Origin of the sequence: Psychroflexus salis (assembly GCF_014640175.1) — a bacterium.
In the GTDB taxonomy this organism is placed as follows: Bacteria; Bacteroidota; Bacteroidia; order Flavobacteriales; family Flavobacteriaceae; genus Psychroflexus; species Psychroflexus salis.
In genome coordinates, this window is sequence record NZ_BMGL01000007.1 from 1 (window position 1) to 57671 (window position 57671).

A 57671-nucleotide genomic window follows, 5' to 3' on the forward strand; every position below is an offset into this window, starting at 1 on the left:
ATTGGTTGTTTTTCCCATGGCAGAAACTACCATCACTTTATTTTCTGCACCCATGAGTTGCATTACACGAGCAACATTTTGTACTCCTTCTGCATCTTTTACAGACGCTCCACCAAATTTAAAAACCTGCATTTTTTTATGTTTTACTATTTTCTATTGCATTTTGTATTCCTTTTTCGTCCAAATGAACGGTATTCCATTCCTGCATTACGTTGGCTCCATACGAATTGTAAAATTCTATCGCCGGGGTATTCCAATCCAAAACTACCCATTCTACTCTTTTCAATTTTTGTTGGTGTGCGTAGGATACCACTTTATCCAACAAAGCTCTTCCCACTCCTTTACCACGCATTTTTTGGGTTACAATTAAATCCTCTAAATGAATGCTTTTTCCTTTCCAGGTAGAAAATCGTGGGTAAAACAAAGCCATCCCGATAATTTCGTTTCTAAATTCTGCAACATAACATTTAAAAAAAGCTTCGTCGCTAAACCCATATTGAAGCAATATTTCTTCGGTTACCTCCACCGCGTCAGGTTCCTTTTCATAGACTGCTAATTCTTCAATAAGTTGTAAAATATTGGGAATATCTTTTTCTGTTGCCCATCGAATTTTAAAATCCATAATTCATTTTAAAGCTGTAAAAATAGGCATTAAATTGAATTTGTTGTTTTGAAGCCACTTAAGGATTTGTTATAAATATTTCCTACCGAAACATGCTGGCCTATACTTATTAATTTTACTTTGGTTTTGCTTTATGAATTTCATTAGCATTTTATTCATAAAGAATAAAATGCTAATGTTTTTTGAAGTTATTTCTATAAATTATAAGTTAATCTAAAGCTTATAAATCTAGGTTGAATAAAAAACTGTGATGCACTTACTGAAAATGCATTTGCATCCGATCGAGCAATAAATTTAGTATCGAGTAGGTTAGTCGCTTTTAGTTCGTACTCAAATTTAGCGTCTTTGTTCTTTCTGTAATTTAAAGATGCGTCCCAAAATTCGAATGAATTTAAAGTTCTATTTTCGTCTTGTAAATTATTGTAGGCATATTTTGTTCTAAATGTAAACTTTTCCCAAATTAATGCATCAAATTCTATAGAAGGTGCGTTGGTATAAAAAGTAGTTTGCCTAGATCCTTGGTTATTTTCTTGAATACTAAAGTCGTAACGAATGGTAAAGTTGGGTGATTTTTTATAGTTTGTTCTTAGTTCAGCTCCATAATTTTGACTGTAACTTTCGTTTACCGATCGTTGATTTTGAATAAATTGATTGAATTTACTGTAATTAAATCCAGCATTTAAACTTGCTCTTAATTTACCAAATCGCCTTTGAAATCTTCCATTTGCAGTAAAGGTTTCGTCTGCAAAAGAAGAGTTGAAGGGTGAACTAGTTCGAATAACACTTTCGAAATTGGTTAAGTTCCTAATTTGGTCGATGCTTTTTCTGTAATTTAAAAAAGCAAATACATTGGTGTAATTAAATAAGTTGAAGCTAAAATAATTTAAATTTAAATTATGAGATAAGGCATTTTCTAATTCTTCATTTCCTATAAATAAAGAATTAAAATTGTTGAGTACTAAACCACGAGCAAGATTAGTTACGTCTGTAAATTGATTTTGCATACTGTAATTAAACACAATACGCTCGCTCTTTTTTAATTGTATTCGAGCATCAAAATCGGGCAATAAACGGAAAAAATTGTCTTTGTATTCTTCCCCAAATTGAATGTTCCTGTTTCCATAAGCATGTGCAGAAAAACCAGGTGTAAGTGTAAATATTCCTGCTTTTAATTGGTAATGAATGCCTAAGTAAACATCGCTAAAGTTATACTGCGTATCGTTAGTGTTTAAGCCTTGATTTATGGTTGTAGTGGGAATAAAAGTAGAACCATTGTCTAATATTTGAAAGATATCAGAATCGAAATCTTGGCGACTTAAAATACTTCCTAAGGTAAAATTGATGTTGCTTTTATTGTTTATAATATACCAATAATCTAGCTTAGCGTCTAGTTGATTAGACAAAACTCTTCGGTTTTGAGCTACATTATAATTAATTTGACTTGGATCTAAGCCAATAGCATTTGCTGTACTTCCGTAACCATCTTTATCTTCTAAAAGAGCATTGTAAAATGGGTCTTCGTCTTGTATTAGGTGCTGAGCTTCAAAAGAAAAGATATTACGCTCATTTAAGGTGTAGTAGTAATTAAAATTTTGGTTTATACTATAGGGCGTTACTTCTTCTAACTGATTAGTATTTCCTATTACAGAAGAAAGTAAATTTCGGCCTTCTTGTTCTTTAGAGATTCTTGCCAACACATCATAGTCTAACTGATTTTGTGCATTTTCTTTATAAATCGCACTTAATTTTACAATGCCTTGGTCGCTTTTTTGTTGGGTAGAGGTTTCTGTAATTTCATCTGGAATTCCTAAGCTTTCGTCGGTATATAAAACTGAATTATTCTGCTGCAAATCTATCCGGCTGCTCGAAAAAATAGCAAATCCACTCAAGTCTAACTTTTCTGTTGGTGCGTATGTAAAATTAGCCGCAGCCAGTTTAGTTTCAATATTTTCTGCTCTATTATTTTGTAAAGCGCTAAAGTTTAGGTTGTTGTTCCCTAAATTAAGATTTGTACCACTCGATCTGCTCGGGTTTCTAAATCCGCCCGTAAAATTTCGAATATCTCTATTGGTTAACGCAAGTTCGCCCAAGTTATTTATATCGCCAATAAAATTAATACTGTACTTTGGGCTGTAATAAAATAGTTTTGGTTGAACTAAGTAAAGTTCTCCATCGGTAGATGCACCTCCGCCTGCAGTAATATTACCAAACCAAAAATTTTCTTTGCCTTCTTTTAATTTAATGTTCATAGCAATATTGTCTTGGTTGTTTTGAACACCACTTAGTTGACCAACTTCTGCATAGTTTTTTAGTACTTGAACTTTATCTACCGCATTAGATGGAATATTTTTTGCTCCTAATTTAGTATCTCCATCAAAAAAATCTTTTCCATCAATCATTAATTTTTGAACTCGTACGCCTTCAACTTCTATATCGCCATCTTCTGTGACTTCAACTCCTGGTAAATTTTTTAAAATGTCTTCGAGTTTGCGTTCAGTGCCTACTTTAAACGAATCTGCATTATAAGTAAGCGTGTCACCACTAATGGTAACAGGCATTTCGTAAGTTAATTCGACTGCATCAAGTAATTCATCTTCATATAAAACAAAATCTTTTATTAGATCTTCATTTTTTGTTTGTAAAGATTCTTCCGCTGTTTTCATTCCCAAATAACTCACCTGAATTTTATAGGAAGTCATTTTTTTTAATGAAATAATATATTTGCCTTTATCATTTGTAATAGCGTAACCATCTAAAGCATTCGTTTCTGTGTTAATGGCAATAATATTAGCTAATTCTAAGGCTGTACCTAAACTATCTTTTACAACACCTTGAACATTGATTTGGGCAAATGTATTTCCTATACATAACAGGAAAATACTTAAACATATTTTTCTCATTGAATTAATTTGAAGTTGGTTGAAGCAAAAACTAGAAAATTAACGGCCTCTATTTCTACCGCCATACATTTCTCGCATTTCTTCCATTTTTTGTTTTATGGTTTTATTGTATTCTTCTTGAGTGATTTCTTGTCCTTTAGAAGGTACAATTATATCTTCTCTCTCCGCTGGGTTTAAAACAATTTTAGTGCACAAGATTGTGGTTTTATCTGCATTTACTTCTAAAATTAAGCCAGGTAAACCCCAATACTCACCTGGACCTTGATTAACAGGAATTTGTGGTGTATACCAAGCTACTATTTCAATAGTTTTAGGAATTTCAATATCTTCAACAACAGTTTTTGTATTAGTAGTATCTACTTCTTTCTCATTTTTCTTTTGCTCATCTGTATTTCTTCTTCGCATACTTCTCCAATCAAACTCGTCTACTTCTTTTATAGCAATAGCTTTAAAACACATATATTGACCAATTTGTTTGGTTTCGCTTGTCATTTTCCAGTCTAATTTTTTTAATTCGTCTTTTATTAAAAAACGTTTTCCAAAAAACTCCTGTTCCTGTAATAACTCTTGGTTTTTTACATTTTTATACTGTGGACCTCCCGTAAAACTTGAAGCAAATCCGCCCCAGCCTCCACCACTTCCAGGCGCGGCTAGTTTTTCGTCTTCCTTATAAATCGATTCGGTTTTATTGAAGTTTAGAATAAAGGTTTTTTCAAGAAAGCTCTTCATTCGCTCCATAATTTGTTTGCGCTGTTGTTCGCTCATCTCTCTTCCTCCCCAATCGCCTAAATCCATAGTGGTTTTGGTTTGATAAATAGCTTTGCCCTGAAAGTCTTGTGCATGACTTAATTCAAAGAAACTTAAAAACAAGACAACAATGCTTAAAAACTTTAATTCGCTACGAAAAATCATAAGTGATATATTTTATTAATCTAATAGGACTCTATTAAGTATTAGACTCTTTTTTAGAGATAATGTTACATTCTCATTTTAAAATCTAAACTTAGACCCAAAGTTGCATTTTCTATCTTCAGATTTTTATAGATTAAATAAAAAATTACACATAAACCTATAAGGCTTCAAACAAAGTAAACAAAATTTTATGTAATCGATAATTTATAGAATTAAAGGATTTAAAAAGTTCCATAAACTATTGATTTTTCTATTTTTGCGTAAAACTAAATCGTTTTCGTAAATGAAAAAAAAGAACCAAACTTTAGGAGAATTTATTATTGAAAATCAAGAATCTTTTCAATATTCATCTGGCGAATTATCACGACTAATCAATTCCATACGCTTAGCTGCAAAAGTTGTAAACCATGAAGTAAACAAAGCTGGATTGGTAGATATTACAGGTTCTGCTGGAGAAGAAAACATCCAAGGAGAACAACAACAAAAATTAGATGTGTATGCCAACGAAACCTTTATCCAAACTTTAATTAATCGTGAAATTGTTTGCGGAATCGCTTCTGAAGAAAACGATAATTACATTACTATACAAGGACAAAATGAAAAACACAACAACAAATATGTGGTCTTGATGGATCCGCTCGATGGCAGCTCAAACATCGATGTAAATGTTTCGGTAGGAACCATTTTTTCAATTTACAGAAGAGTTACACCTGAAGGAGCTCCTGTTGAGATGGAAGATTTTCTTCAGCCTGGAAACCAGCAAGTGGCTGCAGGCTACATTATTTATGGAACCTCTACTATGTTGGTTTACACCACAGGTTGCGGTGTAAATGGCTTTACGTTAAATCCAGCAATTGGCACCTATTATTTGAGCCACCCGAATATGCAATTCCCAGAAAATGGAAATATTTACTCTATTAATGAAGGAAATTATGTGCATTTTCCGCAAGGCGTAAAAGATTATATTAAGTATTGCCAAGCCGAAGAAGGAGAAAGACCTTACACTTCTCGTTACATCGGTTCCTTAGTTTCAGACTTTCATAGAAACATGATTAAAGGCGGAATTTACATGTATCCCAAAAGTTCGAAAGCTAACAACGGGAAATTACGATTATTATACGAATGTAATCCGATGGCTTTTATAGCCGAGCAAGCAGGAGGTAAAGCTAGTGATGGTTTTCAACGTATTTTAGACATCCAACCATCTGAATTACACGAGCGTGCTCCATTTTTCTGTGGAAGTAAAAATATGGTAGAGAAAGCAGAAGAGTTTATGCAAGCTACCGAAGCTAAACTTACTACGAAAGTAGCGAAGTAAATTGTTTTAGTTTACCGCTTTTAGAACGTTCTAAAGTTTCTAATTGTACAAACTCTATTTGTAAATTAGGTTCTAAATAGGTAGTCATTGCGTTTTCAATAGCCTTTATTTCTTCGTTATGCAATTCTCGATCGGCTGCATATTGCACTTCAAAATGAGATTTGGTTTTTTGAAGCACTTTAATCTCTTTAACTACTCCTTTATCTTCAATAACCGATTTGGTTACATAGTAAAAAGTTAAGCCTGGAACGCGCTTACCGCTTGGTAAAATGGCAAAATCGTTAGTTCTACCAATGAGTTTTTTTAAAATTGGTTTTTTTGCAGTGCTCGAAAGGTCTAGAATTCCAACATCGCCAATTTTGTATCGAATAAAGGGATGTGCCTTGTTATACAAAGCCGTAATTACAATATTTCCTTCTTCGCCATAAGGAACAGGTTTATTATGATCATCTAAAATTTCTACCCAAATGGTTTTGCTATTTATTTCCCATTCATCTTGCGGATTTTGAAAAGCGATTAAATCCAGTTCGCTTGCTCCATATTCGTTTACAACAGGAACTTGAAAAGCTTCTTCTAAAATCTTCTTGTCTTCTTCAAAAAGCATTTCGCTGGTAACAATACAAAGTTTTAAAGTTGGACAAATTTGTTTTAGTTGAATTCCTTCATTTAAAACATACTTAGCAAATTGTACAATCGAACTGGTATAACCATTAATGTAATCGAATTTTTTTTGTTTAAATTCATTTACAAATTCAGCTAAAACCGCGTCGCTTAAATCGTAAATATTAAAACGAAATCGTCCCGCCATTTTATCTTTTAAGCGTTCTTTTTGATGACCAACAAAGTCTTTAGGAATACCGTAAAATCGAGCTTCGAAAGATTGATTTGGAATGATATTGTGCAATTTATACCGAGAAAAAATATGCGTCCAAGTTAAAGCATGACAAAATTTATCTTTCGCAAAAATGAATGGATTACCACTAGAACCTGAAGTTTTATTTATAAAAATATCTTTTTTAGCTAAACCATTGCTCAATCTATTTTGTAGAGGTTGCTGTAAATCTTGTTTGGTCATAACTGGAATGTCTTCCCAGTTTTTTGGTAATCTACTTCCAACAAGCTGTTTATAAGCAGGATTGTTTTGAAAATGAAATTGTAAAATTTCGTTTTTTTTAGCTTCAATGTAATTTGCGTAGTCTTCATTTGGAATCGACAAAATGTGTTGAAACTCTTTTTTTGCTTCCTTCATAGGGAAGCCTTTTACACGAAGCGAAAAATTCAACAAATTCATTTAGATTTTCTTCATAAAATATTCGTTGCCAATTTACAAAGATTTACTTTTGGGGCAATCTGAAAAATGCTTTTAAAATGAATATTCTTTTGTTAGGTAGCGGTGGTAGAGAACACGCTTTAGCTACCAAGTTTATTGAAAGTCCCTTATGCAAAAAGTTGTATGTTGCCCCAGGAAATGCGGGAACACTCGAAATGGCAACTAATGTTTCTTTAAATGTAAACGATTTTGCTGCTGTAAAAAAGCAACTCATCGATTTAAAAATCGATATGTTAGTGGTTGGTCCAGAAGATCCGCTGGTAAATGGCATTACTGATTTTGTTAAGAAAGATGAAGCCATACAACATATAAAAGTGATTGGTCCATCGCAAGCTGGAGCTGCTTTGGAAGGAAGCAAAGAACGCGCTAAACAATTTATGGAAGCGCACCACATTCCGACCGCTAAATACAAAAGCTTCAATAAAAGTGAAGTGCAAGAAGCTAAAGATTTTTTAGATGAAATGAATCCGCCTTATGTATTGAAAGCCGATGGATTAGCTGCAGGAAAAGGCGTTTTAATTATTGAAAATAAAGCAGAAGCTGAAGCAGAAATTGAAGCCATGTTAACCGGACATAAATTCGGAAAAGCTTCAGAAAAATTAGTGATTGAAGAATTTCTTTCAGGAATAGAACTTAGTGTTTTTGTACTTACCGACGGAAAAAATTACATTACACTTCCTAATGCAAAAGATTATAAACGCATTGGAGAAGGCGATACCGGTTTAAACACTGGTGGAATGGGTGCCATTTCTCCAGTACCATTTGCAGATGAAGACTTTATGAGTCATGTTGACCGAGACATAATTCAACCTACAATAAACGGATTAGCGCAAGAAAATATAGACTACAAAGGATTTGTTTTTATCGGTTTAATGAAAGTAGAAAATAAAGCTTACGTAATTGAATATAATGTGAGAATGGGCGACCCCGAAACTGAGGTTGTTATTCCTAGAATTCAAAATGATTTAATTGAAGTTTTAAGTCTATTAGAAACTCAAGAACTTAACCAAATAAATTTAAACCTAGACCAACGTACAGCAACTACTTTAATGTTGGTTTCGGGTGGTTATCCAGAAGCTTACGAAAAGGGGAAGAAAATAACGGGATTAGAAAATATTACAGAAACAAAGATTTATCACGCAGGTACAACCTACAACAAAAATAAAGACTTAATTACAAACGGAGGGAGAGTTTTAGCCCTTACTAGTTTTGGAAAAGACTATAAAGAAGCTTTACAAAAAAGCTACGCCAGTGCAGAAAAGATTAATTTTGAAGGGAAAAATTTCAGAACAGATTTAGGTCAAGATTTAGCCTAAATCTGTTCTGTTTTATTTTTAAGTTAGTAATCTTATTGTTTCCCTAAATACGAATGTGCTTTAACATCAGTTCGTTCTTCGTTGTTGTTACTGTAAGTTTTTAATTGCTTCATCCAATATAAAAAAGCAACAAAAGCGATAAGCATAAACAACCAATTTAGGGCATTTGCAGCAGTCCAAGAAGATTCCTGTAATTCTCTAAGTGCGTCTAAAGGTAAAAAAAGTACATCTTCAAATAAACTTGCTATTCCTTCAAAAAAATCTTTCATAAGTATACTAAGTAATAATTACCTTGCAAAAATAATAATTAATACCAATAGAGCTGTAAAAGTAGGCTAAATAGTAAATTAAATTTTACTGATTTAAAAATAAGCTAAAATGTAGCTTGGCTATAATTTTATAAAAATGATATTAACCCGTTTTTTAAGCAAGTCTAAACCCATTGTGTTTGTTAGCTTAGCGTGCTATTTAAGCATTCATTTTTGGATAGATATTTTGCCTGTTACTACAGTAAATATATTTGCAATTATTGGAAAATACTTTATTCTTTTATCTCTGTTTTTTGGTATCAATTTTATAGTAAAACGCAATAAAATAAACCATACCAATGCTTTTGCTGTATTTACATTTATTGCATTGTGTACTTCGTTGCCGGAGATTTACTTAAACGCAAATGTGTTAATTCCTGCTTTTTTTGTCTTGTTAGGCTTACGTAGACTAATAAGTTTAAAAACACAAATTGAGCCCAAAAAGAAAATATTCGATGCGTCCTTGTGGTTTTTTGCGGCTAGTTTATTTCAACCCTATTTGGTATTGCTTATGTTGGTGGTTTTTTATGCTGTTGTTGAGTATACGCTGTACGATGCAAAAAACTTTTTTATTCCACTAATAGCTTGGATTTGCGGTGCTTTATTTTTTACTGCTTTTAAACTTATACAAACCGATGAGTGGCAGTTTTTTTATGAAGCTTATACCGATTTTGGATGGAATAACTTTCGTTTAATTTGGCAAGAAAATCCCTTATTTATTTGCATTTTCAGCTTGTTTAGTTTGTTTATACTTTTTAGTATTTTTAAAATAATAAGTGGGGTAGCGCTGGCTTTAAAAACAAGCTTAAACCTCATCTTATTAAGTTTTATTGTTGTTTTGGTGGGTTGGGCTTTTGCAGAAAAAACACAAATTGATGCATTAGGCATTGCCGTGCTTCCTTTAAGCATGCTAGCTGGAAACGTTTTTCAATTAAAAATAAAGCCGGTTTTAAAAGAAGTTCTGTTTCTACTATTGCTAGTATTAAGCCTGAGTAGTTTTTTAGGCAGCATTTAAAACAAAGAACAATTAATTTGCTTTGAATGCTAGCTATAGCTGAAAAAATGAAAAACAGAAAAAAATAGACTATATATCCAATTAAGAACAAACCGCCTCAATTCATCTGTAAAACCTATCTTTGTAAAAGCTAAAAATTTACATTTATGTTTTCAGAAAAAGCAAATCAAATCTTTATAGAAGTAATTGAAAAATATCATATTGAAGATCGTGTAGACCAAGAATTTAATAATCCGTATGATACCAAATCGCAAACTATTGAACATTTATTGTATAGAAAATGTTGGATAGATACCGTACAATGGCATTACGAAGATTTAATTCGCGATCCCAACATTAAGCCTGATGATGCTTTGGTTTTAAAACGAAAAATCGATGCTTCTAACCAAGACCGAACCGATACAGTTGAATTTGTTGATAGTTACTTTTTAGAAAAATACAAAGATGTTGATGTAAAGCAGAATGCAAAAATCAATACCGAAAGTCCCGCTTGGGGAATTGATCGTTTGTCGATTTTAGCCTTGAAAATTTACCACATGAACGAAGAAGCCAATCGAACCAATGCCAGCCAAAAACACCAAATGGCTTGTAAAGCAAAGCTGAATATTTTATTGGAACAACGCGTAGATTTATCTACTGCCATAGACCAATTGTTAGCAGATATTGAAAAAGGCGAAAAATATATGAAAGTGTACAAACAAATGAAAATGTACAATGATGACGAAATGAATCCCGTTTTGCGTAACAAAAAATAACACATGAAAAAAGAGCAACACGTTTTAGTAATTCGGCTTTCGGCCATGGGCGATGTTGCAATGTTAGTTCCTGTAGTTGTTGCTTTACTAGAAAAGTACCCACAACTTCATTTACATATTTTAACCAAGGCATTATTTGTGCCTTTTTTTGAAGATTTTTCAAGAGTGGAAACCCATGTAGCAGATACACGCGGAAAACACAAAAGCTTACCTGGTATTTTACGATTAGCCGCCGAAATTCCTAATCGAATTAACGTAATTGCCGATGTACATAATGTATTGCGTTCAAAAATTTTAAGGCGTGTACTCAGTATGCGCGGTTTAAAAAATGAAAAAATAAGCAAAGGCAGGAGAGATAAAAAAGCACTCACTCGAACTGAAAACAAAGTATTTAAGCAACTTAAAACCTCACATCAACGTTATGCTGATGTGTTCGAAAAGTTGGGTTATCCTGTAGATTTAAAACCAAGTCATGTAAAACCCAGAAAAGCACTTAGCCAACCGCTTGTAAACAAACTTAACCTTTCTAATCAAAACACATACATTGGTTTTGCGCCTTTTGCTGCGCATCGCTCTAAGCGGCTTCCTTTAAACAAAATAAAAGCCATTTTAAGCCAATTAAAACAAAGGCTGCCTCATATAAAAATTATTTTTTTTGGTGGTGGAAAACAAGAAGTTGAAGATTTAAACGAACTAGCAAATGAATTTTCAAACTGCATTACTGCAGCAGGTAAATTTACATTTAATGAAGAGTTAATTCTAATTTCGAATCTTAAATTGATGCTTTCTATGGATAGTGGTAACGGTCATTTAGCGGCTATGTTTGGCGTTCCCGTACTTACTTTTTGGGGCGGAACACATCCTTTTGCAGGATTTGCTACATTTTTACAACCCAAGGAAAATCAATTTCTACCCGATTTAAAAAAATATCCACTGTTGCCCATTTCTGTGTATGGAAATAAAATGATTGATGGATACGAAAATGTAATGGAAAGCATCGATATTGATGCTGCTTTAAAACGAATTATTGATTTAATACAATAATTGTATCGAGAACAATGTCAGTTCGAATAAAACATCATTGATAATAATTTTTCAGTGTTTTCAAAATACCACATAAAAAAACTCGAATGCAAAAAATTACATTCGAGCTCATGTAAAAAGGTAAAAAGGACTATTTGCTACCCAACATAACTACTTCTTCACAAACTATTTCAGTAGTATAGCGCTTTTCGCCTTCTTTGGTTTCGTAAGAGCGAGTAGTTATTTTTCCTTTCACAATTATTTCTTTTCCTTTACCTACATATTTTTCAATAATATCGGCTGTTTTTCCCCAAGCAACTATGTTGTGCCATTCGGTTTCGGTTACACGTTCGCCTTGCTTGTTTTGGTAAGATTCGTTAGTAGCAAGACTAAACTTGGCTAACTTTTTACCACTGTCTAATTTAATGATTTCTGGATCATTTCCTAAGTTTCCAATTAACTGTACTTGATTACGTAAGCTCATAATATAAAATTTAAAGGTTAATAAAATTTTTATGTTTTGCCTAATTTAGCAACTCAGCCAAATCGACGATGCAAAGATGAAACAGCACTTATATTGCATTCGGTTAACAACCACTTACTTTCTTTTATTTTCGTTTGTAAGCGTTTGTAAATGGATATTAGGCTATTTAAATCACACTTAAAAACATATTTATTAAGGGTTTACGTATTCAATTAATCAAATGTATGCTTTTTTATAAAAAGATGCAAAAAGTGAAAATTAAATCCCTTAGTTCAGTAAAAAAGCCTATTTATTCGCCTTTTGAGTTTAAACAGGTCCGATTGTAATACTCTACTACTTCTAATATTTCATCTTTTGAAAATTCTTTGTTTTCAACTTTTTCAATTAATGATGAACAGTTTTTAAAGTGTTTTTTTATAGATTTTTTGAAGCTTTTTGAAAAGGGTAAACCTTTTGTGTATAAATGTTCTACTTGGTTGCTTTCACCTGCACCAACATAATAGCTATATCGTGGAAAGTTTATTTCAATATAAATATTTCGAATTGGAACCACATCTACTTTTTGGCCATTTTCCAATTCAACTAGCGTAGGTTGATATTCATTTATTGATCTTGGATAATTTAATAATGAATTGGATAAAGCAGCTTCTTCATATACTCTAATGTATAAACTTACACTATCTATGGATACTATTTCCATTATATCTGGAAATTTACCGCCATCTATATATTTATATCTAAATTGTCTATAATAGTTATTCTCAAGTATATCAATTCCAATGATTTCTTTTGATTTATAAGTTCTGTATTTAAGTGTATCATTTTTAAACTTCACAGAAACTATAGATTGTATTCCGCTTATTTCTCCAAAACCATTAATTTGAGTACCATCTTTTAAAATAAGAATAGATTTTCCTTTTTGTGCAAAAGTTAGATTGATAAATAAAATTAAGCATATAATAAATGTTTTTCTCATAATTTAAAATTTCACATGCTTTGCAGCTCCAGCTTAACAAAGCTAAGCTATTAGAATGGGCAAATTTTTAGAACTGGTTTCGTTTGGTAGGCAAGTTTTTGTCTGCAGCCAGTTAACTTTAGTATCTTAGTCAATTATTGGGTTTTTAATCTCATTTTTGTAGTAATTCTCTAAATCTGAAATTAGTGTGTATATTTTAGAATGAGATTTTTTTGTTGGGGCTCTCACAAAGATTATTTCATGATTTTGATGATTTTGTGCTAAGGATAGTTTTACGGTATATCCGTCAATAATTATTCTCTTATCAGGATTCATATCCAAATCTTTTTTTATTTTATTCCAATTTCTTACAAATGTGTCTACTTTGTTTATGATTAAATCATCTTGTTTTAATACTAAAGTGTCAGATTTATATTCTTTATAATCTTCCAATATTTTAACTAATTCTTTTTTTGAATCAGAAGTTTTTGCCTGTAATAATCGAATTAATTTCACACTATCTACTTTGCTGAATTTTCTTATAGAAGTTTGTTTTTTTACAATTAGGAGTATTTTTTCGTGGTTTTTTAGGTAATCAATTTTATGATTTTTCGCCATTCCTAAGAAAGAAATCTGTAAATCATAAGATTCATTTTCTTGTGAATATGCACTAATAAAAGTCAATATTATTAAAAAAAGTAGACAAGTGTTTTTATGCATTTTTAAGTTTTTAGGAATGTTACAGATTACATATAAAATAAGATGTACGCATTCTATTTTTATTTTTTATACAATTAAAGCCTTTGTTTGTATTGATCACCCATAAAAATAAACCATATAATTACTATTGCTTATCTTCTAATATCGTGCTTAAAATAATTACATCTTTTTTCTTTTTCTCGGGAAGTAATAAAACATAGCACGTTTGTTTATGGCTTAACACCCAGCACTTTTTTTTACTTATATAAAATAGAGTAGCATTCCATGCACCAAAATGTTCTTCGACATCAAATTGAGGAACAGACATAAACTCACCAATTGTTTTTTCTAACTTTCTCTTGGTGTAAATAGGGGTTATATGTTTCATGCTATTCATTTAAAATGAAGCCTAAGTTAGTAAATTTAAAAATAAGTAATAACGTTTTTGCTAAAAAAACACAAGTCTAACTTTTGCATTTATTAGCAATTAGTTAGGGCTTTAATTGGTAATTTTACGCAGATTGAAATAAATGCATGAATAACTACAAAAAAGTAACACAAAAACTCGAAAAGTTTATTGGTAAATTTTACATCAATGAACTTATAAAAGGTGGTATTCTCTTTTTTGCCTTGGGTTTTTTATATTTCATAATTATTGTTGGACTAGAATATTTTTTCTGGCTCACACCAACAGGTAGAAGCTTTTTGTTTTGGATTTTTATTGCAGTTGAAGCTGCATTATTTTTTCAGTTTATTGTAAAACCTTTACTCAAACTCTTCAAACTAGCAAAAGGATTAGATTTTGAAACCGCTTCGAGTATGATTGGGGCACATTTTCCGCAAGTAAGCGACAAACTTACCAATGTTTTACAGCTCAAAAAAAATGGAGCTGATTCTGATTTGTTAATTGCTAGTATTGAGCAAAAAGCAAAAGAAATTCAACCAGTTCCTTTTCAATTGGCCATTAATTTTAAATCTAATTTAAAATACACAAAATATATTGCTATTCCTTTATTCATTATTATTTTAGTTTGGTTTACCGGAAAATTAAATGTTTTTACAGAAAGTTATCAGCGTGTAATCGATTATAAAACAGCTTACGAGCCACCGGCACCATTTCGCTTTGTTGTGCTCAACTCTAATTTAGAAGCCGAACAAGGCAAAGATTTTAAATTAAATATTTTTACTGAAGGCGATGTAATTCCAGAAGAAGCACAAATTGTATACAATAATCAATCGTATTATTTAAGAAAAAATAAGGATGGACAATTTGAATATGAGTTTGAAAACATTAAAAAACCGATAGCGTTTCAATTGAAGGCGAATGAAGTTAGTTCAACTTTATATACAATTAATTTAATCGAAGTTCCAAAAATTATCGATTTAAGCCTGAATTTGGATTTTCCAACATATACCCAATTTAAAGCAAAAGAAATAAAAGGAACCGGCAATGCTCAAATTCCTGAAGGAACAAAAGTAGAGTGGAAGTTAAACACGGCAAATACCAAAAGTGTAAGGCTTCAAATAAAAGATACTACTTTACAACTTACTAAATCGGGCAATAATTTTATGCTTCAGAAAAGCTTTAAGAATTCTGTAAATTATCAGCTTTCAACTTCCAATAAAGCTCGACAAAATTACGAGTCACTAAACTTTCAATTAGAAGTAATTAAAGATGAATTTCCTAATTTAAATGTTATTTCAAAAAAAGATAGTATTGAACAAAAAACAAGATACTTTCAGGGCAAAGCAAGCGACGATTATGGGTTAACAAAACTTCAATTGGTTTATTATCCTTCACAAAATCCAAATCAAAAACAAATTGAACCGATTTCGATTAGCAAAGGGAATTATGCTGAATTTTTATATGTTTTTCCTAACCAAAAAATCGAATTAACCGAAGGCGAAACCTACACATATTATTTTGAAGTGTATGATAATGATGGGGTAAACGGAAGCAAAAAAACCAAATCTACATATTTCAATTTCAGAAAATCAACTCAACAAGAAGCTAATAAAGAAAAGCTTAACCAACAAAATGAAAACATTAAAGGCATGCAAAAGGCTTTAGAAAAACAAAAGCAGAATGCAAAAGATTTAGAAGAAATTGAACAGCTACAAAAAGAAAAAAACAAGCTATCGTTTTCTGATAAAAAGAAAATTGAAAACTATTTAAAACGCCAACAGCAACAGCGGGAAATGATGAAAAACTATAGCGAAGAACTCAAAGAAAGTTTAAAAGAGTTTGAGCCTGAAAATAAAGATGCTAAAAAAGAAGAGCTGATTGAACGTTTACAAGAAAATGAAGAGCGTTTACAAGAAAACGAAGAACTCATGGAAGAATTAGAAAAATACCGTGAGAAAATGGAAGACGAACAACTTAACGAACAATTAAAAAAAGCAGCAAACGAAACCAAAAAACAAGAACGCACATTAGAACAATTATTAGAGTTAACTAAGCGCTATTATGTGGAAAGAAAAACACAACAATTAGCAGAAGAATTAGAAGAGTTAGCTAAAAAACAAGAAGACTTAAGCGAAAAAGAAAACACAACTGCCGAAGAACAAAATCAATTAAATAACGATTTTGATAAGCTGAAAGAAGAGTTGGAAAAATTAGAAGAAGAAAATAATAATTTAAAGAAACCAATGGATTTGTTTCGGGATGAATTTACCGAAGATGAAATTAAAAAAGACATGCAGGATGCTAGCGAAATGCTAGATAAAAATAAAGAAGGAGAACAAGAAGAAAAGGAAGAAGCTAAGCAAGACAGCAAAAGTGACAAGGAGAGCGAAAGCCAAGAAAATTCAGAAAACAAAAAAGAAGAAAATTCAGAACAAAAAGAAGAGAAAAACAAAAATTCCAACAGCAGTTCCAGTCCGCAACAAAAACAAAAAAGTGCAGCAGACAAAATGAAAGAGTTGAGTAAAAAAATGGGCATGTCCTTAATGAGTGGTGCGCAGTCTCAACAAACTGAAGATGCAGAAACCTTAAGAAGAATCCTTCAAAATTTAATTCGTTTTTCTTTTGAACAGGAAGACTTAATGCAGAATTTTGACGATTTAAATGGCGAAACCAATGCAAGGTTTGCTAAAAATTTAAAGAAACAAGCAAATTTACGCGAAAACTTTAAACACATTGATGATAGCTTGTTTTCTTTAGCGCTTAGAAATGAGATGATTAGCGAAGAAATTACAAGAAAAATAACTGATATTCAGTACAATACAGAACTAAGTTTGGAGCGTTTAGCCGATAATAAAATTCGTTTAGCGCAAAGCAACCAACAATATGTGATGACCAATGCTAACGATTTAGCCAATATGTTAGATGCATCTTTAGACCAAATGCAACAACAAATGAGCGGCGGTAGCGGCAGTGGAAGTAGTGGGCAAGGGCAAAGTGGAGAAAGTCCTGGCGAACAACTTTCAGACATTATTAAATCGCACGAAGAACTGCAAAAAGAAATGCAAAACGCCATGGGAAAAAGCCCCGGTGAAGGTGAACAAGGCGAAGCAGAAGGAAATAGTGAAGGAAAACAAGGTGAAAATGGAGGTAGCTCTGGAGAAGGTGAAGGACAAAATGGCGAAAACGGAAAATCAGGAGAAAATGGAAATAAAAGTAAAGAAGGAGAAAATGGAAAACAATCTGGTGAAGGTGAAAACTTTAATGAACAAATGAGTGGTGAATTGTACGAAATTTACAAAAAACAACAAGCTTTAAAACAACAATTAGAAAATCAAATAAAAAAGTTAGGTATCGAAGCTGACGCTATTAATTTACAAAAGAGTTTAGAACAACTCGAAGAAGAATTGCTTATGAAGGGTTTTAGTAGTGATGTACTAAAACAAATGAAAAACATTAATCACCAACTTTTAAAACTAAAAGAAGCTGCTCAAAAACAAGGTCAAGAAGAAAAAAGAGAAGCAACAACGAACACCAAAGACTTTGAAAATAAAGAAGTAAACGAGCTAGAAAGAGCTAAAGAATATTTCAATACCATTGAAATATTAAACCGACAACAATTACCTTTGCAGCCCAAATACAAAAACTTGATTAAACAATATTTTAATGAACAGAACAATTGATTTTGAATCCAATTTTGATTTCCACATAATTGAAAAATCCAATTACATTCAATGGATTGAAAATGTTATTCATCATTTAGGCTATAATTATACTGAAATTAATTATCACTTTTGTTCTGATGAAGAATTGCTTAAAATCAATCAAGAATATTTAGCTCACGATACTTTTACAGATATCATTACCTTCGACCATAGCTTTGGAAAAACTATTCAAACAGATATTTATATTAGTATTGACCGAGTAACAGAAAACGCAGCTAATTTGAAGCTTCTTTTTGAAGATGAATTGAAGCGAGTGATGATTCATGGAATTTTACATTGTTGTGGTTTTTCAGATAAAACTGCAGCAGAAAAACAAATCATGAGAAAGAAAGAAGATGAATGTATGAAAATGTTCCACGTGGAACAAAAAGAAAAATAACCATGTTTACAGACAAATACGATGTTATTGTAGTAGGAGCAGGACATGCTGGAAGCGAAGCAGCAGCTGCTAGTGCCAATATGGGACAAAAAACTCTACTGATTACTATGAACTTACAAAACATTGCTCAAATGTCTTGTAATCCAGCTATGGGTGGAATAGCCAAGGGACAAATATTAAGAGAAATAGATGCATTGGGCGGTTACAGCGGTATGGTATCCGACACCTCAGCTATACAGTTTAAAATGTTGAATAAGTCGAAGGGTCCAGCCATGTGGAGTCCACGTGTTCAAAGCGATAGAATGCTGTTTTCAGAGCATTGGCGAGACCGATTGGAACAGACTGAAAACTTAGATTTTTATCAAGAAATGGTTAGTGGAATATTAGTTGAAAATCATAAAATTATAGGCGTAAAAACATCTTTAGGACTTAAGATTTATGCTAAATCGGTTGTATTAACCAACGGTACATTCTTAAACGGATTAATTCATATTGGCGATAAAAATTTCGGTGGTGGTAGAGCAGGAGAACGAGCTTCAACAGGAATTACAGCTGAATTAATCGATTTAGGTTTTGAAGCAGGTAGAATGAAAACTGGAACTCCGCCAAGAGTAGATGGTAGAAGTTTAGATTTTAGTAAAATGACAGAACAACCAGGAGATGAGCAACCTGGAAAATTTTCGTATTTAGACAGCACCCAAAAGTTAAGCAAACAGCGTTCCTGCTGGATGACGTACACATCGCCAAAGGTACATGATTTATTACGAGAAGGATTTGATCGTTCGCCTATGTTTAATGGAAGAATACAAAGTATTGGCCCTAGATATTGCCCAAGTATTGAAGACAAAATAGATCGGTTTGCCGATAAAGATCGACACCAAATGTTTATTGAACCTGAAGGATGGAAAACGGTAGAATTCTATGTAAATGGATTTTCTACATCCTTACCAGAAGATGTGCAATTTAAAGCTTTAAAAAGTGTAGCTGGATTTGAAAATGTAAAATTTTTTAGACCTGGTTATGCTATAGAATATGATTATTTTCCACCAACACAGTTAAAGCATACCTTAGAAACCAAATTAGTTAAAGGTCTTTATTTTGCTGGTCAAATTAATGGTACAACAGGTTATGAAGAAGCAGCTTCTCAAGGACTAATGGCCGGAATTAATGCAGCGCTAAAAAACCAAGAAAAAGAAGAGTTTATCTTATCGCGAAGTGAAGCTTATATCGGTGTGTTAATCGATGATTTAATAACCAAAGGCACAGAAGAACCTTACCGAATGTTTACTTCTCGAGCAGAATACAGAACTTTACTAAGACAAGACAATGCTGATATTCGTTTAACTGAAAAATCACATGATTTAGGTTTAGCAACAGACGAGAGAATGCAACGTTTGGAAGAAAAACAGTCGAAGACAAAAGCATTTGTAGAATTTTTTAAAAACACATCGGTTACCACCACAGAAATAAACCCTGTTTTGGAAGCTAAAAGTTCAGCGAAAGTTAATCAACAAGGTAAACTGTTTAAAATTTTTGCTCGTCCAAATATGGACATGGGAGACATGCTTCAATTACAAAGTGTAAAAGAGTTTGTAAAAGAACATAAAGTAGACGAAGAAGTGCTGGAACAAGTTGAAGTGCAGATAAAATACGCAGGTTATATTGAAAAAGAAAAGCAAAATGCTGATAAATTACATCGTTTAGAGAATGTAAAAATTCCGATGAATTTTGATTATTCACAGCTCAAATCAATGTCCTTTGAAGCACGAGAGAAACTGGGTAAAATACAACCAAGAACCGTTTCTCAAGCGTCCCGGGTAAGCGGAGTAAACCCAAGCGATATTTCAGTTTTGTTAGTTCATATGGGAAGATAGTGTAAATGTTCCACGTGGAACAATTAAAACATTTCAATTGAAAAAAGATTCGTTAAGCCTAAAAGATTACTTTAAAACACAAGAAGTTTTTCAGCTGAAATGGAAAGAATCGTGGCAGTGTTACGAGACTTTTCCAAAACCAGATGTAAAGGAAATTAGTAAATACTATGATAGTAAAAATTATATTTCACATCAAAAAGAAGCTAAAATATTTAAAGACAAAGTTTACAATTGGGTAAGAAACCACATGTTAAATACCAAAACAAAGTGGATTAAAAATGAAGTTGGGACAAGTGTAAATCTACTGGATTTTGGATGTGGAGTAGGAGAGTTTGTTAAAAGAGCAAACCAGAATGGTTTGATTGCTGAAGGAATTGAACCCAACTACGAAGCGAGACAAATAGGTTTAAAAAATAAGCAAAATATCTATGCTGATTTAAGCGATATAGATAATAAAAGATTTGACGTCGTTACACTTTGGCATGTGCTCGAACACCTGCATGAACCAGACCTGTTTCTAAAAGAAATTAGAAATTACCTAAACAAAAAAGGAAAACTTATCATTGCAGTTCCTAATTTCGAATCCTATGATGCAAAATATTACAATCAATATTGGGCAGCTTACGATGTGCCTAGGCATCTATATCATTTTAGCAAAAAATCAATTTCTATTTTGGCAGAACAAAATGGATTTAAAATCAATAAAACCTATCCGTTAAAATTCGATAGTTATTATGTTTCTATGTTGTCTGAAAAATATAAAACAGGGAAAATCAGATTTCAATGGATTTGGAATGGATTTTTGTCCAATTGTAAAGCTAGAAAAAATAAGGAGTGGTCGAGCTTGGTTTTTGTCTTAGACCTAGTCTAAAAATCAAAATAAGAGCTTTTACGGGCTTGATTTTGTAAAAGTGAAGTGATTAGTGTAAAAAAAAATAAAGTCGCTAAGAAGGTTTTAAAACAAAACAATTTAAATAAGATAAATCTATGGATAATTATTTTTCAATAAAATTTAAAAATATTATAGTGATAGTGCTCACAAGTTTACTTTTTATAGCTTGTACACAAGAGAAAACAGCTTATGTTAATAATACAGAGCTCATTCAATCTTATGAGAAAATGAAGAATGCAAAAAAAGAGTTTGAGCGTAGAAATGAAAAATTAAGTAAGCGTCTAGATTCTGTTGCAAATAACTTTCAGCAACAAGTGGTAAAATACCAACAAGGTTTTGAAGGGATGAAACAAAATGAAAGAGAAAAAGAAGAAGAGCGATTAATAAACTTACGGCAAAAAATTGAAGAGCAACAACAGCAAGAAAGTTCTGCTTTAGAAATAGAGAGCAAAGAAAAAGCAAACCAACTTATAGAAGAAGTTAGAAAGAAAGTAGAAAAATACGGCGAAGAAAATAACTACACTTACATTTTCGGTTCTAATGAGTCTGCTAATATCTTATATGCCAAACGGGGAAAAGACATCACCTTAGAGGTAATAGAATATGTAAATCAATAATTTACTGGTGAATAAAACGGGTAAGCTGTAATGATAAATCAGAAAAGACAAGTTTAGCATTAGCATTGCGATCAATATGGTAACTTGCTTCCTGTAAAGACTGATTAATCTTGTCTAAATTGTTACCGTTAATGAACTTAGCAAAACTAGAAAACTTAAAATCCTGGTCGTAAGGCATAAAATAAACTAAACTATCGGCTTTGTAATTGGCTAACATGGCTTGACGAAAAAAGTGTAAACAATAATCGATAAATCGAATTTGAGTTTCTCTATTTTCTTTATCCAACTGCATGGCCCAATGCATTAAATCTTTAACTGCAGATTTTTGCTTTTTCGCTCTAAATGCTGATCGTACCCAGGCAATAAAATAAGCTTCAAATTTTTCATCATCCGTTTTATGCGAAAGTCGTTTAATCGCTTTTCCTAAATCGCCATCAGATTGAACAGCAATAGGAAATGCTTCATTCGATTCTAAATTAAAATGCTGCATTAAGTAATTTGCTATGGCTTCTTCACTAAAGGGAGAAAATTCAAGCTGCTGGCATCGAGAACGAATCGTAAGTAAAATATCATCAGGCTTTTCAGTAATTAAAATTAAATAGGTGTTTTCGGGAGGTTCCTCAATTAATTTTAAAAGTTTGTTGGCTGCAGACAAATGCATTTTTTCAGCACACCAAATCAACATTACTTTTGCATTACCTCCAAACGACTTTAGCGAGAGTTGTTTACTAATCTCTTCTGCTTCATGAACACTTATAATACCTTGTTTTTTTTCTATTCCTACTTTTTTGTACCAATCGTGAACATCTTCAAATATTTGATCATTAATAAATGAACGCCAATAAGTAGAAAAATCTTTAGATAAAGGCTTGTTATTTTCAAGTAGTTCAGAAGAGTTAACAGGGTAAACAAAATGTAAATCTGGATGCGTATATTGGCTACACAAATGTTGTGCTTTACGAAGTTGATCGCCTTCTAAGCTATTGGTAATCAACATCTGTGCAAAAGCAGTTGCTGTTGCTAGTGTTCCATAACCAGGTTTACCAATAAACAACTGTGCATGAGCAGTTCTTCCATTTTGTAAAGTAGTTTGCAAATGCTTTTTTATATGGTCTAAAGCTGGTATTTGATCAAAATTCATACTACAAAAATACATTATCGCGAACAGAAAAAAATACTTTCAACTAAAAAAGCATAAGTTTAATTAAACATGAGTAATTCTGAATATTTACTTATTTTTGAACTCATTTTTAAACCAATACCATGAATAGCATAGACGGAATTAATTTCGAAAACAAACAAGCTGTAATTCGAGTAGACTTCAATGTACCATTGAATGCTGAACAAAACGTAACTGATACAAGTAGAATTGAAGCAGCTAAACCCAGTATTGTAAAAGTACTAGAAGATGGCGGCTCTGCTGTGCTCATGTCTCACTTAGGAAGACCCGAAGGTAAAGAAGAAAAATATTCACTAAAACATATTGTAAACGCAGTAAGCGATGCTATTGGAGTAAGAGTAAAATTTGCAACTGATTGTGTAGGGCATGAAGTTGAAGAAATGGCGAAAAGCCTTAAAACAGGTGAAGTCTTATTGCTTGAAAATTTGCGCTTTCACAAAGAAGAAAAAGCTGGCGATGAAGCCTTTGCAAAAGCTTTAGCCAATTTAGGCGATGTGTATGTTAATGACGCATTTGGTACTGCTCATCGTGCGCATGCATCAACAACAGTGGCTGCAAAATTTGCTAAAGAAAAATGCATGGGTTATTTGTTGAAAAAAGAAGTAGATAGCCTAGATAAAGTGTTAAATTCAAAAGAAAAACCTGTAACTGCAGTAATTGGCGGAGCAAAAGTTTCTTCAAAAATTACAGTTATTGAAAACATTTTACCAAAAATTGATCATTTAATCATCGGTGGTGGAATGGCTTTTACTTTTATAAAAGCAAAAGGCGGAAAGATTGGAACATCTTTAGTTGAAGAAGACAAACAGGATTTAGCCTTAAGTATTCTTGAAAAAGCTAAAGCACAGAATGTAGAAGTACATTTACCGGTTGATACAATAATTACAAAAGAATTTAGTAATGATGGCGAGCGGAAAGTTCAAGACATTTACAACATTCCTGAAGATTGGATGGGCTTGGACGCTGGAGAACAATCACGTAAAAATTTTGCTGAAGTAATTAAAGCTTCTAAAATTATTTTATGGAATGGTCCTTTAGGTGTTTTTGAAATGGAAAACTTCGCCAATGGTACTATTGCATTAGGTAAAGCTATTGTTGAAGCTACTAAAAACGGAGCGTTTTCTTTAGTAGGTGGTGGCGATAGTGTTTCTGCAGCGAAACAGTTTGGTTTTGATAAAGAAGTAAGCTACGTTTCGACAGGTGGCGGCGCTATGTTAGAAATGCTAGAAGGAAAAACCTTACCAGGCATTAAAGCTTTAGAAGAATAAAAAAAGTTTATAAAAGAAAAAAAGGCTTCCTATTTTGGAAGCCTTTTTTTTCTTAATTATACTTATTGCTTAATAAACTTCTTGGTTAAGTTCATTTCTTTATTTTGAATTTTCAATAAATAAACGCCCGAAGTTAAATCTTGAACAGAAAAATTAAGTTGATTAGCTGATGCATCATGTGTAAATTCAACAACTTTTTTACCTATTAAGTTAAAGATAGAGATATCTACTGCCTCAGTTAAGTTTTCAGTAAAGTTGATGTGCAAAACATCATCCGTTGGATTGGGAAAAATACTGAAATCGGTTTTTGTAAAATCAAGATTTAATAAGGATACTTCTTCAAAACTAATGTTAAATCGAAATGGATCTACAGTTTCTGAAATACTAGCATCAACCGTAAAGTTGTAGTTTAATTCAGCTATAATTTCGGTTTGTGTAGCTAAATAAGTATCATTTAAGTAAACCTTCAAATTTTCTGGTTTATGGTCTAAATCGAAAGTTAAGCTATATTCATTATCTTCATAGTTTACCAAACCAAGTTCTATTACATGACCGTTTGTTGGTATGTTTTGAAAATCTATGGCTTTTAGTCCATTATTAATAATTATATAATTCTCTCCTGGATTCCCAAGTTTTCCTGCATCTTCATCGCTTCCTAGAGTAGTATAATTTTCATTAAAACGCAATCCAATTGCATCGCTCTCTGTCTCGTTGTTGTTTAAGGCTGAAGTTTTATATAAACGCGAATTGATATAAAACTCGTTGTTTACGCTAAATGGTGTTTGCTGAGTTTGCGCTGTTTCTTTATCTGCTTCTTCAAAGGTGATGCTTCCGTTACCTGAAGCAGTATTTTGAACAAAGAAAGCTTGGCCTGGAGCAACATATTGAGTAGCATCAGAACTAAACGGATTTGGAGTTGCGCTTCCCGGTATTGGAACGGTAACAAAGCCTCCATTACCATTATCTCCAGCTATAGACGCATCCCAAACATAGATAAAATCGGTGAGATTAGTACGCGTAGTTGCATTGATATCTACTACAGCTTGGTAAGGATTCCCCACAAAACTATAATTATTGGCTGCTGTTGCTAAGCTTGGCGAAAAACTTCCCGTATGCATATCTCCTGCTGCACTTAAAGTTGTAACAGTTGCGGGAGATGTATTGCTGTTTAAAGCTACTGAGCGATCACCTCGTACAAATAAGCGATAAGGCGTTCCTGCTACGATATTTGTACTAGTTGTAGATGTAACGGCTTGCCATCCAGCTCCTCCAGTTTGTGGATCAACACTATTATCAAATGTAAACAAAGATGGTGTATTTAAGTTAGTAGTATCAAATCCGTTGGTTGCACCATCTGTTCCTGTTATGTGTGTATCTTGCTGCCATGCATTTGCAAAACTTTGTCCTCCAACTGCCGAACTTAATACTCTAAAAGCACGCTTGGCAGGAATAAAACGCTCAACGGTAACATCGCCAGTAATTGTGCCTGATGAATTTCCGTATTGTGCTGTGCTTGTTGCTGTGCTTTTGAATACTAAATCGCCATCGATAGTTATGCTTCCGTTGTTAGTGAGAACTACATTGTCATTAACCGATAGGGTATTTCCTGTATTTATACTTAATTCTCCGTTTAAGCTCAAATTTGTATCTAAATTGATATCGTGAGCAAGAGTAATATTACCATTGCCAACTGGAACTATACCATCATTCCAGATAGTTGAATCCGAAAAATTTCCATCTGCTATGGTGGTAAAAGTTGGACGTTCTATTTTAAAATTATTGAAATAAGGTTCAAAATTAGATTTGTTAGTGTCTGTTGGTCCATCAGTATATAGAAGCGTAAATGATTTTGGTGGCGAACTAACACTCAATAGTTCTGATCCTACTTCTTGATTGTTTGATACCTTAAAAGCCTTAACTAGTAAATTATCTGTAACTCCTCCATTCCAAGTCATTTCAATCCGCCAAGCTTGATTGAATTCATTAGGAGTTAGGTCTACGCGTGTAGAACCTGCAGATGAAGGAAAAATTGTAAGGCGATCGTTTCCTTGGTGTTCTATATTCAGAAGAAAGTCAGTATAATTATCATTAGCCCAGACATCAATCCCTCTTCTACCTCCTGACCAACTGAAGGAAACTTCGAAAATAAATTTTTCTCCAATTTTGAGTTCGTTATCGTCATTATGGTCAAATGCTCTTCTTGCGAAAGCATTCCCACCATCGGTAAACATTGCAAAAGCTTGACCAGAACCAGTATTAATGCTTTGTCTGCTGTTTTGTGTTGAGTTGCCAATAAAAAAACCTGCCGTTCCTTCAGCAGTTAAAAAGTCCCAATTTGCAAATCCAACTCCTTCATTACTTCCATTTGTCCAACCACCACCATAATTACTCGCATTATCTTGCGCAATAGTTGTAAAGGTTTGCCCATACCCAAAGAACATAAAGGCAAACAAAAAACTTATACTTAGTAAAGATTTTTTCATACGACCAATATTTTATAATTTATCAAATCTATAAAAAAAATCTACTTAATCGTTTAAGTTTTAAACTACTACAACGTTGTCGTTTTAAAATTTAACAGTTTTTATGTCATTATTTTTTAAAAGCTAATGCAAAAAGCTAGATTTAAGTACAATAAAATTAGCTAATTACATTTCTATTTATAGTGTCCCTATTTAAGACTCATATGTTTAATACCAACATGATCACCTGTTGCGGATGGTGTTTTAGAGATTGCGTAACTACGGGTAACATTTAAAATAACATTCGGTATTATTCTGTATTTTCGCGACATGGTAGAAAAGCAAAAGCTAAATTTTACGTTTTCAAAAAACCAACGGCTTACGCACAAAAAGCGAATAACCGAACTGTTCGAAAAAGGCATTTCGGCTAAAGCATATCCATTTCGTATAAAGTTTTTATCCAATACACTAGCTTTTCATCGGGTATTAATCGCTGTGCCCAAACGCAATGTTACTTTAGCTAGTAATCGCAATCATATTAAACGCTTAATGCGAGAAGCTTTTCGGCAACATCAACACAAACTTAACAGTTTGCCACAGCACATCGATTTACTGTATATTTTTACTGGAAAAGAAAAACCCAACTACCAAGAAGTAGAAACCAAACTTTTAAAACTTTTCCATACCATTCAAACAGAATTAAAATCTACTGAAAATAGCTAATCGCCAAGCTTGCAAATCCCAAAATTTGCTAAGAGTTTACTTCGATTCATTTAAAAATCTTAAACTTGTACATCAAGTTTAAACGAGTTTCCATACCATGAAAAAGAAAATATACATCGCTTTACTGAGCTTCGGAATTTTAATTTCTGCAGGTTTTACCACCCTAAAAACTGATTTTTTTGAAATTGCCAAACAAATTGAAATATTCACTACACTATTTAAAGAAGTGAACATGAATTATGTGGATGAAATTAATACCGCAGAACTCATGAACACGGCCATTACGGCTATGATGAAGGATTTGGATCCGTATACACAATTTTACAACGAACAAGATGTGCAGGATGCGCGAATTCAACAATCAGCTAATTTTTCAAGTATAGGTGCCAGCATTCAAATGAAGAACGAAGAAGTGGTTATTACCCAAATCACGCAAAATGGCCCCGCTGATAAGGCTGGTTTAAAAATTGGCGATGTACTGCAAAAAGTAGAAGGCATTGTGCTTTCTGGAAATCAAGAAGAAGCCGAAAATTTACTTAAAGGTTCGCCTGGCAGCAAGTTAAGCATAGATTTTCTAAGAAACGGTAAACCACAAAGTAGCGAACTTACCCGAGTTAACGAAGCAGAAAAAGCAGTTCCGTTTTATACTTTATTACAAGATCAAACCGCTTACATTGTGCTTTCTAAATTTACCAAAACTGCTTCCCCAGAAGTTGAAGCTGCACTAAAAGAATTAAAACAAGAAGGTGCTAAACAAGTAATTTTAGATTTACGCAATAATCCTGGTGGATTGCTGGGTGAAGCTGTAAATGTCACGAATATATTTGTTCCAAAGGACGTACAAATTACCTTTACCAAATCGGCAATCGAAAAATACAACGCCAATTACATAACGAAAAATCGTCCCGTAGATACCGAAATTCCATTAGCTATTTTAATTAATGGTCGGAGTGCATCGGCTTCCGAAATTGTTTCAGGAAGCATTCAAGATTTAGATCGTGGTGTAATTATCGGCAACCGAAGCTACGGAAAAGGTTTGGTACAACGACCTAAAAATTTAAGTTACGGCACTTCTGCTAAAATTACCATTTCGCGTTATTACACACCTAGCGGAAGATGCATTCAAGCACTAGAATATCGCGACGGTAAAGCCATTAGGAATACCGAAGATGCCTACAACGAATTCACCACTAAAAATGGCAGAAAAGTATTCGATGGCGGCGGAATTATGCCCGATGTTGAAATTGAAAATACTAAAATTGAAGGCATAACCAAAGCGCTTGTAAAGGAGTTTATCATTTTCGACTTCGCCACGCAATATGTTTTTAAAAATGAATTTATAAATATTGAAGATTTTAAATTAACCGATAAAGATTTTAAAGAATTTATGGCTTTTGCGAAAGAGAATAAATTCGAATTTGAAAATGAGACAGAAAAACACTTTCAGAAAATGTTGATTTCAGCTGAAGATGAAGCTTTAAAAAACATGCTTAATAAAGAAATGGAAGCTTTAGAAAATAAATTAGCAAACGCAGAAAAAGATGCTTTACTTCAACAAAAAGAACAAATCTTAAAACTCTTAAGTCGTGAAATTATTGAACGTTATTTATATGAAGAAGGTGTGTTTAACTATGACATTCAACAAGGTGAAGAAGTAAAAACAGCCCAGGAAATCTTAACCAACTTAAGTGAGTACAACAACATTTTACAGCCTTAATTAATGTGTTAGTTTGAAAATATGTTGATTTGAAGTTGAAAAAGAGATGAGAGATGACTTCTTTCCTTGTTTAGCATCGAGCGAAGTCGAGATGTATGTTGTGAGATGTTATTTTTTCTCTGTGTACTTTGCGAAAAACTTTACGGGCTCTGCGTGAAAATCAATGTATTAATTTGGAAATGAAAAACAGAAAAGAGAGATGAGAAATCTGAAGCCAGATTTAATCGCTTCAAGTTGTAATACGTTATATTTTTACAAATTAACACCCATCTCTAGTCTTCCCTCTAGGGAAGAAGATAAATTCATTTTTTTCCTTGAAGCGATGCACTGAGTATAATCGAAATAGAAATGCCGTAGAAAAAGGCTGTAAAAGATGACCGTTTGAAAATAAATAATGGTTAAATTTATGGCTTTCAATTTTTTTATAAATTCAAATGACTTCATCAATTAACAAAACTAATTACTTAAAAAAATACTTCGGATACGACCAGTTTAGACCCAATCAAGAAGCCATTATCGACGATTTACTTGCTGGAAAAGATGTGGTTGCTATCATGCCAACTGGCGGTGGGAAATCACTTTGTTTTCAGTTACCCGCATTAATTTTACAAGGAACGGCCATCGTTGTTTCGCCGTTAATTGCACTAATGAAAGACCAAGTTGATGCCTTACATGCCAATGGTATTGCGGCAGACTATTACAATAGCTCTCAATCTTCCGCAATTCAAAATCAAGTTTTACAGAATTTACATCAACAAAAAACGAAATTACTATACGTTGCACCCGAAAGCTTAGGGCATTTACTACCGAATCTTCAAGAAGAAAACATCAGCCTTTTTGCTATAGATGAAGCACATTGTATTTCGGCTTGGGGTCACGATTTTAGACCGGCATACACACAATTAGGAAAACTCAAAGTACAATTCCCAAGTATTCCTGTCGCTGCATTTACAGCCACTGCAGATGTAGCCACACAAGACGATATTGTACAACAATTACAAATTCCTTCAGGAAAAAAACACTTGGCTTCCTTCGATCGGAAAAATCTGTTTTTAGAAGTTCGACCAGGAACCCAACGTTTACCACAAATTTTAAAATTCCTAAAAAACAAAAAAGAAGAAAGCGGAATTATTTACTGCTTGAGCCGAAAAAACACAAAAAATATTGCACAAAAGCTGAATGAAAAAGGACTGGAAGCTCAAGCTTATCACGCTGGATTATCTCCAGAAAAACGCAGCCAAATTCAGGATGATTTTGTAAACGATCGTACTCCAATTATCGTAGCCACCATAGCATTTGGAATGGGCATCGACAAGAGTAATGTTCGCTGGGTAATTCATTATAACATGCCTAAAAACATCGAAGGCTATTACCAAGAAGTAGGGCGAAGTGGTCGGGATGGTTTACCGGCTGAAACCTTATTGTTTTATAGTTATGCCGATGTAATTCAACTTCGGCAGTTTATGGAAGATGCGCCCAATGCAGAATTTCAATTGGCCAAATTAGAACGCATGCAACAATTTGCAGAAGCTTTAAGTTGCAGGAGAATTGCCCTACTTAATTATTTTGGTGAACATGTGTCTAAAAACTGTGGCAACTGCGATAATTGCCAAACACCACCTGAATTTTTCGATGGAACAATTTTAGCACAAAAAATCTGCTCAGCAGTACATCGACTAAAACAACAAGAACCCATCGGTATGTTGGTCGATGTTTTACGTGGTTCGAAAAATGCTCAAATTTACGATAAGGGCTACCAGCACATTAAAACTTACGGCGTAGCTAAAAATGTAGCTTGGTTGGATTTACAACAATATGTTATTCAATTGGTAAATCAAGGAATTTTGGAAATTCGCTTTCATCAAAATGGTCGATTATTACTCACTCCGTTGGCTAAAAAAGTACTTTTTGAAGGTGAAAAAGTACAATTAGCAAGCCTACAAATCAAGAAAAAATCAGTTGCCAAAGAAGCTTTAGATGTTCCAGATAGTTCGCGATTATTTGAAGCACTTCGAACGCTAAGAAAAGAAATTGCTATAGACGAAAAAGTTCCTGCTTACGTGGTTTTTAGTGATGCTGCTCTAAAGGATATGGAAAAGTTACTTCCTAAAACTGAAGAAGAATTTTTAGAAGTAAGCGGTGTTGGTGAAGCTAAAAATGAAAAATACGGCAAACGCTTTTTAAAAGCCATAGCCAATTTTTTAGAAGCAAAAAAGAAAGTAAAAAAAACAACTAAAAAATCGAAAACACCAACGCATAAAATCAGTTACCAGCTTTTTAAAGACGGAAAAAGTATTGCTGAAATTGCCAAAGAAAGAAGCTTGACAGAGAATACTATTTATGGACATTTAATGAAGATGCACGAAAGTGAAGGAAACATTGATTTACATAGCTTTATATCTCAATACGAAATTAAAACCATTGTAAAAGCAAAAAATGAAGCTGAACAAGAAAATGAAGAAATCGGTTTAAAAACCATTTTTGAAGAACTCAACGAAGAAGTTCCTTACTGGAAAATTAAAATGGCTTTGTATTTAGATGAAGTTTAATATGTTAATGTGTGAATTGAGATGGAAGTGATTCTCGACTCAGCTCGAACTTGAAACAGAATGTGGAAATTTACTAATTTGAAAAAAAGAGAAATGCCTTTTTTCCTTGTTTAGCATCGAGCGAAGTCGAGATGTAACTAGTTCTCGATTCTGCTCGAACATCAAACATTAAACAATCTATCGGTTTTAACTAATTGATTTAAGATAGCTCGGATTTCAAATCCTAGTAAACAATAGTATCCTGTTTATCCAAGTCTTTGGTCAAAATGCTCGAACTTGAAACAGAATGTGGAAATTTACTAATTTGAAAAAAAGAGAAATGCCTTTTTTCCTTGTTTAGCATCGAGCGAAGTCGAGATGTAACTAGTTCTCGATTCTGCTCGAACATCAAACAATAAACAATCTATCGGTTTTAACCAATTGATTTAAGATAGCTCGGATTTCAAATCCTAGTAAACAATAGTATCCTGTTTATCCAAGTCTTTGGTCAAAATGCTCGAACTTGAAACAGAATGTGGAAATTTACTAATTTGAAAAAAGAGAAATGCCTTTTTTCCTTGTTTAGCATCGAGCGAAGTCGAGATGTAACTAGTTCTCGACTTCTCTCGAACATCAAACATTAACAATCTATCGGTTTTAACTAATTGATTATTCAAAACTAAACAGGCTTTTCTTTGTGTACTATGCGTGAAAATTAATCTACTAATATGGAAATGTCTTAATTTGAAAGTATGCCTATTTGTAAATTTGATGATGTTCCAATTTAAAAATTAAAAAAATGTAAGAATTTAATTCATCTAAAATTGAAATTGAACTTTACATCTTTGCGGCTTATCTTAAAAACTAGCTTTCAAATCAGAAAAAGATGTGCTGCGCTAAACGAAATGTATTGGCATGCGCATCGATAATTACTTTAATGTCTTTAGAGTAACCTCCACCCATGCTGCATTCTACGGGAATTTCGTTTTCGAAGCAGGTTTGCAAAACAAAACGGTCACGTTCTTTACAACCAGCTACTGTACAAGCCAATTTACCAAGTTTATCGGAAGCTAAAATATCCACACCACATAGGTAAAAAATAAAATCAGGTTGAACTTCTTCCAACAATTGAGGAAGTGTGTTTTTTAATTCTTTTAAAAAAACTTCATCCTTGCAATTGTTAGGAAGTGCAATATCCAAATCAGATGTTTCTTTTTTAAATGGATAATTCGATTTTCCATGCATGGAAAAAGTAAAAACACGGTCGTCATTTTGAAAAATCTCTGCTGTTCCGTTGCCTTGGTGCACATCTAAATCTACAATTAATATTTTGTTGATATGGGGTTTGCTGAGTAAATAATGTGCACCAATAGCTTGATCGTTCAGCATACAAAAGGCTTCTCCACGATTGGAATAGGCGTGATGCGTTCCGCCTGCAATGTTCATAGCAACACCATTTTGCAAAGCATAATCGCAAGCTTTTATGGTGCCGTCGGTGATAATTCGTTCTCGTTTTACTAATTCTTCAGATAAAGGAAAACCAATTTTCCGTGCTGCACGTGGTTCAATTTGTAAATTGTATAAATCATGTACATAAGTAGAGTCGTGTGCTTTCAGGATAAATTCATCAGAAGGAATTTCGGGTTCAAAGAAGTTTTCTTCCGTACAAGTTCCTTCATGTAATAATTGCCTAGGCAACAAATCGTATTTTTCCATTGGGAAACGATGTCCTTCGGGTAAAGGATGTTTATAGATGGGATGAAAAGCAATTTTGAGCATATGTAAAATTCTGCTTCAAATTAAGATGAAATGCTTCAACTGAAAGCCCTAGGCTATGGTAAAATTTTGATAAAATGAAATTGATTGTATATGCCACGAATGCACGAATGAAAACCAAAAAAACAATTAGAAATTAAGGCTTAATTTAAAGTTGAAAATTGCTAAAAATCTGGCTTCACTACACTAAAATTACGCGTTCATGGTAAAATATTTATTGAATCTATTCTTTAATGCTTGCCTTCGGATGCAAATCCAATTCTGTTGCTTCATCTAAAATTAATTCAGCTTTATTTTTAAGGATAATTTTAGCACCTTTTTTCATAACTAACTTGCTGTTGGCTTCAAATGAAACTTGGCTTTCTTCATCAATAACAAAAACGGCATTTTCTTCTAAAACTAATTCACCTTCAACTTTTAGATAGGAATTGGCAATAAAACTAGCATTTTCTTCTTTCACCCGATTAATGGTTTTGCTTTTGTTTAGCAGTAGTTCTTTTCCTTTGGTAAGCTGAATTACTTCACCAGCAGGTAAAATAATCGGTCCTGCCATTCTAAAATTTTCTTCAATTTTTCCGTCTTGGTAATTGATTTTCAATTGAAGGTTTCCGTTGGGTAATTTTTGTTGTTCTACACTTAAACTATGTAGAATTACTGGTGCTAACTCGTTTGTTTTCCAATCCATTTTTTGAAAATTAGTAATGGCAGGGTTACTAAAAGCGCTAATTTTCTTCAACTGAATTGGCGTATTAAACATATAAAATGGAAATCCTTTTTTGCCATCTATTTCAAAAATTGCTTGAGTATCGGTATATAAACCGCCAGCTCCGTTGGAATTGGTTTTACGTTCAATTGTTCCATTTTGGTTAAAATCGTAACGAAAAAGCATGGCTTCATGGTGACCAGCATACGCATTTGCTTCTTCATTTTTAACTTGCAAAACTTCATTATCCCAAGCGTAATAACGTTTTTCAAATCCTTGGAAAGTGTAATCGTAATTGCCTTTTCCGTACAAAACTTTCATTCCGTTGGTGCCTTGTACGTTGGTTCCAAAAGTAGTTGCTCTAGAAGGCGCCATCTTTTCGAGAAAAGCATACAAACCTGGTTGATGCTTGGGATGAGCATTGCCATATCGATCTTTTCGACGTAACGGACGTTGGTAATAAATAGCAGTAGTATCTTTTCTATGTTCTAACCATAAATATTGATCTTTTACTTGGGGCAATTGTATGCGAATGCTGTGGTCTTTAGAAAGATAATCATCTAATTCTACTGTTATTTTTTTATCGCTTGGTTTTATGTCGTGGGTAATTTCTGTCCAACCCGCATACCAACGTTCCCAAGCATTAGCGGTTCCAAATTGATTGGAATAGGTGTCCATCATTCCCCAACCGTAATTGTAAAATAAGTAATCTCCTTCGGCACGATTAGCGGTGTTAATGTGTGGCATACTGATCATTCCGTGAGCAATTTCATGAATAAGCAATTCGTGGTTTTGAAACAAATTGCGTTGGGTAAGAAAAATGCGAACACCATTATTGCCAGCGTAAATGGGTTGATTATTTTGGTAAGCTATTATTTCGTTTCCAGCGCCAGTTCCCATAATGGCTTTTCGCCAACCAACACCAGTTTTGCTTCCATTGGGATGTGGCTTCCATGAGTTCCAATTTCTGAATAACAAAATAACAAAATCGAGTTGATGATCTTCGTACGAATTTGTATTGCCTTCAACGGAAGCATCTTTTTGATAGTTGGGGCTATTTTGAATGTTATCGAAGCGCGACCAATCGTAATCTTCTGGATAAATTTCCCGTATTTTTTGAAAAACGCGTTTGTTTAGTTCTCCTCTGCCTGCGGCGGAAGACGGAATTTCTTCAGGACTAATTTTAATAGATATAGCTTTTTTAGATTCAGGATGTTTTAGAGTTTCAAAATACAGTCTAAATTTCCCTGAAGACATGGTATAGTAATAAGCAGAAAGGTTTTCGAAAGTTGAAAAATCAGTGAGATCTATAGTTTCAAATTCTTCTTTTTCCTGAAAACCCCAACTTAGATTTTGGTTATTATCGATAACTGATTTTCCATAATGAACGGGAAATTCTTCTTCAATAGGCCAGTGAAGCAAGTCATCATGAACTGCTTTATCTAGATATTCATCTTCATAATTTACATAAATTACCAATGCGCGTAAGTCGCCTTGGGGCGTAAAGTATTTTCCAAAAGTAGAATTAGGAGCTTCTTTTTTTGGAGTTGAAGTGGTACTAACATCTTGAAATGAAGCTTTTGGACTGGCGCAAGCCATAAAAATAGGGAGAATAGCACTGTATATCAATTTCATAAAGGGAAGGTACGCTTTTTATTAAAAACACGTACAAATGAAAATTACCCTTACTTTGTTACAAATTATATCATGAAATATATTGATAGACACAAAATTGAAGCTTTAAAAAAATGGAAATCAAGCAATAGCAGAAAACCTTTAATTTTAAGAGGTGCGAGACAAGTAGGAAAAACTACTTTGATTAAAAATTTTGCTAAAAACTATGTCCAATTCATTTATTTAAATTTAGAAAAAAAACAGGATTTACAGCTTTTTAAAGCCTACACAGAGATTAATGAGTTTGTAGATGCTATTTTTCTTTCAAAAAATAAGGATATAAAAAAAATAGATAAAACCCTATTATTTATTGATGAAATACAAGAATCTACTGAAGCTATATCTATGCTCAGGTATTTTTACGAAGATGTTTCAACTTTACATGTCATTGCTGCTGGTTCACTACTGGAACACAGTTTGGGTAAGATTAAAAGTTTTCCGGTAGGTAGGGTTCAATTCCTATATTTATTTCCTTTAAATTTTCAAGAGTTTTTATTGGCTAATCAACAAGATGCCTTAATAAATAGATTAAACTCTGTTCCAGTAGATCAAGTAACCCATCAAATTGCTTTAAACTGGTTTCATAAGTATGCTATTATTGGTGGAATGCCAGAAATAGTAAAAATGTATATAGCAGAACAACGCATTTCTATATTGAAAAGTACATACGAAAGTGTTTGGGCTACCTACAAAAATGATGTGGAAAAATATGCAAAAAATGCTAGTGAAAGCAAGATTATTAAACACATTATGAACGTAGCTACTTCGTATTTAGATGAACGCGTTACTTTTCAAAATTTTGGAAAATCGAATTATAAATCTAGAAAAGTTTCAGAAGCTTTTAGAAATTTAGACGAAGCAAAGGTGATACAATTAATTTATCCTACTACAAATGTAACTCCGCCGATTCAAAGCGATTTTGCTAAAAAACCAAGACTTCAATTTTTAGATACAGGAATTGTAAATTACAGCATGCAAATACAAGCTCAACTCTTAAAATTAGAAGATTTAAGCGATGCCTGTCGCGGCGCTCTAATTCCACATTTAATTACACAAGAATTAATTTCTAAAGAAGATATTAGTTATGCTAAACCTAATTTTTGGGTAAGAGAAAAAAGACAATCCAGTGCAGAAGTAGATGTAGTACGCGTGTTTGAAGAGTTTTTAATTCCTGTTAAAATAAAATCGGGTGCAAAAGGAACATTAAGGTCGTTGCATCAATTTATCGATCAGGCAAATCACCCTTATGCAGTTCGCATGTATGGCGGAAAATTTTCTATTGAAAATTCAGTTACTCGAAATGGTAAAAACTTTTATTTAATGAATCTTCCTTATTATTTAGGAACTTACTTAGATCGTTATATTGCCTATTTTATTAATGAAGTAAATACTCCTTAAAAAGCTTCAACTTTAAAAACATACTTAATTAATTATCCTATTCTATGAAGTTTTTTAAAAAATCATTTACTTATTTGCTTTCAATAGTATTTCTATTCACATTTATCATTTCCTGCCAAAACCAAAAAAAACTACCCGATCCGCTTGAAGCCGGCTGGGAAGGCAGAAAAGTCTGTGAAGTACTAATTGATAATAAAAATGTACGAACTTTAAAATGTACTTTTCCGCCAGGCGTAGGACATGAAAAACATTTTCATGCCATGCATTTTGGATATACGCTCGCTGGTGGAAAATTTAGAATTACCGATGCTTCAGGAATTCGAGAAGTGGAGATTCCAACAGGTTACGACTTCTACAACGAAAAAGTAGAATGGCATGAAGTTATAAACATTGGTGACAGTACAGCGGTGTTTTTAATTATGGAGCCTAAATAGGAAAAATACCAATCTTTATTTAAATGTTTAGTTTTATAATTACCAATAATTCAGTTATTTAAAACCATTACTGCTCATTTTAGGAATACTTAAAAAAGATGAGTATCTATTTACATTGATCGGCTCTTTCAAGTTGAATTACCACTACCTTTGCCGCGTGAAAAATAAATCAAAATCTTCTCAATTTGAATTCGTTGCTCTAATGGCAGCATTAATGTCTGTAGTAGCCTTGGCTATCGATGCTGTATTACCTGCCTTAGACATCATTGGAGTTGCTATAGGAACAGAAAATGTAGTAGATAACCAACTGCTAATTACCATGATGTTTTTGGGTATTGGTATTGGACCGTTGATTTTTGGTCCAATTTCTGACACTACTGGTCGAAAACCGGTAGTTTATGCTGGATTTGGACTTTTTTTAGCAGCGAGTGTACTCTGTGTTTCTGCTGAAAGTCTCACCATGATGATTATCGGTCGAGTATTGCAAGGTATTGGACTTTCGGCACCTAGAACCATTGCTATCGCTATTATTAGAGATTTATTTAGTGGAGATTATATGGCACGCATCATGTCTTTTGTAACTGTGGTTTTTATTTTAGTGCCGGTTATTGCTCCAGCTTTAGGACAATTAATTTTGGATAACTACAACTGGCAAGGCATATTTTATGTACAAGTCATCATCAGTATTGTGGTAATGATCTGGTTTTGGAAACGCCAACCCGAAACTTTATTAGTAGACAAACGTGTACGCTTTTCAATTCGAGTTTTTAAAACGGGTTTTACTGAAGTAATTCGCTATAAAACCACCATGGGTTATACTCTAATTTCTGGTTTGGTAGTCGGTTCTTTTTTTGTGTATTTAAGTGCTTCTCAACAAATTTTTCAATTGCAATATGCTTTGGAAGATGCATTTCCTATCATTTTTGCAGGTTTGTCTATCGCTATTGGATCTGCCATATTTTTAAACGGAACCTTAGTTTTAAAATACGGTATGGAGAAAATAATCACTCTTTCTCTTCTTGGTTTTTTTGGAATTTCAATTCTATATGTTGTGCTTTTTAATAGTGGTACAAATCCACCGCTTATTGTATTGTTGATTTTCTTTGCACTTCAATTTTTTGCTATTGGTTTTCTCTTTGGAAATTTACGGGCTTTGGCTATGCAACCGGTTGGTCATATCGCAGGGATTGCGGCTGCCATTACTGGATTTATTTCTACTTTATTAGCTGTTGTTTTAAGTGTTTTTATCGGTCGTTTTGTTTCTAATTCAGTTTTACCCGTTTTTATTGGATTCTTAGCTTGTTCAACTGCTTCAATAGCAATATTAATTTATGTAAAACGCAGCAATAAGTAGTTTTGTTTAGCATTAGTTTAAAACGAAGCAAAACTATTTTTTAACTCCTCAAAACTTCGTTTAAAAATTGAAGTTCTTGTAATTCTTTTTTAATATGATAGGCTATAAACAAAGCGAGTGCAACAAAAACAACAATTCCACTGATTTGAATGTAAAGAAAAAAGCCTGTTGAAAGTGTTTCTTTAAATACAGGAAGCATGCTCACAAAGCCACCAACGTAAAAAAGGTAGATAAAAGGTGAAAATACAAAATGAATCCATTTTCTATTTCGAAAGTAACGCTTGTGTTTGCTAACAAAATCCTTAAAATTTAGAGTGCTATCCATTTTATGAAGTTGAATTTTACTTCTAATTTCTAAGGCAATTCTTGTAAACAACATGAAAATCATGAGTACAAGTCCAAGGCTTTTTGAAATATTTTGATGAGCTCCAATACTAAAATAAAATACAACTAATATTAAAAATGTAAGGCTTAAAACACTAATACTGATAAGTTGTTCTTTTTTGAAATTACTCATTTTCTGTTTTGCAGTGGCAACAACAGCTTCTGTTTTAGGTAAAGAAGTTAAATTATGTTGATTTTGCCATGTTTGACTTAGGTTTTCGAAATTCATGATGTTACGCATTTAGAAAGTTTGTCTTTAATTCTATGGATTCTTACTCTTAAATTATTTTCAGAAATTCCCATTATTAATGAGATTTCTTCATAGGGTTTTTGCTCTAAAACCAAGAGAATCACACTTCGATCTTTAGGTCTTAATTGAGCAATACAATTGTACATAGCTTGTAATTGATCTTCAGTATTTAAAGTTTCTTCTTCTGCTAAAAAATCTTCTTTTAATGAAAGTGTTTTGTGGGTAATTTTAGATTTTCGCAATACATTTATACAGGTATTTACAGCAATTCTATATATCCAAGTGCTCACTTTAGCATCTCCTTTAAATCGATCTAAATATTGCCAAACTTTAATAAATACTTCTTGACATGTATCTTTAGCTAAATCACTATTACCTGCAAAATAACCAAGGCATAACCTGTAAATTTGATCTTGATAAGTTTGGTAAATGTGCTCAAAATTTAGCTTATTCATCAGCTAAAATTTGGTTGACTTCAGTATAAAACCAATCGGGTTGATCAAACATAATGTAATGAGCAGCACCTTCTGCAAATAAGAGTGTATACGATTTGAGATTTTTATATTGGGATTCATAAACCCGTTCACTCTGTGCTTTGCCAAAATTGGTAGCAGAAAGAATAGTGACTTCACAAGCAATTTTTTCTAGGTAGGGAGTTGCATCAAAATTAAGATAATCAATATAACCAAAAACATAGGTTTTTCTGTAGGTATTCACCATCCAATCTTTAATAAGTGAATGTTTCTTTTTGTTTTTACACATCATATTGAGCTGCTGCGAAATGAGTTGTTCAAAACCTTCTGATGACATTTCTAGTTGAGATTTTGCATACGGATTATCGTAACTAAACGAGCCAGTTTGTTGATTAGGAAACATTAATTTTGCAGTATTTGGTAAGGCATCAACAATAATAATTTGCTTGATGTAATCATCTAATTCTGCAGCTAAATATAAAGCTAAAGTACCGCCTAAACTGTGCCCAATAATAGTAATATTTTTTAAGTCATTGGATTTAACGTAATTAATCAAGGACTTTTTTACATTTTCAAGCCAAGGCGAAGCCAAGGGTGTAATTCCGTTTACGCCAGCATAATCTGTTAAGTGAAATTCGTAATTGCCATTTAAATTGGGTAGAGTTTCATCCCATACATGAGATGAATTGGCAAATCCTGGTAAAAATAAAATAGGTTGGCCGTTACCTTGTGTTTTAACTTGAATGGCTTGTTGTGAAAAGCTAATACTTGAAATTAAACAGAATAAAATCATGTAAATTGAGAGGGTTTTCATCGTATTATTTTTAATGTTCGTCCTTTTGACACAAATTATTTTATTTATTACAGTTTTTAAAAAACTTTTTTAATACATAGTTAGTTTTAATACTTCTCCTAGAGTGTTTTCAAGCCTAAGCGTGTCTTGATTAAATAATAAATCCAATTCTAAAAAATAATCACAGTGCGTTTTAAATAAATCTTTAGGTTGGTAGGAATTAATAGAAGTAAGGGTATCTCCAATTTCAATTGAAAGTTCAGGACTAGTCCTATTCACAATCCAAAGTGAATCATTCAAAACACCAGGAATAAATTTTTTGTTTTGATCTACTTCTACAGTAGAAATTGGCTGGAGTATGATTTTCTGATCTTCAGGATTCAGATAAATAGTAAAATGTTCTAAGATATCGTTTCCTAATAAAGATTTATTTAAAGATGAAAACTCAACTGGAATATTCATTTTATAATTATTCATCTTCACATTTAGCTCTTTTACGAGCAAAGTATCTCGATTGCTTCCAAAAATGCCTGTTGTAGATTGGTCTATAAATAGTTCTGTTTTATTGTTCTGAAATTGATTAGCGTACTGTTTAGGTACAACTAAACTTCCATTATAGCCTAAATCGAAAATAACATCTTCAATGGTTTCTCCTTCAATTTCAAGATTAATTAAAGGAACACCAGACATAAATGAAGTGGTGTAGTCAATATAAATTAAATTTTCTTCAGTTGGTAAAAATGCTGTTTTCGAAATGTAGATATGCTTTTTTTGATAATCGAATTTCCAATGAGCGAGTTTTATTAAGTTAGAACCAATTATACCATCTTGAGCTACACAAGGACTGTAAGATTGTTTATCGTATTTTAATTTGCCAGCTGCAATATTGCCAAAAATGGATTTAGCAAATTGTACAGAATCTACCTTGGTAATTTCTATTTCTCTTTCAATTTCTTGAGCAGTACCATTATCTCGTTTAGAGAAGGTTTCTAAACCTATTTCTTCTGCTAAACTATATTCTATTTTACTTTGAAAGGCACCTGTATCAAAGATAAATTGATTCGCTTGATTTGAATTGTTTAGAAAAGCTTCAACAACAATTAATTTTTTGGAATATTGAAACGGAAAACTATCTTGCTGTATGTTAGTAAAGGTCTTTGATTGTAAATTAATTTCATTGACCACTTCGCAGCTTACTAATAAAATTAGGATACTTAAAATACTAATTAATCTTGTTTTCATTTTGATTTTATTTTGAAGTAAGTTGTTTTTCAGTTTGTTTCTGCCAATACATTAGAAATGGAATACCAATTAATGAAGGTAATGTAAAAGCTAGAAAAGGATTAATCAATTCAAACCGAGTAACCAAAGTAGATAAAAAAGCGGTGAAAGTTGCAATATAACCACCCATCATGTTTCCAATATGGGATAAATACCAATGATATGCTTTTTTCGGTTTTATAATAAATGGTTTTAAGTTGGTATAAGAAATTAGTAAGCCGCCAATTCCAAAACCAATCGACAAAATTGTTCCAGCTGAAGTAAAACCCTTTGAAAATCCATAATATAATCCTAAACCTATAAAAATAATATTAGCGATTGCGTTTACTATGCCAGCTACCCAATCCAAGAGTATTGGTTTTTGTTGTTTATGAAGGTTTTTTAATTTTAAAATTCGGATACCTGCAAAAACAGAATAATAGCTTAAAAAAGCTATGAGCAACAAAAATTTATTGAAGCGATAACTAGCAACAACAATTCCAGTTATAAATACCATGCTCATTGCATAAAAATATAGGCTTCCAGCTTTTTTATGAATAGATTTTCCTTTTGCACTTAAAATAGCAATAAAGCCTGTTACCAATGCAAAACTACCCGCTAAAATATGAAGATATAAAACGTAAAGAATGCTATTTTCCATTGTCGTAATTTTAATGCAAAACTCATTCTATTCGCTTCGTTTAAAGAATTTTATCTTTTAAGTGTGATGCTTGGGATGGATTCGTGATAATTTGGCGACGTGTATTACGATAGATTTTCTAAAAATTCTGTAATCGTGTTTACTTTCGATCTAGAGACTGGAATTTTATTTGGAGTTTCCTTTAAGTAAAGATTTAAATTTCTAGCATTACCTTCTACTTTTTGAATAAAGTTTCCGTTTATAACAAAACGGTTATGACAACGAATAAAAATTTGACTTGGTAAAATACGCTCTATATTTTTAAGTGTATTTCTAATGAGTTTTTTCTGAATTTGTCCTTGGTTAAAATAATAAATTTCTACATAATTTCCATCAGATTGAACATAAGCTAAATCTAAAGAACTCAATTGTAATTCAATTTTTCCTTTATCAGATTTTAAGAGCAAAGATGTATTTGAAGAATCTAAATCTTGATTTATATCCTTTTTGAGTTGTAATGAAACATTTAATGCTGCAGCTTTTTTAAATTGTTTTTTTTGGTGTTGGTATTGCTCGAATAAAACTAAAATAAGAACAGGAAAAATTCCAATACCTAGCGTTATAAGCATTGTTTCAAAAATTAAATTACTAAAATTATAATTTTCACTTCCTGATGAATATAACATGATGCTTATTAAAAAGCTTATTATGCATAAAACAAACAGTATAAGTGAAAATTCTTTTCCAATTGTCCAATTGTCTTCCAACATAATTTTTGGAAATACTTTTTTTAAAAATTGTACGGAAATAAAAATGGCTAAAGCAACTGTAATTGCTGTAAGCAAACCTATAAAACTACGCTTAGTTAAATCAAATTCTTGGAAATGAAAAGGAGCTAGAATAACAATAATAAAAAAGCTTATTATACTAGGAATTAATACACTATAAGTATTAAATATAAAAGGATGAGATTTTTTAAACAAATCAATAGTTATTTCAAACAAAAATAAAATATTTAATGTAAAGTATTGTTTACATTAAAACTTATTCTATATTTGTAAAGTTTTATTTACAAAATGTATAACTTTAATTACTTTATCATGAAAAATAAAAAACATTACACTGTAAAACTTGCACTTTGGACTTGGTCTTGGGTAGCTACATTAGCAATTGCTACATTTGGTCCTAAGTTTATTTGGGACGACCACGTTTTTTTAACCGTGTTTGCAATTCTAGTTAATTTAGGAAATGGCATTCTTATGATTTTAGCTAACAAAAATTTATTTAATTGCTTAGATGAATTACAACGTAAAATTCAACTTGAAGCTTTAGGTATTACTTTAGGTCTAGCTGTTATTGCAGGCTTAAGTTTTTCGTTATTAGATCAAACTAATTTAATTACATTTGACGCAGAAATAGGCTTTTTAGTAGGTTTTATAGGTATTACTTATATGATAGCTTTATTAATCAACAGAAAGCGTTACTTATGAAAAATAAATTAAAAGTATTGCGAGCAGAACATAATTTTACACAACAAGATTTAGCTGAAGCTGTTGAGGTTTCAAGGCAAACTATCAATGCAATTGAAAAAGAGAAATTCGATCCCAGTTTAGTATTGGCTATCAAATTTGCCAGGCTATTTAAAAAAGAAATTGAAGATATTTTTATTTATGAAAAAGAAGCTTAGAGAGTTTTATTATTCTACTACTTCATCTACTCCACCTATTAAAGTAAAATCTAAATTTCGTTTTACTAAATCTGCTTTTTTAACTTCAACCCAAACTTCATCTCCTAATTGATATGATTTTTGGGTTCTTTTTCCAACAATAGCATAATTTTCTTGATCAAAGTAAAAATGGTCTCCACTCATATCGCGAACTCTAACCATACCTTCGCATTTATTCTCTATAATTTCAACAAACATCCCAAAGTCGGTTACGCCAGAAATCACGCCTAAGAAACTCTTATTTTCATATTGTTGCATGTATTTAACTTGCATATACTTAATAGAATCTCGTTCGGCATTGGTAGCTAAACTTTCCATGTTAGAAGAATGTTTACATCGTTCTTCAAATTCTTCAGCATTAGCAGAAGAATTACCGTCTAAATAATGTTGTAGTAATCGATGTACCATAACATCTGGATATCTTCTAATTGGTGAAGTAAAGTGAGAATAATGTGTAAAAGCCAAACCATAATGACCAATATTATTAGTAGAATAATAAGCTTTAGCCATGGTACGAATGGTTAATGTATCTACTAAATTTTGTTCTCCTTTTCCTTCTACATCGCTTAATAATTTATTTAAAGAAGAAACAATACTTTTACGATCTTTAAAATCGGTTGTATAACCAAATTTACTAACCACTGTACTTAAGGCTGCTAATTTTTCTGGATCAGGTTCATCATGACAACGATATATAAAAGTTTTCTTTGGTTTTTGCTTTCCAATAAATTCTGCTACCTTTTTATTAGCCAACAGCATAAATTCTTCAATTAACTTATTAGCATCTTTAGCCGTTTTAAAGAAAACTCCTTCTGGATTATTGTCTTCATCTAAATTGAATTTTACTTCTTGTTTATCGAAAGAAATAGCGCCATCTTTCATGCGTTTAGTTCGCATAATTTTAGCTAGACGATCCATTTCTAAAATGGCATCTTTAATTTCATTTTTAACCGTGTAAGTTTTTCCGCTTAACGAAACACTTTCATCAATTAAACTATCTTCTGTTTCAATGATATATTGAGCTTCTTCGTATGCAAAACGAGCGTCTGAGTAGGTAACCGTTCTTCCAAACCATTGGTTTACTACTTTAGCTTGTTTGGTAACTTCAAAAACAGCAGAAAAGGTATATTTTTCTTCGTTTGGTCGTAGTGAACAAGCTTCATTAGAAAGTACTTCAGGTAACATAGGAACCACGCGATCTACTAAATAAATAGATGTCGCTCTGTTGTAAGCTTCTTCATCTAAAATACTTCCAGCTTGTACATAATGCGAAACATCGGCAATGTGAATACCAATTTCATAATTTCCATTGTCTAAAACTTGAAAACTTAAGGCATCATCAAAATCTTTTGCATCTGCTGGATCAATAGTAAATGTAAGTACATCGCGCATATCGCGGCGATTCTTAATTTCTTCTTTTTGTATAGAAGTATCAATTTGGTTGGCAAAGGCTTCAATTTCTTTTGGAAATTTTTCTGGTAAGCCATATTGTGCTAATATGGCATGCATTTCGGTTTGATGTTCGCCTGGTTTGCCTAAAACTTCAATTATTTTTCCACGTGGCGAATCGTCTTTTTTGTACCAATCATCTAACGAAACTACAACCATGTCGCCATCGTTCGCATCGTTAAAATTTTCACCTTTAATAAAAATATCGGTGTACATTTTAGGATCTTGAACTACCACAAATCCAAAGGTTTTTTGTTTTTGTAAAATACCTACAAATCTGTTTTTGTGTCGTTCTACTATTTTGGTTATTTCACCTTCAGAGTTACTATTCTTTCGTTCTTTAAAAACATAAACTTGTACGCGATCTTTATGAAAAGCTGTGTGTAAATTTTTATTTCTAACTAAGATATCTTGTTCTAAACCTTCAACAACAATATAAGCATCTCCACGACTGGTCATATCAACCGTACCTTCGTAATAGTCTGTAGTTCCATCTATTTGGTATCTGCTTTTGTCTACTTTTTGTAACTTACCTTTTGCGGTTTGTTGTGTTAAGGTTCTTATTACACGGTTTCGCGTTTTGGTATCGGTAATTTGTAAGCGTTGAGTTAAATCTTTGTAACTAAAGGACTTTTCTTCATTAGCTCTAAAAATAGCAAGTATGTCTTGGGTAAGATTTTCGTAATTTACTGCATTTTTAGGTTTCTTTTTTTTACTCATATTCTAATTATAATTCACACCAAAGGTAGTGTTTATATAATGAATAGTTTTTTTTCAAAAATAAATCTTTGTTAAGTGAATATTAAGTGTGTTTAGCTTTCTCGATTTTTGAAGCAAATAAGAAATAAAGAAATGCAATCTTTTATTAAAATAGCGGTTTTTAATTTTCAATATGAATATGCTGTACTTCAGCTCTTGTTAGAACAGGAAGGTATTCGTTTCTTTTTTCAAAATGAAACAGCGCTGGGAGTTATGCCGTTTTACACCAATGCAATTGGAGGTATTATTTTAAAAGTTCATCCAGAAGATGTAGATGATGCCAACCAAATTTTAGATAATTTTGAAACGCGTAAAAATTTACACTGTGTATAGTTATCCACATTTATTAATTTATACTTTTTCTTTTTATAAAAATTTAAAATTTAAAAGACTTATTATTAGGTTGTGAATAGTGTATATAAAAACTTGATATAAAATTTGTTTTTTTAGTTATTAGTCACTTATCAACATTCTATTTAATTTTAAGTGCTTGTAAATGATTTTGGAAGTAATTTTATTCACATTTAATTTACAATTGCTTATTTAAAATAAGTTAATTTTTAATCGATAAAATACTTGTTAATAAGTACGGATTTAATGCTGAAAACTTCTTTTCAAAATAAAATAAATAAAAACTGTTTTTTGAATTATTTTTATATCAGGAAATAAATTTCATTCTTCAAAATTTTTTATTCCTTTTTAAAAAACAATTTATTCACATATTTGTTAATAGTTATCTAATTGTAAATCAAATATATAAAAACAATTATTAACATTCGCTTTATATTAAATTAAAGTTTTGGTAATCATCTAATTATAAAATAAACTACAGCAAATAAATTTATTTTTAAAAATATGAGCTTAATTATAATATATTCTTTTAAACTCTTATTTGTGTAAAAAAAATATACTATTCTTATCTTAACCCAGTATTAACAGAAAAAAAAACAATATTTAGTAAATTTGGGGTAGTATAATAATAAAAATTTATAAAATGTCTAATAATACTGGAAATACGTTAATCGCTTTAATAACTGGTGCTGCAGTTGGTGCAGGCTTAGGTCTATTGTATGCACCACAAAGTGGCGAAAAAACACGAAAACAACTTAAAAAAGAAGCAAAAAATGCAAAGAGATCTTTAGAAGGCAAGTACGAAGAAGCTTATTCTCAACTTGGCGAATTTGCTGAATCAGCTAAATCTAAGTTTGAAAATCAATTAAATTCAACTTTTTCGAAAGCAAAAACTAAATCTGAAGATTTAATTAATTCTATGGAAAATGAATTAGCAGAATTAAAAAAGAAAAATGAAGATTTATTGAAAGAATTAAAATCGGCTAAAAAATAAATACATGCCAAAAAAGTTTAACCAGCATGTTGATGATCTAACTAAGGATACGCAAGATTATATTGAAAGTGTAATTGCTTATTATAAATTAGATGCTTACAAAAAATCAGCAAAAGCAATTTCAGCTTTAATACGCTTTATTGCTTTTGTTGCTATTTTTGTTTTGTTTTTTGCATTCTTATTAATCGGTGTTTCTTTGTATCTAGGAGATTTACTGCATAATATGTACCTAGGTTTCTTTTGTGTTGCTTTATTCAATTTATTAATTATGTTATTTATTTTAACCAAAGGCAGAAAGTTAATCGATAAAGTTGTACTTGCCTTTTTTAGCGAAATATTTAGCGATATAAAAAAAGAAGATTAACATGAAAAAATATACTTCTTTTAAAGAAATTGATGATGATTTAAAATTACTTAAACTAAAAAGTGATATTGCCAAGCAAAAAGCTTCTATCGATGTGGCTTACTTAAAATCAGATTTAACCTTAACAAATTTATTATCAGATTTACTTTCAACACTAGGAAAGCGCTATTTTTATAAGCAAGTACTAGAAAAGTTAGTTAAGAAATTAGGTTCGAATCGCTAAGGTTCTTTTTAAAATAACTAGTATATAATTCCTTCATTTCTGAAGGAATTTTTTTATTCATAACCTTAAACCAAAGCTTTGGGAACATTGCCAATACAATAGAAGTTGGATAGCCAAAAGGTAATTCTGGACTTGTTTCGTAATAATTTAAAATTTGATATTTTTTTGAAGCCCTAAAATGGTGGTCGCTATGTCGAGTTAACTCATACAACAAAATTCTCCCTAATACATGGTTAGAATTCCACGAGTGTATTTCTTTTACTGGTACAAAACGTCCGCTTTTTCTTTGTTTTCTTAATAAGCCATAGTGTTCAATATAATTAATACTCTCTAACAATAAAAAACCAATTACACCCATAAGTACAAAAAGTAAAGTAATTTTTAAACCAAATATAAAATACAAACTTAGTAGGTATCCAATTTGTAATAAACTGTTTACTAAGATTTCATTTGTAAATGAAAAGAAGTTATTTTGATTATACTTATTAAGTTGCATTTGTATTTTCCAAGCATTTTTATATTGCTGAATAACAGAACGAATCCAAAAAGCATACAGCGTTTCTTTATATCTTGCTGTTGCAGGATCTTTAGGAGTAGATACGTTTACATGGTGTCCATAATTATGTTCGATTGTAAAATGGGTATAAAATGAAGGTAGCAAAAGTAATTTAGCAGTGTATTTAGCTATTTTGTTGTTTCGGTGTCCGAGTTCGTGAGCCACATTTATACCATTACTTCCTAGCACAATACCTACGCTAAACACTAAACCTAAACTTTCAAATATCTGTAAATTTTTTTGTTGAAAAGTTATTAAACTAAAACATAAAAGAGCATAAACAATAGGTAGATTTAAATACAATAAAACATCGAAAAAGTATTTTTTACTTTTACTGAAACTTTCTTTTTTAGATAAATTAGTTTTATGTTCTGGTGTAAAAAACTCAATAATAGGAATACAAACAAAAGTTAGCACAGGGGTTAAAAAACTAAATACGCCTAAATTGTAAATTCCAATAAAGGCAGAAACAGGAAGTAGGTAAGCCGCTATATATTTTAATTCTGATAATTTCATATGTGTAACAAACTTAAATTATAAATTATTAGTGTCCGATAAAAAAGATGAAATTGTTTATACATAAGCAAAGTAAATTTTTAATATCTTCAATTTTAGTACCTATTTTTAAGTAAATAGGTAATTATGAAGCATTTTATACTATATTACTTTGTAAATTTGCACTAAAATAGCATATATGTATTCAGAAAAATTAAAAAATCAGCTTCAAAATGAGCTGAATGAAATAGAAGAACAAGGATTATTTAAAAAAGAACGCATAATTACCAGTGCACAGGGACCAGAAATTACGGTTAACAATACATCAGTTTTAAATTTTTGTGCCAATAATTACTTAGGCTTGTCTTCTCACCCAGAAGTAATTCAAGCAGCAAAAGATACATTAGATTCTCATGGATTCGGAATGTCTAGCGTTCGCTTTATTTGTGGTACGCAAGATATTCACAAAGAATTAGAAGCAAAGATTGCAGATTTTTATCAAACCGAAGACACTATTTTATATGCAGCTTGTTTCGATGCTAATGCTGGAGTTTTTGAACCTTTACTTAGTAAAGAAGATGCAATTATTTCAGATTCATTAAATCATGCTTCCATTATCGATGGTGTGCGTTTATGTAAAGCTGCTCGTTATCGTTATCAAAATGGCGATATGCAGGATTTAGAAAAACAGTTACAAGCTGCTAATGCCAACGGAGCTCGAACAAAATTAATAGTTACCGATGGAGTTTTTTCTATGGATGGTTTAGTCGCACCTTTAGATCAAATTTGCGATTTGGCCGATCAATATGATGCTTTGGTAATGATAGATGAATGCCACGCTACTGGATTTATTGGTAAAACAGGAATAGGAACGCCCGAAGAAAAAGGTGTTTTAGGAAGAGTAGACATTATTACTGGAACTCTTGGTAAAGCTTTAGGAGGCGCCATGGGTGGTTACACCACTGGTAAAAAAGAAATTATAGAATTATTACGCCAACGTTCTCGGCCTTATTTATTTTCTAATTCTTTAGCTCCATCCATAGTAGGTGCATCTATAAAAGTATTTGATTTATTAAAAAACGATACTAGTTTACGAGACAAATTACAAGAAAACACTACTTATTTTAAGAAAGGAATGAAAGATGCCGGATTTGACATAATCGATGGCGAATCTGCAATTGTTCCAGTTATGTTATATGATGCTAAACTTTCTCAAGATATGGCTACTGCGCTATTAGAAGAAGGAATTTACGTAATTGGTTTCTTTTATCCAGTTGTACCAAAAGAAAAAGCAAGAATTAGAGTTCAACTTTCTGCTGCACATACAAAAGCGCATTTAGACCAAGCAATTGCAGCCTTTATAAAAATAGGCAAAAAAATGAAGGTTATTTAACTAAAATCTTATTTTTTGTACTAAAAATTATTAAAGTATTGAAAAAAAATTAAATTTGTAAATTAAATTATTCAACATGAAACAATTAAACAAACTAGCAGTTGCATTAATAATGCTTTTTGCTTTTACTTTTTCAACCCAAGCTCAGAATGAAGACAATAGATGGTCTATTTTTTTAGGGGTTAATGCAGTCGATTTTTATCCAACAGGAAACGGAATGGCACCAGATTATTTAATGTCTAGTGAAAATTTCTTAGAAGACTTTTTTAATGTTGGAGATCACTGGAATGCAGTGGCTTCCATGACTAGTTTAAATGTAGGTTATTATGTAGGTCAAGATTTAAGCGTTCGAGGTGGATTTAATGTAAATCGAATTTCAAAAATAGGTAAAACCAAACCCGAATCTAAATTAACCTATGTTGCTTTAGATGGTGATTTATTATACAGTTTTAATCGCTTATTAAACTCAGGTAGATTCGATCCTTATTTAGGAGCTGGTGTTGGTTATTATTGGTTAGATAGCGAGGGTGCCGCAACTTTTAATTCTAGCTTAGGCTTAAATATTCAATTAACAGAAAAATTATTTTTTACCTTAGAAACTTCATATAAGCAAGCTTTCGATGGTGGCCGTTTAGATTTATTTCAACATACAGCAGGTATTAAATTTGCCTTTGGTGGAAAAGATACTGATGGAGACGGAGTTTTTGATGATAAGGATAAATGTCCTGAAGTTCCAGGTTTAGAAGAGTTTGAAGGTTGTCCAGATAGCGATGGAGACGGTATGCCAGATGCAGAAGATTCTTGTCCAGAAGTAGCAGGTTTACCAGAATTTAATGGCTGCCCAGATACCGACGGAGATGGTGTAACCGATGCTGAAGATAAATGTCCAAAAATAGCTGGATTAGCTAAATATGATGGTTGTCCAGATACTGATGGAGACGGAGTTCCAGATAATTTAGACGAATGTAAAGACCAAGCCGGACCTAAAGAAAATAAGGGTTGTCCTTGGCCAGATAGCGATGGCGATGGCGTTCCAGACAAAGACGATTTATGTCCAGAAGTTGCTGGAACTTCTGCAGATAAAGGTTGCCCAGAAGTAACTAAAGAAGTACAAGACGAATTAAACGAATTTGCTAAAGTAATTAACTTCCAAAGTGGAAAAACTTACATTACAGACTATTCGAAAAATATTTTAGATACCAAGGTTATTCCAATTTTAAACAAATATCCTAATGCTAATTTCGTAATTGAAGGCCATACGGATAGCACTGGAAGTAAAAAAACTAACCAACGCATATCTGATGAAAGAGCTGCAGCTGTTAAAGAATATCTTCAAACAAACGGTGTAGCAAAAGAAAGATTAACATCTAAAGGATATGGTCCAGACAAACCTATTGCTTCAAATAAAACAGAAAACGGAAGAAAAGAAAATAGACGTGTCGAAATTAATCTAGTAAAGTAAATTTGTTTTTTTAATATCTAGAATTATAAACAAAAATGTCCCTTTTATAAGGGACATTTTTTATTTTTAACCATATTAATTCTTTCAATTTATACATTTTATGAAAAGCTTTTTAGAAGAATATGTTTCCCGTTGCTTAGCAGCAAAATTAGATTTTAAGCAACACGTATTTATCCTTCCGAGTAGAAGAGCTGTAAATTTTTTTAAACAAGAATTGGTACATCAAAATTCAGCGCATTTTTTTATTCCAGAACTCTATAGCATTGAAGATTTTATTGAAGAAGTAGCAGATATACAGCTTATCGATACACTAACCGCTATAACTGAATTTTATAAAGTATATACCGAAGTTTATCCAAAAGATAAACAAGAAACATTCGATGTGGTTTATAATTGGTCTCAAACTTTACTACAAGATTTTAATGAGATTGATCGGCATTTAATTCCAGCTAAAGATTTTTTTGGCAATCTAGCTAATGTAAAAGAAATTGACCATTGGAGTAAAACACAAAATCCGACAGCCATTGTAAAAAACTATCTAGAATTTTGGAAATGTATTCCTAAACTCTATACTTTATTAATCCATAACTTACAGCAAAAAAAACAAGCTTACCAAGGTTTAGCATATAAGTTAGCAGTACAAAATTTCGATAACTATTTAACAAATACTAACAAACAACTTCATTTTGTAGGTTTTAATGCTTTAAACGCAAGCGAACAAATTATTTTTCAAAAAACACTGCAAAGCCAAAAAGGGAAAGTTATTTGGGATTTAGATGCTACATTGCTTAAAGATTCTTACCATCCATCTTCTTATTTTTTAAGGAAGTACCAACAGGAATGGAAGTATTATCAACAAAAAGAAAACGAAATTACAGCAAGTACAAACTTATTTACGTCACTTAAAACTATAAAAACTTATGCTGTACCCAAAAAAATAGGCCAAGCTAAAAGTGTAGGTCAAATTTTAGCTCAACTTCCAAAAGAAGAATATACTAAAACAGCAATTGTTTTAGCCGACGAAACTTTGTTACAACCCGTTTTAAATGCCATTCCAGAGCAAATTTTGCAAGTAAATATTACCATGGGTTTGGCATTAAAATACGCTCCTATAGCTAGTTTTTTCGATCAAGTTTTTCAAATACATAAGCACGAACACTCAGATTTGTTTTATAAAAATGTACTTCAAATATGTGGTCATCCTAGCTTTAAAATGGCTTTTCCGACAGAAAGCAAAATGCTAAAAAACTATTTTGTTAACCACCATATACTAAGCATTTCTAGGCAAGATTTTTTTGAAGCTTTTAAAAGTTACAGTAAAGCTTTTCAACAAACTTTGCAACTTATTTTTTCTAGCCTAGAAAATAAGCCTAAGCAGCTAATAAACAATTGTTTAGAATTGTGTTTACTATTTAAAGAATTTAACCAAGAAAATGCATTGCAGCTGCAATATGTTTATTCCTTTCATAAATTGTTTGTGCAATTACAAAACTTAATGGCTCTTACAGATTATATTGAAACTATTAAAGCCTTGTATGCTGTATATAAAGATGTTTTAGCGCACCAAAGTTTAGACTTTAAAGGTTCACCCTTTCAGGGTATTCAGTTAATGGGAATGCTAGAAACACGAGTTTTAGACTTCGAAAATGTAATTCTAGTCTCTGCAAACGAAGGTATTTTGCCATCTGGAAAATCGGAAAACAGCTATATTCCATTCGATTTAAAAGTAGCGTTTAACTTACCCACTTATAAAGATAAAGATGCCATTTATGCCTATCATTTTTTTAGGTTATTACAGCGCGCTAAAACAGTTCATTTACTCTATAATAACGATGCATCTGGAATGGAAAATGCAGAACCAAGCCGTTTTTTACGATATTTGCAAATATTCCCGCAAGCTAAGCATCATCTTCAGCATTATGTAGTTAGCGCTACGACCAAAGCAAATTTGAGCAAAATGCAGCAAATCCCGAAAACACCAGCTGTAATTTCAAAATTAAAAGCTTTGTTTAATCACGGAATTTCACCTTCTGCATTAACTACTTATATTCGAAATCCTTTGGATTTTTATAAAAAGTATGTCTTGCGAATAAATGAAGTAGAAGAAATTGAAGAAGAAGTAAGCTATCGAGTTTATGGAAGCATATTACACGACACACTACAGCATCTTTACGAAGGTTTTAAAGGAAAAGAAATTAAAAAGCAACATATACAAGACTTTTTAAATCGTTACGAAACAGAGTTGCTTAAACAGTTTGATAAACACTACAACGCAGAGGCTATTAAAAAGGGAAAAAATTTAATTGCTTTTGAAATTGCTAAACAACAGTGCAATCGTTTTTTAAATCAAGAATTAAAATTAATTGAACAACACGAATTACAAATCGTAGCTATTGAAGAAAATAGAAAAATTCCTTTTCAAATAACTCAACTAGATTTTCCAATTTTTTTAAAAGGAAAAGCAGATCGGGTAGATGTATTGGACGGCATTTTTCGAATTATCGATTATAAAACTGGAAAAGTTGAACATAAAGACTTAATTGTAGCTGAAGATTGGGATAATTTTACTGAAGATTACCAATACAGTAAATCTTTTCAGGTTTTATTTTATGCTTTATTGTTTCAAAATGAAGCTAAAAACAAACCGATGCAAAGCGGAATTATTTCATTTAAAAACTTAAACAATGGGTTTCTTAAATTTGGGAAGAAAACAGGAAAAGCAAATGAAAAAACGCATAAGGTTTCAACTGAAATTCTTCAAGATTTTGAAGGGCATTTAAGTGAATTAATTCAAGAAATATGTAATCCCGACATTCCATTTACCGAAAAAGAAGTTTAAAATAATTCTAAAATTATTTACTTTTAAAAGCTCTCTGTTTATGCAGAAGAAAAAAGAGGAATGCATAAATTTCATTAAAAAAAAAACAAACAACAGAAGTAAAATACACCTAGTTTAAGACACAGCTTTCAAAAATTAAATAACCAGTTAAATGCAATAAATTATGAAATGGACCGCTAAGCCTTCACCTAAAAAAGAAACTATTGCACAGCTTCAAGAAGCACTTCAAGTAGATTACAATATAGCTTGTTTACTAGCACAACGCAATATTTCAACTTTTCAAGAAGCAAAAGATTTTTTCCGACCCAATCTTAACCAATTGTATTCTCCTTGGTTAATGAAAGGAATGCAAGTTGCGGTAGAGCGTATTCAAAAAGCAATTATAAGCCAAGAACGTATTTTAATTTATGGAGATTACGATGTAGATGGGACTACGAGCGTGGCGCTTTTGTATGCTTATTTTAGTAAAATTTATCCGCACATTACACCCTATATTCCCGATCGCTATCAAGAAGGTTATGGTGTTTCTTATCAGGGAATTGATTTTGCTCATGATAACGAAATTAGCTTAATAATTGCTTTAGATTGCGGCATAAAAGCTATCGAAAAAGTAGCCTATGCTAAAGAAAAAGGTATCGATTTTATAATTTGCGACCATCACCGACCTGGAGCTGAAATTCCAGCTGCTGTTGCAGTTTTAGATCCCAAACAAAAAGATTGTAGTTATCCATATAAAGAACTTTGTGGCTGTGGAGTTGGTTTTAAATTACTGCAAGCTTTTCATGAAAAAGAAAATAAAGAATTTAACGAATTAATTCCATATTTAGATTTGGTTGCCACGGCAATAGGTTCAGATATTGTACCGATAACTGGAGAAAATCGCATTCTTGCTTTTCATGGATTAAAACAAATTAATCAAAAACCTAGACCAGGATTTCAAGCTATAATTCAGCTTACCAACAAAAAAGAATTAACTATTACCGATGTGGTTTTTATTATTGGTCCGAGAATTAATGCAGCTGGCAGAATGAAACACGGTTTACATGCTGTAGAATTACTTATTGAAGAAGACCTACAACAAGCCGAAGAATTTGCTGCTGCTATCGAAAAATACAATGCAGACCGAAGAGAAACCGACCAAAATATAACTGCAGAAGCTTTAGCTTTAATTGAAGCAAAACAAGAACAAAAGCAATTTACATCGGTTGTGTATCAGGAACATTGGCATAAGGGTGTAATTGGTATTGTGGCTAGCAGGTTAACCGAAACCTATTATCGACCAACCTTGGTGTTTACCAAAAGTGGTGATAAATTAGCTGCTTCAGCACGTTCGGTTAAAGGATTTGATATTTACAATGCATTAGAAGCAAGCGCTGAGTTTATTGAGCAATTTGGCGGACACAAATACGCTGCAGGTTTAACTTTAGAAGAAAAAAATTATTCAAAATTTAAAGCTAAGTTCGAAGAAGTAGTAAAAAACAGCATTCAACCTGAGCAGCTTCAACCCAAATTAAATTACGACTTAGAGCTAAATTTAGCAGATATTACACCTAAATTTTACCGAATCCTGAAGCAGTTTGCGCCCTTTGGTCCTGGTAATATGAGTCCGTTATTTTACAGTAAAAATTTAAAAGATACAGGCTACGCCAAAGGCGTTGGAAAAAATGAAGAACATTTAAAATGCGCAGTTTACCAACACTCAAAGCAAGAAAAATTATCTGCAATTGGTTTTAATTTAGGAAAACATACAGATAAAATTAACCATAAACTTCCGTTTGAAGCCATTTACAGTATCGAAGAAAATGAATGGAATAATAAAATAAACTTGCAGTTGCGTTTGCGTGATGTGCGTTTAAAAAACACTTAATCACGATTAACAAATAAATTAAAATTAGTATATTAGTGGTATATTTTCAAGTAACTATAAACAAAATTCAGTGGTTTAGAATAAAAATAATTAGTCACGAATACACGAATATGTTTTGTATAAAATTCGTGCATTAGGGGCACTTTTAAACTGAACTAATCTCTTTCAATAGGTTGATCTTCGTACCAATCTTCAAAGGTTTTATCGGTGTTATAGTTATCAATTAAAACCCTGTAAACAGTATAAATTAACAATATCTGACCGATTAAGGTTAGAAAAAACACCCATGAAAAACTTAAATCCATAGCTGCCATTATACTTACAGTTATCAAAATAAGTGTTGTAATAATTACAAAAGAAATTGCCGAAAGTTTCATAGCTTTTTTATTTAAAAATAAAACGAAAAGCTTGGAGTAATCTTAAAATAAAATCAATAAACTAAAATTTAACGTATTAAGCATTAGTAAGTTGCAAAATCTTCAACTTCAGCTGCTTTCAACATAAAATTATGCAAATCTGTATTGCGCACAAACGTATTTAATTGGTCGCTATACGGTCCATACATGGCCAATTCAACAAAATCACCCGAATGATTTGTGCTAATCCAACCCACCGAATGGTAAGCTTGTTGTATTTCTGATAAGAGCTT

General features: G+C 32.1%; 51 protein-coding genes (1 of these 51 running past the window's edge). 27 read left to right on the forward strand and 24 right to left on the reverse strand.

Translation table 11 applies throughout. The annotated features are described in order from the left end of the window. The 4 genes from IEV63_RS06565 to IEV63_RS06580 all read right to left on the reverse strand — a co-directional run. Positions 1-132, reverse strand: a 132-nt coding sequence (locus IEV63_RS06565; protein WP_444544429.1) for an amino acid kinase family protein, incomplete at its 3' end; no start/stop codon positions are given. 4 nt (positions 133-136) lie between these two features. Continuing rightward, on the reverse strand, positions 137-622 hold the full coding sequence (locus tag IEV63_RS06570; protein ID WP_188405999.1) for a GNAT family N-acetyltransferase: 486 nt from the start codon (positions 620-622) through the stop codon (positions 137-139). Positions 623-816: 194 nt separating this feature from the next. After that, complete coding sequence (locus IEV63_RS06575) at positions 817-3522, reverse strand: carboxypeptidase-like regulatory domain-containing protein (RefSeq protein ID WP_188406000.1); 2706 nt, start codon at positions 3520-3522, stop codon at positions 817-819. Between the two features lie 39 nt (positions 3523-3561). Beyond that, on the reverse strand, positions 3562-4434 hold the full coding sequence (locus tag IEV63_RS06580) for a GLPGLI family protein (protein WP_188406001.1): 873 nt from the start codon (positions 4432-4434) through the stop codon (positions 3562-3564). A 283-nt stretch (positions 4435-4717) separates the two neighbouring features. On the opposite strand from IEV63_RS06580, the gene fbp reads away from it, so the two are divergent. After that, positions 4718-5752 carry a class 1 fructose-bisphosphatase gene (gene fbp / locus IEV63_RS06585; RefSeq protein ID WP_188406002.1) on the forward strand — a complete coding sequence of 345 codons (1035 nt, stop codon included), beginning with the start codon at positions 4718-4720 and terminating at the stop codon, positions 5750-5752. Here fbp and IEV63_RS06590 read toward each other — a convergent pair. Next, positions 5733-7043, reverse strand: coding sequence for a phenylacetate--CoA ligase family protein (locus IEV63_RS06590; RefSeq protein WP_188406003.1), 1311 nt, complete (start codon positions 7041-7043; stop codon positions 5733-5735). The two genes, fbp and IEV63_RS06590, sit on opposite strands and share 20 nt — an antisense overlap. A 77-nt stretch (positions 7044-7120) precedes the next feature. Here IEV63_RS06590 and purD point away from each other — a divergent pair, with 77 nt between their 5' ends. Next, positions 7121-8398, forward strand: coding sequence for a phosphoribosylamine--glycine ligase (gene purD, locus IEV63_RS06595; RefSeq protein ID WP_188406004.1), 1278 nt, complete (start codon positions 7121-7123; stop codon positions 8396-8398). 32 nt (positions 8399-8430) lie between these two features. On the opposite strand, the gene IEV63_RS06600 is transcribed toward purD, so the two are convergent. Further along, positions 8431-8667 (reverse strand): DUF6341 family protein, encoded by a 237-nt coding sequence (locus tag IEV63_RS06600; protein ID WP_188406005.1) that lies wholly within the window; start codon positions 8665-8667, stop codon positions 8431-8433. 136 nt (positions 8668-8803) lie between these two features. Between IEV63_RS06600 and IEV63_RS06605 the strand changes: the two genes are divergently transcribed. From IEV63_RS06605 to IEV63_RS06615, 3 genes are all read left to right on the forward strand, one after another. Further along, positions 8804-9721: a hypothetical protein gene (locus tag IEV63_RS06605; RefSeq protein WP_188406006.1), complete on the forward strand. Its 918-nt coding sequence runs from the start codon at positions 8804-8806 to the stop codon at positions 9719-9721. Between the two features lie 146 nt (positions 9722-9867). Beyond that, positions 9868-10476, forward strand: coding sequence for a DUF4254 domain-containing protein (locus IEV63_RS06610; protein WP_188406007.1), 609 nt, complete (start codon positions 9868-9870; stop codon positions 10474-10476). A gap of 3 nt (positions 10477-10479) precedes the next feature. Next, positions 10480-11520, forward strand: coding sequence for a glycosyltransferase family 9 protein (locus tag IEV63_RS06615; RefSeq protein ID WP_188406008.1), 1041 nt, complete (start codon positions 10480-10482; stop codon positions 11518-11520). Positions 11521-11650: 130 nt separating this feature from the next. Here the strand turns inward: IEV63_RS06615 and IEV63_RS06620 are convergent, their stop codons facing one another. From IEV63_RS06620 to IEV63_RS06635, 4 genes are all read right to left on the reverse strand, one after another. Further along, complete coding sequence (locus tag IEV63_RS06620) at positions 11651-11986, reverse strand: single-stranded DNA-binding protein (protein WP_188406167.1); 336 nt, start codon at positions 11984-11986, stop codon at positions 11651-11653. 286 nt (positions 11987-12272) lie between these two features. Next, the gene (locus IEV63_RS06625) at positions 12273-12959 is read right to left on the reverse strand and encodes a hypothetical protein (protein ID WP_188406009.1); all 687 of its coding nucleotides are present in this window, start codon (positions 12957-12959) and stop codon (positions 12273-12275) included. Between the two features lie 126 nt (positions 12960-13085). Beyond that, positions 13086-13658 carry a hypothetical protein gene (locus IEV63_RS06630; protein WP_188406010.1) on the reverse strand — a complete coding sequence of 191 codons (573 nt, stop codon included), beginning with the start codon at positions 13656-13658 and terminating at the stop codon, positions 13086-13088. Positions 13659-13782: 124 nt separating this feature from the next. Beyond that, positions 13783-14025 (reverse strand): DUF6933 domain-containing protein, encoded by a 243-nt coding sequence (locus tag IEV63_RS06635; RefSeq protein WP_188406011.1) that lies wholly within the window; start codon positions 14023-14025, stop codon positions 13783-13785. A 146-nt stretch (positions 14026-14171) separates the two neighbouring features. On the opposite strand from IEV63_RS06635, the gene IEV63_RS06640 reads away from it, so the two are divergent. The 5 genes from IEV63_RS06640 (at position 14172) to IEV63_RS06660 (ending at position 21527) form a co-directional block, all read left to right on the forward strand. Continuing rightward, positions 14172-17723, forward strand: coding sequence for a DUF4175 family protein (locus IEV63_RS06640; RefSeq protein ID WP_188406012.1), 3552 nt, complete (start codon positions 14172-14174; stop codon positions 17721-17723). Next, entirely contained in the window at positions 17707-18144 is a 438-nt protein-coding gene (gene ybeY, locus IEV63_RS06645; RefSeq protein ID WP_188406013.1) for an rRNA maturation RNase YbeY, read from the forward strand. The genes IEV63_RS06640 and ybeY overlap by 17 nt, the downstream gene beginning before the upstream one ends. 2 nt (positions 18145-18146) lie before the next feature. Next, positions 18147-20018 carry a tRNA uridine-5-carboxymethylaminomethyl(34) synthesis enzyme MnmG gene (gene mnmG, locus IEV63_RS06650; RefSeq protein WP_188406014.1) on the forward strand — a complete coding sequence of 624 codons (1872 nt, stop codon included), beginning with the start codon at positions 18147-18149 and terminating at the stop codon, positions 20016-20018. Between the two features lie 37 nt (positions 20019-20055). After that, positions 20056-20889: a class I SAM-dependent methyltransferase gene (locus IEV63_RS06655; RefSeq protein ID WP_188406015.1), complete on the forward strand. Its 834-nt coding sequence runs from the start codon at positions 20056-20058 to the stop codon at positions 20887-20889. Between the two features lie 155 nt (positions 20890-21044). After that, entirely contained in the window at positions 21045-21527 is a 483-nt protein-coding gene (locus tag IEV63_RS06660; protein WP_188406016.1) for an OmpH/Skp family outer membrane protein, read from the forward strand. Between the two features lies 1 nt (position 21528). Here IEV63_RS06660 and IEV63_RS06665 read toward each other — a convergent pair whose 3' ends face one another. Next, the gene (locus IEV63_RS06665; protein ID WP_188406017.1) at positions 21529-22668 is read right to left on the reverse strand and encodes a DNA polymerase III subunit; all 1140 of its coding nucleotides are present in this window, start codon (positions 22666-22668) and stop codon (positions 21529-21531) included. A gap of 122 nt (positions 22669-22790) precedes the next feature. On the opposite strand from IEV63_RS06665, the gene IEV63_RS06670 reads away from it, so the two are divergent. Then, complete coding sequence (locus IEV63_RS06670) at positions 22791-23975, forward strand: phosphoglycerate kinase (RefSeq protein WP_188406018.1); 1185 nt, start codon at positions 22791-22793, stop codon at positions 23973-23975. A gap of 62 nt (positions 23976-24037) precedes the next feature. Here the strand turns inward: IEV63_RS06670 and IEV63_RS06675 are convergent, their stop codons facing one another. Further along, the gene (locus IEV63_RS06675; RefSeq protein WP_188406019.1) at positions 24038-26458 is read right to left on the reverse strand and encodes a T9SS type A sorting domain-containing protein; all 2421 of its coding nucleotides are present in this window, start codon (positions 26456-26458) and stop codon (positions 24038-24040) included. A 309-nt stretch (positions 26459-26767) separates the two neighbouring features. Here IEV63_RS06675 and rnpA point away from each other — a divergent pair, with 309 nt between their 5' ends. The 3 genes from rnpA to recQ all read left to right on the forward strand — a co-directional run bounded on the left by rnpA (position 26768) and on the right by recQ (position 31426). After that, a complete protein-coding gene (gene rnpA / locus IEV63_RS06680; protein WP_188406020.1) occupies positions 26768-27160 on the forward strand; it encodes a ribonuclease P protein component in 393 nt (130 codons plus the stop codon). 97 nt (positions 27161-27257) lie between these two features. Further along, complete coding sequence (locus tag IEV63_RS06685; RefSeq protein WP_188406021.1) at positions 27258-28877, forward strand: S41 family peptidase; 1620 nt, start codon at positions 27258-27260, stop codon at positions 28875-28877. Positions 28878-29311: 434 nt separating this feature from the next. After that, complete coding sequence (recQ, locus tag IEV63_RS06690) at positions 29312-31426, forward strand: DNA helicase RecQ (RefSeq protein ID WP_188406022.1); 2115 nt, start codon at positions 29312-29314, stop codon at positions 31424-31426. 855 nt (positions 31427-32281) lie between these two features. Here recQ and IEV63_RS06695 read toward each other — a convergent pair. Further along, complete coding sequence (locus tag IEV63_RS06695; protein ID WP_188406023.1) at positions 32282-33184, reverse strand: histone deacetylase family protein; 903 nt, start codon at positions 33182-33184, stop codon at positions 32282-32284. Between the two features lie 220 nt (positions 33185-33404). Next, the gene (locus IEV63_RS06700; protein ID WP_188406024.1) at positions 33405-35519 is read right to left on the reverse strand and encodes a metallopeptidase domain-containing protein; all 2115 of its coding nucleotides are present in this window, start codon (positions 35517-35519) and stop codon (positions 33405-33407) included. 72 nt (positions 35520-35591) lie between these two features. Here IEV63_RS06700 and IEV63_RS06705 point away from each other — a divergent pair, with 72 nt between their 5' ends. The 3 genes from IEV63_RS06705 (at position 35592) to IEV63_RS06715 (ending at position 38744) form a co-directional block, all read left to right on the forward strand. After that, complete coding sequence (locus IEV63_RS06705; RefSeq protein WP_188406025.1) at positions 35592-36956, forward strand: ATP-binding protein; 1365 nt, start codon at positions 35592-35594, stop codon at positions 36954-36956. A 44-nt stretch (positions 36957-37000) separates the two neighbouring features. Next, positions 37001-37390, forward strand: a complete 390-nt coding sequence (locus IEV63_RS06710) for a cupin domain-containing protein (protein ID WP_188406026.1) — start codon at positions 37001-37003, stop codon at positions 37388-37390. A 157-nt stretch (positions 37391-37547) separates the two neighbouring features. Continuing rightward, the gene (locus IEV63_RS06715) at positions 37548-38744 is read left to right on the forward strand and encodes a multidrug effflux MFS transporter (protein ID WP_188406027.1); all 1197 of its coding nucleotides are present in this window, start codon (positions 37548-37550) and stop codon (positions 38742-38744) included. A gap of 40 nt (positions 38745-38784) precedes the next feature. On the opposite strand, the gene IEV63_RS06720 is transcribed toward IEV63_RS06715, so the two are convergent. From IEV63_RS06720 to IEV63_RS06745, 6 genes are all read right to left on the reverse strand, one after another. Beyond that, the gene (locus tag IEV63_RS06720) at positions 38785-39357 is read right to left on the reverse strand and encodes a hypothetical protein (protein WP_188406028.1); all 573 of its coding nucleotides are present in this window, start codon (positions 39355-39357) and stop codon (positions 38785-38787) included. Then, positions 39354-39833, reverse strand: coding sequence for an RNA polymerase sigma factor (locus IEV63_RS06725; RefSeq protein ID WP_188406029.1), 480 nt, complete (start codon positions 39831-39833; stop codon positions 39354-39356). The genes IEV63_RS06720 and IEV63_RS06725 overlap by 4 nt, the downstream gene beginning before the upstream one ends. Next, the gene (locus IEV63_RS06730) at positions 39826-40665 is read right to left on the reverse strand and encodes an alpha/beta fold hydrolase (protein WP_188406030.1); all 840 of its coding nucleotides are present in this window, start codon (positions 40663-40665) and stop codon (positions 39826-39828) included. Before IEV63_RS06730 ends, IEV63_RS06725 begins: the two co-directional genes overlap by 8 nt. 69 nt (positions 40666-40734) lie before the next feature. Further along, the gene (locus IEV63_RS06735) at positions 40735-41886 is read right to left on the reverse strand and encodes a pepsin/retropepsin-like aspartic protease family protein (protein ID WP_188406031.1); all 1152 of its coding nucleotides are present in this window, start codon (positions 41884-41886) and stop codon (positions 40735-40737) included. A 7-nt stretch (positions 41887-41893) separates the two neighbouring features. Beyond that, a complete protein-coding gene (locus IEV63_RS06740) occupies positions 41894-42565 on the reverse strand; it encodes a DUF2306 domain-containing protein (protein ID WP_188406032.1) in 672 nt (223 codons plus the stop codon). A 104-nt stretch (positions 42566-42669) separates the two neighbouring features. After that, positions 42670-43527 (reverse strand): LytR/AlgR family response regulator transcription factor, encoded by an 858-nt coding sequence (locus IEV63_RS06745; RefSeq protein ID WP_229737203.1) that lies wholly within the window; start codon positions 43525-43527, stop codon positions 42670-42672. A gap of 117 nt (positions 43528-43644) precedes the next feature. On the opposite strand from IEV63_RS06745, the gene IEV63_RS06750 reads away from it, so the two are divergent. Further along, positions 43645-44034, forward strand: a complete 390-nt coding sequence (locus IEV63_RS06750; RefSeq protein WP_188406034.1) for a hypothetical protein — start codon at positions 43645-43647, stop codon at positions 44032-44034. Continuing rightward, entirely contained in the window at positions 44031-44231 is a 201-nt protein-coding gene (locus IEV63_RS06755) for a helix-turn-helix transcriptional regulator (RefSeq protein ID WP_188406035.1), read from the forward strand. Before IEV63_RS06750 ends, IEV63_RS06755 begins: the two co-directional genes overlap by 4 nt. A gap of 9 nt (positions 44232-44240) precedes the next feature. Here the strand turns inward: IEV63_RS06755 and rnr are convergent, their stop codons facing one another. After that, complete coding sequence (gene rnr / locus IEV63_RS06760; protein ID WP_188406036.1) at positions 44241-46439, reverse strand: ribonuclease R; 2199 nt, start codon at positions 46437-46439, stop codon at positions 44241-44243. A 132-nt stretch (positions 46440-46571) separates the two neighbouring features. Between rnr and IEV63_RS06765 the strand changes: the two genes are divergently transcribed. From IEV63_RS06765 to IEV63_RS06780, 4 genes are all read left to right on the forward strand, one after another. Beyond that, positions 46572-46811, forward strand: coding sequence for a putative signal transducing protein (locus IEV63_RS06765; protein ID WP_188406037.1), 240 nt, complete (start codon positions 46572-46574; stop codon positions 46809-46811). Between the two features lie 661 nt (positions 46812-47472). After that, positions 47473-47823: a YtxH domain-containing protein gene (locus IEV63_RS06770; RefSeq protein ID WP_188406038.1), complete on the forward strand. Its 351-nt coding sequence runs from the start codon at positions 47473-47475 to the stop codon at positions 47821-47823. Between the two features lie 4 nt (positions 47824-47827). Further along, entirely contained in the window at positions 47828-48187 is a 360-nt protein-coding gene (locus IEV63_RS06775; RefSeq protein ID WP_188406039.1) for a phage holin family protein, read from the forward strand. A gap of 1 nt (position 48188) precedes the next feature. After that, on the forward strand, positions 48189-48410 hold the full coding sequence (locus tag IEV63_RS06780; protein ID WP_188406040.1) for a DUF6327 family protein: 222 nt from the start codon (positions 48189-48191) through the stop codon (positions 48408-48410). Here IEV63_RS06780 and IEV63_RS06785 read toward each other — a convergent pair. Next, positions 48385-49482 (reverse strand): alkane 1-monooxygenase, encoded by a 1098-nt coding sequence (locus tag IEV63_RS06785; RefSeq protein WP_188406041.1) that lies wholly within the window; start codon positions 49480-49482, stop codon positions 48385-48387. The two genes, IEV63_RS06780 and IEV63_RS06785, sit on opposite strands and share 26 nt — an antisense overlap. Before the next feature lie 178 nt (positions 49483-49660). On the opposite strand from IEV63_RS06785, the gene kbl reads away from it, so the two are divergent. The 4 genes from kbl to recJ all read left to right on the forward strand — a co-directional run bounded on the left by kbl (position 49661) and on the right by recJ (position 57022). Next, positions 49661-50854, forward strand: a complete 1194-nt coding sequence (gene kbl, locus IEV63_RS06790; protein ID WP_188406042.1) for a glycine C-acetyltransferase — start codon at positions 49661-49663, stop codon at positions 50852-50854. A 76-nt stretch (positions 50855-50930) separates the two neighbouring features. After that, a complete protein-coding gene (locus IEV63_RS06795) occupies positions 50931-52316 on the forward strand; it encodes an OmpA family protein (protein ID WP_188406043.1) in 1386 nt (461 codons plus the stop codon). 100 nt (positions 52317-52416) lie between these two features. Continuing rightward, entirely contained in the window at positions 52417-55155 is a 2739-nt protein-coding gene (locus IEV63_RS06800) for a PD-(D/E)XK nuclease family protein (RefSeq protein ID WP_188406044.1), read from the forward strand. A 163-nt stretch (positions 55156-55318) separates the two neighbouring features. Continuing rightward, positions 55319-57022 (forward strand): single-stranded-DNA-specific exonuclease RecJ, encoded by a 1704-nt coding sequence (recJ, locus tag IEV63_RS06805; RefSeq protein WP_188406045.1) that lies wholly within the window; start codon positions 55319-55321, stop codon positions 57020-57022. Positions 57023-57177: 155 nt separating this feature from the next. Here the strand turns inward: recJ and IEV63_RS06810 are convergent, their stop codons facing one another. Beyond that, positions 57178-57399 carry a hypothetical protein gene (locus IEV63_RS06810; protein ID WP_188406046.1) on the reverse strand — a complete coding sequence of 74 codons (222 nt, stop codon included), beginning with the start codon at positions 57397-57399 and terminating at the stop codon, positions 57178-57180. A gap of 83 nt (positions 57400-57482) precedes the next feature. Further along, on the reverse strand, positions 57483-57671 hold the 3' portion of the coding sequence (locus IEV63_RS06815; RefSeq protein ID WP_188406047.1) for an alkaline phosphatase. 1230 nt of this gene lie beyond the right edge of the window; only the last 189 of its 1419 coding nucleotides appear in the window; its start codon lies beyond the right edge, outside the window — the gene reads right to left on this strand; the stop codon is at positions 57483-57485.

Coding starts and splice junctions, on each gene's coding strand:
- IEV63_RS06570 (WP_188405999.1), bottom strand. CDS start 622: ATGGATTTTAAAATTCGATGGGCAACAGAAAAAGATATTCCCAATATT.
- IEV63_RS06575 (WP_188406000.1), bottom strand. CDS start 3,522: ATGAGAAAAATATGTTTAAGTATTTTCCTGTTATGTATAGGAAATACA.
- IEV63_RS06580 (WP_188406001.1), bottom strand. CDS start 4,434: ATGATTTTTCGTAGCGAATTAAAGTTTTTAAGCATTGTTGTCTTGTTT.
- fbp (WP_188406002.1), top strand. CDS start 4,718: ATGAAAAAAAAGAACCAAACTTTAGGAGAATTTATTATTGAAAATCAA.
- IEV63_RS06590 (WP_188406003.1), bottom strand. CDS start 7,043: ATGAATTTGTTGAATTTTTCGCTTCGTGTAAAAGGCTTCCCTATGAAG.
- purD (WP_188406004.1), top strand. CDS start 7,121: ATGAATATTCTTTTGTTAGGTAGCGGTGGTAGAGAACACGCTTTAGCT.
- IEV63_RS06600 (WP_188406005.1), bottom strand. CDS start 8,667: ATGAAAGATTTTTTTGAAGGAATAGCAAGTTTATTTGAAGATGTACTT.
- IEV63_RS06605 (WP_188406006.1), top strand. CDS start 8,804: ATGATATTAACCCGTTTTTTAAGCAAGTCTAAACCCATTGTGTTTGTT.
- IEV63_RS06610 (WP_188406007.1), top strand. CDS start 9,868: ATGTTTTCAGAAAAAGCAAATCAAATCTTTATAGAAGTAATTGAAAAA.
- IEV63_RS06615 (WP_188406008.1), top strand. CDS start 10,480: ATGAAAAAAGAGCAACACGTTTTAGTAATTCGGCTTTCGGCCATGGGC.
- IEV63_RS06625 (WP_188406009.1), bottom strand. CDS start 12,959: ATGAGAAAAACATTTATTATATGCTTAATTTTATTTATCAATCTAACT.
- IEV63_RS06630 (WP_188406010.1), bottom strand. CDS start 13,658: ATGCATAAAAACACTTGTCTACTTTTTTTAATAATATTGACTTTTATT.
- IEV63_RS06635 (WP_188406011.1), bottom strand. CDS start 14,025: ATGAAACATATAACCCCTATTTACACCAAGAGAAAGTTAGAAAAAACA.
- IEV63_RS06640 (WP_188406012.1), top strand. CDS start 14,172: ATGAATAACTACAAAAAAGTAACACAAAAACTCGAAAAGTTTATTGGT.
- ybeY (WP_188406013.1), top strand. CDS start 17,707: ATGAACAGAACAATTGATTTTGAATCCAATTTTGATTTCCACATAATT.
- mnmG (WP_188406014.1), top strand. CDS start 18,147: ATGTTTACAGACAAATACGATGTTATTGTAGTAGGAGCAGGACATGCT.
- IEV63_RS06665 (WP_188406017.1), bottom strand. CDS start 22,668: ATGAATTTTGATCAAATACCAGCTTTAGACCATATAAAAAAGCATTTG.
- IEV63_RS06670 (WP_188406018.1), top strand. CDS start 22,791: ATGAATAGCATAGACGGAATTAATTTCGAAAACAAACAAGCTGTAATT.
- IEV63_RS06675 (WP_188406019.1), bottom strand. CDS start 26,458: ATGAAAAAATCTTTACTAAGTATAAGTTTTTTGTTTGCCTTTATGTTC.
- rnpA (WP_188406020.1), top strand. CDS start 26,768: ATGGTAGAAAAGCAAAAGCTAAATTTTACGTTTTCAAAAAACCAACGG.
- IEV63_RS06685 (WP_188406021.1), top strand. CDS start 27,258: ATGAAAAAGAAAATATACATCGCTTTACTGAGCTTCGGAATTTTAATT.
- recQ (WP_188406022.1), top strand. CDS start 29,312: ATGACTTCATCAATTAACAAAACTAATTACTTAAAAAAATACTTCGGA.
- IEV63_RS06695 (WP_188406023.1), bottom strand. CDS start 33,184: ATGCTCAAAATTGCTTTTCATCCCATCTATAAACATCCTTTACCCGAA.
- IEV63_RS06700 (WP_188406024.1), bottom strand. CDS start 35,519: ATGAAATTGATATACAGTGCTATTCTCCCTATTTTTATGGCTTGCGCC.
- IEV63_RS06705 (WP_188406025.1), top strand. CDS start 35,592: ATGAAATATATTGATAGACACAAAATTGAAGCTTTAAAAAAATGGAAA.
- IEV63_RS06710 (WP_188406026.1), top strand. CDS start 37,001: ATGAAGTTTTTTAAAAAATCATTTACTTATTTGCTTTCAATAGTATTT.
- IEV63_RS06720 (WP_188406028.1), bottom strand. CDS start 39,357: ATGAATTTCGAAAACCTAAGTCAAACATGGCAAAATCAACATAATTTA.
- IEV63_RS06725 (WP_188406029.1), bottom strand. CDS start 39,833: ATGAATAAGCTAAATTTTGAGCACATTTACCAAACTTATCAAGATCAA.
- IEV63_RS06730 (WP_188406030.1), bottom strand. CDS start 40,665: ATGAAAACCCTCTCAATTTACATGATTTTATTCTGTTTAATTTCAAGT.
- IEV63_RS06735 (WP_188406031.1), bottom strand. CDS start 41,886: ATGAAAACAAGATTAATTAGTATTTTAAGTATCCTAATTTTATTAGTA.
- IEV63_RS06740 (WP_188406032.1), bottom strand. CDS start 42,565: ATGGAAAATAGCATTCTTTACGTTTTATATCTTCATATTTTAGCGGGT.
- IEV63_RS06750 (WP_188406034.1), top strand. CDS start 43,645: ATGAAAAATAAAAAACATTACACTGTAAAACTTGCACTTTGGACTTGG.
- IEV63_RS06755 (WP_188406035.1), top strand. CDS start 44,031: ATGAAAAATAAATTAAAAGTATTGCGAGCAGAACATAATTTTACACAA.
- rnr (WP_188406036.1), bottom strand. CDS start 46,439: ATGAGTAAAAAAAAGAAACCTAAAAATGCAGTAAATTACGAAAATCTT.
- IEV63_RS06765 (WP_188406037.1), top strand. CDS start 46,572: ATGCAATCTTTTATTAAAATAGCGGTTTTTAATTTTCAATATGAATAT.
- IEV63_RS06770 (WP_188406038.1), top strand. CDS start 47,473: ATGTCTAATAATACTGGAAATACGTTAATCGCTTTAATAACTGGTGCT.
- IEV63_RS06775 (WP_188406039.1), top strand. CDS start 47,828: ATGCCAAAAAAGTTTAACCAGCATGTTGATGATCTAACTAAGGATACG.
- IEV63_RS06780 (WP_188406040.1), top strand. CDS start 48,189: ATGAAAAAATATACTTCTTTTAAAGAAATTGATGATGATTTAAAATTA.
- IEV63_RS06785 (WP_188406041.1), bottom strand. CDS start 49,482: ATGAAATTATCAGAATTAAAATATATAGCGGCTTACCTACTTCCTGTT.
- kbl (WP_188406042.1), top strand. CDS start 49,661: ATGTATTCAGAAAAATTAAAAAATCAGCTTCAAAATGAGCTGAATGAA.
- IEV63_RS06795 (WP_188406043.1), top strand. CDS start 50,931: ATGAAACAATTAAACAAACTAGCAGTTGCATTAATAATGCTTTTTGCT.
- IEV63_RS06800 (WP_188406044.1), top strand. CDS start 52,417: ATGAAAAGCTTTTTAGAAGAATATGTTTCCCGTTGCTTAGCAGCAAAA.
- recJ (WP_188406045.1), top strand. CDS start 55,319: ATGAAATGGACCGCTAAGCCTTCACCTAAAAAAGAAACTATTGCACAG.
- IEV63_RS06810 (WP_188406046.1), bottom strand. CDS start 57,399: ATGAAACTTTCGGCAATTTCTTTTGTAATTATTACAACACTTATTTTG.